Source organism: Pseudomonas sp. UM16 (genome assembly GCF_050312595.1).
In the GTDB taxonomy this organism is placed as follows: Bacteria; Pseudomonadota; Gammaproteobacteria; order Pseudomonadales; family Pseudomonadaceae; genus Aquipseudomonas.
In genome coordinates this window covers 57672-113950 of the sequence record NZ_JBNPJT010000011.1, presented here as the reverse complement: position 1 = coordinate 113950, position 56279 = coordinate 57672, and the positions used below count along the sequence as shown (strand labels likewise).

The window sequence follows — 56279 nt, the reverse complement described above, 5'->3', positions numbered from 1 at the left end:
ACATCGACGCCAGCGAGGTGCAACGCAATGTCAGCCTCAATCGTGCTGAAGAAAAACTGGTGGAGATGAGCAACGGTTGTATCTGCTGCACTCTGCGTGAGGACTTGCTGGAGGAAGTCAGTCGACTGGCGCAGGAAGGCCGTTTCGACTACCTGCTGATTGAGTCCACGGGCATTTCCGAACCACTGCCGGTTGCCGAGACGTTTACCTTTCGTGATGAACAAGGCCGTAGCTTGGCCGATCAGGCACGGCTCGACACTATGGTCACGGTTGTCGACGGCCTGAACTTCCTGCGTGATTACCAGGCCGCTGAAAGCCTGGCCAGTCATGGCGAAACCCTGGGGGACGATGATCAGCGCTCGATCAGTGACTTGCTGATCGAGCAAGTGGAGTTCGCCGATGTCATCCTGCTTAGTAAAGTCGACCTTATCAGCAGTCACGAGCGCGAAGAGCTTAGCGCCATTCTGCGTCGCCTCAACTCACACGCGCGGATCGTGCCGATGCTAATGGGCCAGGTACCTTTGGCATCGATCCTCAATACCGGCCTGTTTGATTTCGAGCGTGCCGCCCAGGCACCGGGATGGCTGCAGGAGCTGCGCGGTGAGCACGTGCCGGAAACCGAAGAATATGGCATCGCTGCCAGCACTTGGCAGGCCCGACGTCCGCTGCATCCGCAGCGGTTCTTCGACTTTATCAACGGCTCATGGAGTAACGGCCGATTGCTGCGCTCGAAAGGCTTCTTCTGGCTAGCCAACAAGCATCAGGATGCCGGCAGCTGGTCTCAGGCCGGAGGCATGATGCGTTATGGCTTTGCCGGACGCTGGTGGCGCTATGTGCCGCGTCAGCACTGGCCGCAAGATGAGCAGAGCAGCGCCGCGATCCTCAAGAACTGGGCGGCTGAATACGGGGATTGCCGTCAGGAGTTGGTATTCATCGGCCAGAACATCGACTTCTCTCGCCTCAATGCCGAGCTAGATGCCTGCCTGCTGAGCGACGCGGAAATGGCCGAAGGGGTCGATAGCTGGCGCCAGTTGCCGGATCCTTTTGGGCCTTGGTATGAAGAGGAAGCGGCCTGAGCCGGGGGCTTGCAGGTCTTGACGGAATGCCCTGAGATCGAGGCATAGTGGTAAAAATACCGGGCGCCTACCTTCGCATGCTGCAGAACATTCCTACCCACGTCATTGCCGGCCCTTTGGGGGCCGGCAAGACCAGCCTTATCCGTCAGTTACTGGCTCAACGGCCAGCCAACGAGCGCTGGGCGGTACTGATCAATGAGTTCGGCCAGATCGGCCTGGATGCGGCGCTGCTGAGTACGGATGATCAGGGCATCGCCATGAGTGAGGTGGCGGGTGGCTGTTTGTGTTGTGTGAATGGCGCACCGTTTCAGGTGGGGCTGGGGCGCTTGTTGCGCAAGGCCAAGCCGCATCGTCTGTTTATCGAACCCTCGGGCTTGGGCCACCCATTGCAGTTGCTGGATCAGCTTCGACAGCCGCCATGGCGTGGGGTCTTGGCAGTACAACCGGCGGTAATGGTGCTTGATGCCCAGCAACTCGCAAAACGCGTGCTGTTGCCCGAGGCGCAACAACAGACTTTGGCCAGTGCGGGCTTATTGGTGCTGAACAAGTCAGAGGGATTGAATGATGAGCAACGCCTGTGGATAAGTTCACAGCTGCCCTCTCAGCCGCTGTGCTGGACCGAACAAGGACGATTGGCTCTTTCAGCGTTGCCCATGCCAAGACTCGAATCGAGTCAAACCGAGGCTGTGGATAAGTCGCTTTTACCTAATACAGACGGGCCTTTAGCGACCCTGTGGACAAATCCTCACGAGCCGATCTGCAGTATTCAAGACGCCGCAGAGGGTTGGAGCATCGGCTGGCGCTGGCATCCAAGACAGGTATTGGAACGGCAACGCATTGAACAATTGCTGCGCGATTTTGACTGGCGGCGGGCCAAGCTAGTTATCCACAGCGCGCAAGGTTGGCAGTCTATCAATGCCTTGCAAGGTCAGGATGCGCAGCATTGGCAGCCCAGTGAATGGCGCCGTGACTCGCGCATCGAGCTGATTTTCACTACTGCTCAGGACGCTAACCTACTGCAGCAAGCTATGCAGGCCTGCCGGGCTTAGTTACGCCAGCGATTATGATCCTGGCGCCACTGATTCATTTCGATGACGTTGTCGACATGCTCAACCGGTTTGATTTCGAACGGGTAAGGCGCCAGCTCTATCTGCATGCTGTGAGCCCCGAATTGAGTGACAGTACCGGGGTGACGCTGCTCACCGGTGACGGTAAATTCGAAGTTATACACGCGCGCCAGGCGCTTGCGGCCCTGTGCATCGCGGACAAAGCCGATGCGCTTGAGCGCGACGTTGCCATCGAGCAGTTCCAGATCGAGCTTGGCACAGTGCTGCTTGACCCGTTCCAGGGCCTTTTCACGCAATCCGTGGTTGTGCCACAGCCAGGCACCGGCGGTGGCCAGCAACATCAGCACGGAGAGATTACCCAGGGTCAACATTACCAATGCTCCAACAAAGTATGCCCAGCTTAACCGCCTCCCTGGTCTGTCGTACAGGTGGCGTTTAGCGCCATACTGCGCGCCTTGTTTTCAATTCTTTGCTTCGGAAGCCATGCATGAAACGTACGCCGCATCTGCTCGCCATCCAGTCCCATGTTGTCTTCGGCCATGCCGGTAATGGCGCGGCGGTGTTTCCGATGCAGCGGGTCGGTGTGAATGTCTGGGCGCTCAATACCGTGCAATTCTCTAACCATACTCAGTATGGCCAGTGGACCGGAGAAGTGCTTGCGCCCGCTCAAATTCCGGCGCTGGTGGAGGGCATTGCGGTGATTGGCGAGTTGGGCAATTGCGATGCGGTGTTGTCCGGCTACCTGGGCAGCGCCGAACAAGGGCGAGCAATCCTCAGTGGTGTGGCGCGGATCAAGGCGGCCAACCCTAAGGCCTTGTACCTGTGTGACCCGGTCATGGGACATCCGGAAAAGGGCTGCATCGTACCGGCTGAAGTCAGTACGTTTTTGCTCGAAGAAGCGCTAACGGTGGCTGACGTGTTGTGCCCGAACCAGCTGGAACTAGACAGCTTCTGCGATCGTCGACCCGAGTCCTTGGAGGATTGTGTCGCCATGGCGCGCAGCCTGTTGGAGCGTGGGCCGAAAGCGATACTGGTCAAGCACCTGGCCTACCCGGGGCGCGGGGCGGAAGATTTTGAGATGTTGCTGGTTACCGCCGCTGGCAGCTGGCATCTGCGCCGGCCGCTACTGGCCTTTCCTCGGCAACCAGTGGGTGTCGGCGACCTGACCTCAGGCCTGTTCCTGGCCCGGGTGCTGCTGGGTGATGACTGGCTGGCCGCCTTCGAGTTTGCTGCCGCCGCGGTGCACGAGGTACTGCTGGAAACCCAGGCCTGCGCCAGCTACGAACTTGAGCTGGTGCGGGCCCAGGATCGCATCGTGCATCCACGGGTGCGCTTTGAAGCGCGGCGCTTGAGCTGTTAAAGGGTGTCGCTCTTGAGCTCTTGGTAGCGTTTTTCCAGTTCCTGGCGAATCAATCGACGCTGCTTCCCTTGCAGGAAGCGGCGTTTTTCTTCGCTGCTTTCCGGCTGGCGCGCAGGGACGGCGACCGGTTTGCGGTCGTCATCGACAGCGACCATGGTGAAAAAACAGCTGTTGCTGTGGCGCACCGAACGCTCGCGAATGTTTTCGGTAACGACCTTGATGCCGACCTCCATCGAGGTATTACCGGTGTAGTTGACCGAAGCCAGAAAGGTCACCAGTTCGCCGACATGCACTGGCTCGCGAAAGACTACCTGGTCAACTGACAGGGTCACCACATAGCGTCCGGCATAGCGGCTGGCGCAGGCATAGGCAACTTCATCGAGATATTTGAGCAGCGTGCCGCCATGAACGTTGCCAGAAAAATTGGCCATGTCCGGGGTCATCAGGACGGTCATCGACAGCTGGGCGTTTCCAGGTTCCATAGTGTGCTCACGGTGAGGTTGCGCTGAGGCGGGGTGGCGACTGGTATTCACGCTTCTTTCCCCTATTACGATTGCCATCTAAAGACGGGACGCTGACAGCGGCCTTGCCGTCACGCTGTTTTTGCCATTTGCGGCGTGGATTTGGTCGATCTGTTTCCACTTATTGCATCGGCTTTTCGCGACAAGCGGCGGTGTTAACCTGAGGTGACCCATGCAAGGTGGGTCTCTTACATTAAAAACACTATGTACCCGCAACTCAATCAGTCAATTCCGGGGATGAGTGGCGGTTTGTCTTTCGTCATAAGGTAAGGAGTACCACGCCGTGCATGCCATCAGCTTTATCCAGGACTTGGCAGTGATCATGCTGGTCGCAGGTGTGGTCACCATCCTGTTCCACCGGTTCAAGCAGCCGGTGGTGCTTGGTTACATCGTCGCTGGTTTCATTATCGGCCCGCATACCCCACCTTTCGGCTTGATTCACGACGAAGACACAATCAAGACGCTGGCTGAACTCGGGGTGATCTTCCTGATGTTTTGCCTGGGGCTGGAGTTCAGTCTGCGCAAGTTGTTCAAGGTGGGGGCCACGGCGTTTATCGCTGCGTTTCTGGAAATCGTGCTGATGATCTGGATCGGCTTCGAAATCGGCCGCTGGTTCGGTTGGAGCACCATGGATTCGCTGTTCCTCGGCGCGATCCTGGCGATTTCCTCGACCACCATCATCGTCAAGGCGCTCAATGACCTGAAGATGAAGAATGAGCGTTTTGCTCAACTGATCTTCGGAGTGCTGATCGTCGAGGACATCCTTGGCATCGGTATCATCGCCTTGCTCTCGGGGATCGCCGTGAGTGGCTCGGTAAGCTCCGGTGAGGTGTTCTCCACGGTCGGTAAGCTGTCACTGTTCATGATCGTGGCCTTGGTCATTGGCATTCTCTTGGTACCGCGCCTGCTGGCCTATGTGGCCCGTTTCGAAAGCAACGAGATGCTGTTGATCACAGTGTTGGGACTGTGTTTCGGCTTCTGTCTGTTGGTGGTCAAACTTGAGTACAGCATGGTATTGGGCGCCTTCTTGATCGGCGCAATCATGGCTGAATCCCGACAGCTGGTGAAAATTGAGCGCCTTATCGAGCCGGTTCGCGACCTGTTCAGCGCGATTTTCTTCGTTGCCATCGGCATGATGATCGACCCTATGGTGCTGGTCGAATATGCCTGGCCAATCGTGGTGATTACGATCGCGGTGGTGCTAGGCAAGATGCTTTCCTGCGGTATGGGGGCTTTTATTGCCGGCAATGACGGACGTACCTCGCTGCGTGTGGGGATGGGTCTGTCTCAAATTGGTGAGTTCTCGTTCATCATTGCTGCGCTGGGCATGACCTTGCAGGTGACCAGCGATTTTCTCTATCCGGTCGCGGTGGCCGTGTCAGCCATCACAACCTTGCTCACGCCTTACCTCATCCGTGGCGCCGACCCATTATCGCTGAAGCTGGCCAAGGTCATGCCGCGGCGCCTGGCGCGGGTGCTGTCGTTGTACGGTGAGTGGCTGCGCAGCATCCAGCCACAGGGCGAGGGCGCACTGCTAGCTTCGATGATCCGCCGTATTCTGCTGCAGGTTGGGGTGAATCTGGCTCTGGTGGTGGCGATCTTTTTCAGTGGTGGTTACTTCGCTGCGCAAATTGGCGAGTATCTGGGCGAATGGATCACTGATGTCGGCCAGCAGAAGGCGCTGATCTGGGGCGCGGCATTGCTGTTGTCGTTACCGTTCCTGATCGCCGCTTATCGCAAGCTCAAAGCGCTGTCGATGCTGTTGGCGGAGATGGGGGTCAAGCCGGAAATGGCTGGGCGCCATACCCAGCGCGTGCGTCGGGTGATTGCTGAGGTGATCCCACTGTTGTCACTGCTGGTGATCTTTCTGCTGCTGTCGGCGCTTTCGGCGAGCATTCTGCCCACCAGCGAGTTGCTGGTGCTGATCGTGGTGGTAGCAGCGGGAGTGGTGGCGTTGCTCTGGCGCTGGCTTATCCGCGTGCACACGCGTATGCAGATCGCCTTGCTGGAGACGTTGGATAATCATCAGGAGAATCACCACTAGGGTGAGAGGAAAACGCTTCCTGCGCGGACGATTCGAATGTCCGAGGGGATGGAGCGGTAACGAAATCGCCACGCACAGGAAGGCATGGCGATTCTACGAACATTAATGGCCAAGGGCCATTAATTTGTGCGGGTATTTCTCATTCAGCTTTCCAGCCAGACATCCCGCGCCCAGTGCCAGACCGACTCCCAGCTTTCTTCGGTGACGAGCTCTTCTTCGCCGGACCACAGCACTACAGTGCCGTCTTCCTCAACACAGTAGAAATCGTCGCCATCCTGGCAAATCGGAATCAGGTCCCGTGGGACACCGGTATCCCAGGCGTTGGCCGCCACCTCTGGCAGGTAGGTGTGCGACTGCGGATCGGTGACAGTAACGGGCTCCAGGCTGCCATAGACCACATCGCTGACCGTCAGCAGGAATTCCTTGAAGACGAACGGAATGTTGATGAACAACTCTTCTTCGATTTCGACCAACTGATCTTCGTCCGGTAATTCCAGTGGCACCGGTACCGGTTCATTGGCTTCTCGGAGCTGTTCGATGACTTCTTCCACGGTTCTATCCTCTAACCTTTACGACACGCTGCGCGTTATACCCTAGTAGCCCGCTGCGCTAAAAGCAAAACCCCGGGACAAGCCCGGGGTTTTTTTGTGCAATGCCTCAAGATCAGCCGTTCTGGCGGATCCCGGCGACCAGCCAAGGCTGGTTTTCGCCCTGGGCACGTTCCATGTTCCAGCTTTCGCTGAACACTTCGCCCTGGTCGAAACGCGAGGTCTTCGACACACCGCTGAAGGTCAGGGTGGCGATGGTCTTGTCGGCGCGATCATCAACACCTTCAAGCTGCACATCCAGGTTGTCGATGTACGTGGACTGGAAGCCTTCACCCAGCTCGGCACGTTCCTGCTTGAGGAATTGCAGCATCTGCGGGGTAACGAACTCGGCGATCTTGTCCATTTCGTTGGCGTCCCAGTGCTGCTGCAGGGTTTGGAAATGGTTGCGGGCAGCGGCCAGGAAGCTTTGCTCGTTGAACCAGGCCGGCGCGTTGATCACCGGACGGGCTGCCGCGGCAGGTGCGGCGGAACCACCGAAGATCGACGGCTGAGCGGGTTGCTGGTGTACTTCACGCTGGAACGGCGCGTGACCGGCGGCGGCCATTTGTGGCTGCTGCTTGCGGCGACGGGCGGCGATAAAGCGGAACACCAGGAAGGCGATCAACGCGATGATCAGAATGTCGAAGATCTGCATGCCATCGAAGCCATCGCCCATGAACATCGAGGCCAGCAGGCCACCGGCGGCGAGACCGGCCAGAGGGCCGAGCCAGCGCGAGGCACCGCTGGCGGCTGCAGGTGCTCGACCTGGAGCGGTTGGCGAGGCAGCCGGAGTAGTCGGAGCAGCCTGACGGGTCTGGTGCATAGGCGCGGCGCCTGAGCTTTTGCCGCCACCCATGCGTTTGGCGTTGGCGTCGAGGCTCATCGTCAGGCCGATGCACAACGCCAGGGCGATGCTAAGAAAACGTTGCATAGAAGGGTATTCCCGTTTTGTGGATTGCACGCGCGTCATGGTGCACAGGTTGTAGGACACATGACCAGCGCCAAGATGTTTCCATCTTTTGCCTAATTTCGACTGCTTTTGTGGGCGCCAACCAGGCTGGCGCCCACAATGAAGCTGCAAGCCCTTGTTACAGGGCTTCCAGCTTGGCATAGCCAAGCATCAGCCATTTACTGCCTTCGGCGAAGTTCACCTGCACCCGTGCCTGGGCGCCGGAGCCTTCGAAGTTGAGGATCACGCCTTCGCCGAACACCGCGTGCTGCACGCGCTGGCCAAGGTTGAAGGCGGTCTGCGGAATGTTCGCGTTGGCGAACAGGCTGCTGGTGTTTTGCTTTTGACCGGAGCCGAATGGGCGGCTCACACTGTTGGACAAACGCACTTCCTGAATCAGACCCGCCGGTATCTCACGTACGAAACGGGAAACCTTGTTATAGGTTTCACTGCCATATAGGCGACGGGTTTCGGCGTAAGTCATTACCAACTGCTGCATGGCGCGGGTAATTCCGACATAGGCCAGGCGGCGCTCCTCTGCCAGACGGCCGGGCTCTTCCAGGCTCATCTTGTGCGGGAACAGACCTTCTTCCATGCCGACCAGGAACACATGCGGGAATTCCAGCCCCTTGGCGCTGTGCAAAGTCATCAGCTGAATACTGTCTTCGTGCTCATCAGCCTGGGCATCGCCAGCTTCCAGAGACGCATGACCGAGGAACGCGGCCAGCGGCGAAAGCTCGGCGTCTTCTTCGCTGGTTTCGAAGTTGCGCGCGGCGCTGACCAGTTCCTCAAGGTTTTCTACCCGTGCCTGACCCTTTTCACCTTTTTCTTCCTGGTGATAAATGATCAGCCCGGACTGCTCGATGACTGTCTGGGTCATCAAGTGCAGTGGCATCTCCATGACCTTGGCGGCAAGGTTTTCAATCAGTTCGATAAACGCAGCCAGGGCACTGGCGGCACGGCCCTTGAGCGCCTTGTTGGCGATCAGCAGGCTCATCGACTCCCACATCGACACTTCGGCGTGCCGGGCGTGGTCGCGAATCGCTTCGACGGTTTTCTCGCCGATACCCCGCGGCGGTACGTTGATCACCCGCTCCAGCGCGGCGTCGTTACCGCGACCTTCAAGCAGGCGCAGGTACGCCATGGCGTTCTTGATCTCGGCGCGCTCGAAGAAGCGTTGGCCACCGTAGATACGGTAGGGAATGCGCTCACGCAGCAAGGCTTCTTCCAGCACCCGCGATTGGGCGTTGGAGCGGTAGAGGATGGCAATGTCGCTGCGGGCCAGGCCGGTCTTGAGCGCGCTTTCGATGGTTTCTACTACATAGCGCGCTTCATCGTGTTCGTTGAACGCTGCGTACAGGCTCAAGGGTTCGCCATCGCCGCCGTCGGTCCACAGCTCCTTGCCCAGGCGATCGCTGTTGTTAGCGATCAGGGCGTTGGCAGCTTTGAGGATGCCGGCGGTGGAGCGATAGTTTTGCTCCAGGCGGATCATTTCGGCGTCGGGGAAGTCGGCGCTGTACTGGTGGATGTTCTCGATCTTGGCACCCCGCCAGCCGTAAATCGACTGGTCGTCGTCACCCACCACCATCAGGCTGTCGCCACCCTTGGCCAGCAGACGCAACCAGGCATACTGCACGGCGTTGGTGTCCTGGAATTCGTCTACCAGCACATGACGGAAGCGCCGCTGGTAGTGCTCCAGCAGGCCCGGGTGATCGCGCCACAGGTCCAGGGCGCGCAGCAGCAGCTCGGAGAAGTCGATAACCCCAGCACGCTGACAAGCAGCCTCATAGGCCTCATAGATGCTGCGCATGGTGCCCAGGTACAGATCACCGCTGGCCTGGATGTGTTGCGGGCGCAAGCCCTCGTCTTTCTGCCCGTTGATGAACCATTGCGCCTGGCGTGCTGGCCAGCGCTGTTCATCCAGGCCCAGTTCGCGGATCACGCGCTTGACCAAGCGCTGCTGGTCATCGCTGTCGAGGATCTGGAAGTTCTGGTTCAGCCCGGCTTCTTGCCAGTGCGCCCGCAATAGGCGATGGGCCAGGCCGTGGAAGGTGCCTACCCACATTCCGGCCGGGTTGATGCCCATCAGCTGCTCGATACGCTGGCGCATCTCGGCGGCTGCCTTGTTGGTGAAAGTCACCGACAGGATCGAATGCGGCGAGGCCTGCTCGACCTGGATCAACCAGGCGATGCGGTGCACCAGCACGCGGGTTTTACCGGAGCCAGCACCGGCCAGGACCAACTGACGACCGACGGGGGCCGCTACGGCCTGGCGTTGGGCGTCGTTGAGGGAGTTCAACAGGAGAGAGAGATCATCGCGCATTCGACCATTTTAGGGGCGCGGGCAACCCTTGGGCAAATATACAGTAGAAAAACTTGGTGGCAGCGACTGGCCAGTCATCCAGCGCCAGCTCAAGGGCTGCGCGCTTGAGCGCTTTTCGTCGGTAAACCGGCGGGCAGAATAATGATCCAGAGCAGTTTGGCCCAGGCGCTTGCTTGTGTATGCTCCGTGCTCGTTTAGGGCTAACCATTATAAGAACACTGCCTATGACATCGGGTTTCAGTTCCGGCGATGTACCCCTGGCCACATATGGGGGCATTCGTAAGCAATTCGCGACGCAATTGGCGGTAGAGCGCACCCGTCTGCTCTATCAAGGCTCGTTGTTGCCGACCTTGTTCATGCTGCTCAATGGTTTGGTCTGTGCCTGGTTACTCTGGAGCCCGGCGCGTTCCCTGTTGGTCAGCGTTTGGGTCGTCTGGTTAATGGCGCTGGTTGCTTTGCGAGTTATCCAGGTCGCCGCCTTTGACTCGGCCATGCCTGAACGTCAGGCTCAGCCGAGTTGGTGGCGAATGTTTCTACTTGGCTCGGCCTTCAGTGGCTTGACCCTGGCCAGCGCGGCGATTGCGCTGGTCCCTGTGGATAACTTCGTGCAGCAGGCCTGGGTGTTCGGCTTGCTCGGAGCGGCGACGCTTTCGGCGAGTATCGCCTATGCCGTCAGCCTGCCAGCCTTTCTCAGCTTTACCTTGCCCTGTCTGTTACCGCCGATCGCTTTTCTGTTCTTCAATGGTGACCAACACCAATGGGGGTGGGGCTGGCTCGGGTTGATATTACTGGGTGCGTTGCTGGTGGTGGCTTGGCAGGTTAACCGTCTGATCGAGCGCGGCCTACTCAAACGTTTTCAGAACCAGGCGCTGATTGAACATCTGCAAAACGCCCAGCGCCGTAGCGAGCGGCTCAATCAGGCTCTGGCTGGTGAAGTTGAGCAACGACGCCTGATTGAAGAGCAATTGCGCGCGGCTCAGGTCGGCCTGGAGTCGCGCTTGGCCCTGGCGCTGGAAGCCAGCGAGTTGGGGCTCTGGGATTGGAACCTGCAGACGGATGAGATCCACCATACTCAGCTACGTGAGTTGTTTGGCCTTGATTCGGCGCAGATACGCAGTGTGCGCAATGACCTCAAGCCGCGTCTGCACCCGGACGATCTGGCCCTGCTGAGGCGGACCCTGGTCGAGCACCTCAAGGGCCGCACTGAGGATTACCGCGTTGAGTACCGTGTACGCCACAGTCTGGGCCACTGGTGCTGGATTGAAGACCGTGGCCGCGCCGTGCAACACGGCGCTGATGGCAGAGTCCTACGCATGCTGGGCACGCGCCGCGATATTTCGGCCCAGAAAGCTCAGGAACAGCAGCAGCGCCTCGCTGCCACGGTGTTCGAGGCTGCCAGTGAAGGCATCGCCATCCTTGATCCAAACTATGACTTATTGGCGGTCAATCAAGCGTACTGTGAGGTCACCGGCTATTGCCGTGAAGAGTTGCTCTCACGCAACGTTCTCGAGCTGCCTTGCAGTCGTGATGCGCGGCGCCATAGCCTAACTATCGAGCAGGCGCTGGAGCAGCAGGGCCGCTGGCAGGGCGAGTTGGTGGAAGCGCGCAAGAACGGCGAACTTTATCCGCAGTGGCTGCAGCTCAATGGGGTGCGCGATGCTCGCGGCAACATCAGTCATATTGTCGGCTTTTTCACAGATCTGTCAGCACGCCGTGAATCCGAAGAGCGCCTGCGCTACCTGGCGCATTATGACGAGCTGACCGGGCTGGCCAACCGTGCGCTGTTCCGCCTGCGTCTGCACGATGCAGGGCAGCGGGTACGCCTCAGCGGCCGTAGCCTGGCATTGCTGCACATCGACCTTGATCGCTTCAAATTGCTCAATGAAAGCCTGGGTCATGAACTGGCTGACCAATTGCTCAAAAAAATGGCCCAACGTATCGCCAACGCAGTGCCGGAGGCCGACACCGTGGCGCGCTTGTCCGGTGATGAGTTTGCCGTGTTGTTCGATGGTTACAACAATCTGTCCAGCCTGGTACGGGTAACCACGCGGCTGCTGGACAAGCTGCGGGTGCCGCTGCGGCTTGATGGTCACGAGATGGTGATCAGCGCTTCGGTGGGTATCAGTGTGTTATCAGATGCCACTTTCGACTTGAATGCGCTGATCAGCCAGGCTGACATGGCCAAGCAGCATGCCAAACATCTTGGGGGCAACAGTTTCCAGTTCTACACAGAAAGCTTACGGGCCAGCACTCTCGAACGCCTGCAGTTGGAAAATCACCTGCGCAAGGCCATTGAGGAACGGCAGTTGCTGGTCTACTACCAGCCCAAACTGTGCTTGCGCCAAGGGCAACTGCTGGCAGCCGAAGCGCTGGTGCGCTGGCAACACCCGCAGTGGGGAATGGTGCCGCCGAGTGAGTTCATTGGCCTGGCCGAAGAAACCGGGTTGATTGCGCCCATTGGTGAGTTTGTCCTGCGTCAGGCGTGTTGGCAGGCCTGCGAATGGCAGCGCCAAGGGCTGGTGCCAATCCGTGTCTCGGTCAACTTGTCGGTGTACCAATTACGTCAGGGAAAACTGGTCAGTCTGGTGCGCCAGGTCTTGGAGGAAAGCGGGTTGGCCCCGCATCTGCTGGAGCTGGAGCTGACCGAGAGTCAGCTTATCGACAGCGTCGAGCACATCATTACCACGTTCGAGCAATTACATGAGCTTGGGGTCAAACTGGCGATTGATGATTTCGGCACTGGCTATTCATCGCTCAGCTACCTCAAGCGCTTCCCGGTGGACTACGTCAAAATCGATCAAGCCTTTATTCGCGGCCTGCACGAAGGCAGTGAAGACGCGGCGATAACCCGCGCCATCATTGCCATGGCCAAGAGCCTGGAGCTGAAAGTGGTTGCTGAGGGTGTGGAAACCCCGGAGCAGTTAGCCTTGCTGCGTGAGCAGGGGTGTGACGAGGTGCAGGGTTACCTGATCAGCAGGCCAGTGGATGCCAATACATTCAGGGATCTGTTGGGGCGAAGTATGACCAGCTTTTTCAGTAGCAGGCCATGAAGACCTGCTACAGGAATCGTCAGCTGGTGGTTATGATCTTTTTGATGGTGGTCAGGTGCTCGCCTTCATGCAGCACATTTACGAACGGGATATAGCTGTGATCGCCGGACATCTCGAAGCAGACGTCTTTATCGGTCAGCATCTGCATGAACATGCCTTCTACTTGCTCCAATTGAAGCTCCAGGTTCAAGCCAAAAGATTTGTCCTGGATCCTGGCCTTTACCAGAACCGGGTTGACGCCTGGGTTGGCAACGGTGATGGTGCCTCGGACTCGAAAGCTTCCACCTCCGATGCCTGGCATCAGGTCGTTTTGAATACTCCAATCCTTGGTTTTAATGGCCATGCCTTGATTCCTCGATAATGGTTTGCAACTCATGTTGCAAGCCCATCCTGTTGCTATCGAGGTTTGCGAAGGAGCTGGAAACTCTTCAGCCGTGCCAGGTACTACCCTGGCGTGCCAGCAGACTATGGGCCTGGTCCGGTCCGTTGGACCCGGCCGGGTAGGGCCTGGGCGCCTGGAAGTGTTCTTGCCAGCCATTGAGGATAGGGTCGATCCAGGCCCATGCCGCTTCGACCTCGTCACGGCGCATGAACAGTGTCGAGTCGCCTTCAAGCACATCCAGCAGCAGCCGCTCATAGGCGTCCCAGCGCCGAGTCTGACCGAACACCTGAGCCAGGTTCAGGTTCAGCTCCACGGGCTCCAGGCGCATACCCTTGCCGGGCGTCTTGGTCATCATTTGCAGGCTGATGCGCTCATCAGGCTGCAACTGGATCAACAGTTGGTTGGCTTGGTCCCCCTCGAACAGACGATGGGGTACTGGCTTGAACTGGATGACGATCTGCGATGAACGTTTGCCCAGGCGCTTACCCGTGCGCAAATAGAACGGGACGCCAGCCCAGCGCCAATTGTTGATATGCGCCTCAACGGCGACAAACGTCTCGGTATCGCTGTCGTTGTCGACATCTTTCTCGAAGTAATACGCCGGAACTTCCTGGCCGCCGATCTTGCCCGCGCTGTACTGGCCGCGTACCGTCTTGTCCTGCACATCCTGGCCGGTAATGGGTTTGAGTGCCCTGAGGATCTTCACCTTCTCGTCACGCACGGCTTCTGCTTCAAACTGTGCAGGTGGTTCCATGGCCACCAGGCAGAGGAGCTGCAGCAGGTGGTTCTGTAGCATGTCGCGGGTCGCGCCAGCACGGTCGTAGTAAGCGCCGCGATTTTCCACCCCGAGGGTTTCGCAGACACTGATCTGCACATGATCAACCTGGTTATTGCGCCACACCGGCTCCAGCAGGGCATTGGCAAAACGCAGCGCCATAAGGTTCTGCACCGTCTCTTTGCCCAGGTAGTGGTCGATGCGAAACACCTGGGACTCCGCAAATACCGCACCGATGGACTCGTTGATCGCCGTGGCTGATTCCAGCGAATGACCGATAGGTTTTTCCAGGACGATGCGCGCATCATGGTCGACCAGGCCGGCGATCTTCAGGTGGCTGGCGATCGGTACGAACAGATTCGGTGCGGTGGCCAGGTAGTAGATTCGCGTCAGCCCGCCCGCTTCGCCGAGAAAACGTGCCAGACGCACGAAATCGGCGCTTTGCGAGGCGTCCATGGGGAAATAGTCGAGGCGCGCGGAAAAGCGTGCCCATACATCATCGTCGAAGTCGACGCGGGCAATCTGCGCGCGGCAGCGGCGTTCGGCGAGCTTGAGAAATTCAATACGAGGTAGTGCGCTGCGCGCCAGGGCAATGACGCGCACGGCGGGGTGCAGGCGAGCCTCACGATACAGGTGGTAGAGCGCCGGAAGCAGTTTGTGCAGGGCCAGATCACCGGTGCCGCCGAACACCATGATGTCGCAAGGGATAGTCAATACCACCACTCTCCTAGTTCGTTTAGCTGGGCGGGTCGCCGGTCATGTAGTATAACTACAAGAAAGCTACAACCCGGTCAGTCGATCATAACCGAGTCCTGCCCTTGAATCTGTTGCAACACATCGCCCAGTCGCGCCATCTGCTACGCAAATCGGAACTGAAGGTTGCCGATCACGTGCTGCTTGACCCAGCAGCCGTCATGCACAGCTCCATGGCCGATCTTGCCCATAGCGTTGGTATCAGCGAGCCGACCATCGTGCGCTTTTGCCGAGCCATCGGATGCTCCGGGTTCCAGGACCTCAAGCTCAAGCTGGCCCAGAGTCTGGCGGCGGGTGCCAGTTTTGGCCAGTTCGCTATTCATGAAGACGACTCGGTTGCCGATTACAGCCTGAAAATTTTCGACACCACCCTGCATACGCTGATGGAAGTGCGCGAGCACCTCGATCCTCAGGCCTTACAGCGTGCGGTTTCGGCCATGGCCCAGGCTCAGCGCGTCGAGTTCTATGGCTTCGGTGCCTCGGGGGCAGTGGCAGCTGACGCCCAGCACAAGTTCTTCCGTCTGCTGCTGACGGCGGCGGCGTATTCCGACCCGCATATGCAGGCAATGTCGGCGGTGACCCTCAAGCCAGGTGATGTGGCCATCTGCATTTCCCAGTCCGGGCGCTCCAAGGACCTGCTGATCACGGCCAACCTGGTACGTGAAAGCGGTGCCACCCTGATTACCCTGTGCCCGAGCCAGACACCACTGGCTGAGCTGTCGACGGTCAATTTGGCGATCGATGTGCATGAAGACACGGAAATCTACACGCCGCTAACCTCGCGAATCGCCCACCTGGTAGTGATCGATGTGCTCGCCATGGGTGTGGCCATGGCCCGTGGTCCGAGCCTGGTCAATCACCTCAAGAGTGTTAAACGCAGTTTGCGCAGCCTGCGCCTGTCGCCCAAGTCTGTGAAGGCAATGGACGACTGAAACGTGCGGTGGGATAAGGGTTCACTCACCTGTAACCACCTCGCCGCCAAACTGTAACCCGCACGCGCCACGCTGAACTCCCGCACTCGATCAGGGAGATATGCAATGGCTCGTGAACTCGATGGCTCGTACCAACCCAACGCCAAATCCCGCAAGCAGCAGGCAAAAGATCAGCGTCGCATGGAGTTCCGCCGTGCGATTGAAAGCTATTCCGAACAGCGCCGACTGTTACACGAAATAGCGGATTACCCCGAATTACAGGCCATCAATGTGTGGCAGGTATCGGCGGCAAGCTCCCCGAAAAACGCTCAACAAGCCCACTGATTTGTGCACGTTCGCTGCGGATGAATGCAAGAAAGGCCAAGGCCACCGGCGACTGCCGCTTGGCCTTGGCCTGCACTACACACCAACTGCGGTACAGCGGCAGTTCTTCGACCGGTAGTTCGCGAAGCACGCCGGTGGCCAACTCCAGGTTCAGAGCGTGTCGGGTCAGCAGGGCGATGCCCAGGCCGGCAATCACACATTCGCGCTGGGCATCAGTGGAGGCGACTTCCAGGGTTTGGGTGAAATGCACGCGTTTTTCCTTGAAGTATTCCTCGCAGGCTTTTCGTGTACCGGACCCTTGTTCACGAACCAGTAGCGTATGCGGTTCCAGGTCTTGCAGGCGCAGCTTTTCCAGCTTGCACAGAGGATGATCGGGTGGCGCAACGGCGACGATGGGGTTGTTGAGGAAGGGGAGGAACTCCAAGCCCATGTCTTGCGGCACCATTGACATGATGATCAGGTCGTCGCGATTGTCGGAAAGCCGCCGGATTGCCTGGGCGCGGTTGACCACGGTGAGGGTAAGATTGACCTCTGGGTGCATGCGTTTGAAGGCGGCGAACAGGTGCGGCACAAAGTATTTGGCGCTGGACTCCACCGCCAGTTTCAAGTGCCCCTGCAATGACCCCTGCATGTCGGAAAGCTGCATATCGAGGCTCTCCAGACGGCCAAAGATGTCGCGGCTGGCACGCTGCAGGGCTTCGGCAGCTTCGGTAAGGTAAAGCTTCTTGCCGACATACTCGAACAACGGCTGCCCCACCAGTTCTTCGAGCTGGCGGATTTGTAGACTAACGGCGGGTTGTGTCAGGTTCATTTCCTCAGCCGCCCGACTGTAAGAGCGCAGGTCACAGACCTCATTGAAGATTTGAAGTTGACGCAATGTCATACGCATCAATGACTTACGCATATCGTCCCCGCCTTGGCAAAACCTTGTAACAGCACTATAAGCTTTTGCTTATGCACGCCCTAATAAATATTGATTTTTGTTTATCCAAAGACAGCGCTAGGGTAAAGATGCGACTGGCCAGCGACGATTGGTCACGCGCCGACCGGCGGTGCCGGATCGTTTGTTCTAGCGGCCTTGGGAATACTCCAGTGATAAAAAAAATCCTGATCGCCAACAGGGGTGAAATTGCTGTTCGGATCGTGCGTGCCTGCGCCGAAATGGGCATTCGCTCCGTGGCGATCTACTCCGACGCCGACCGCCATGCCCTGCACGTTAAACGTGCTGATGAGGCCCATAGCATTGGTGCTGAGCCCCTGGCCGGTTACCTCAACCCGCGCAAGCTGGTGAACCTGGCTGTGGAAACCGGTTGTGATGCCTTGCATCCCGGTTATGGCTTCCTGTCTGAGAACGCTGAACTCGCGGACATCTGTGCCGAACGTGGAATTAAGTTCATTGGTCCGGCTGCTGAAGTCATTCGCCGTATGGGCGACAAGACCGAAGCCCGTCGCAGCATGATCAAGGCCGGAGTTCCGGTGACCCCCGGCACTGAAGGCAACGTTGCCGACATCCACGAAGCCCTCGAGGAAGGTGAGCGCATCGGTTATCCGGTGATGCTCAAGGCCACCTCCGGTGGTGGCGGGCGTGGTATTCGTCGCTGCAACAGCCGCGAGGAGCTGGAGCAAGCATTCCCGCGGGTGATTTCCGAAGCGACCAAAGCCTTCGGTTCTGCAGAAGTATTCCTGGAAAAATGCATCGTCAACCCGAAACACATTGAGGCACAGATCCTCGGTGACAGCTTCGGCAACGTTGTGCACCTGTTTGAGCGTGACTGCTCGATCCAGCGTCGCAACCAGAAGCTGATCGAAATTGCCCCAAGCCCGCAACTGACTCCTGAACAGCGCGCCTATATCGGTGACCTGTCGGTGCGCGCCGCCAAAGCTGTGGGGTACGAGAACGCCGGGACCGTGGAGTTCCTGCTCGCCGATGGCGAGGTGTATTTCATGGAGATGAACACCCGGGTACAGGTGGAACACACCATCACTGAGGAAATCACCGGTATCGACATTGTTCGTGAGCAAATCCGCATTGCTTCGGGCCTGCCGCTGTCGGTCAAGCAGGAAGACATCCAGCACCGCGGCTTTGCCCTGCAGTTTCGGATCAATGCTGAAGATCCAAAGAACAACTTCCTGCCCAGCTTCGGCAAAATCACCCGTTATTACGCACCCGGTGGTCCCGGCGTACGTACCGACACGGCGATTTATACCGGCTACACCATTCCACCGTTCTACGACTCAATGTGCCTGAAACTGGTGGTCTGGGCGCTGACCTGGGAAGAAGCCATGGATCGCGGCCTGCGGGCCCTGGACGACATGCGCGTGCAAGGGGTGAAAACCACGGCCGCCTATTACCAGGAAATCCTGCGCAACCCAGAGTTCCGCAGTGGTCAGTTCAATACCAGCTTCGTTGAAAGCCATCCGGAACTGACCAACTACTCGATCAAGCGCAAACCCGAAGAGCTGGCCCTGGCCATCGCTGCCGCCATTGCCGCCCACGCAGGCCTGTGAGGAATCCCATAATGTCCAAGAAAATCTTTGTAACCGACACAATCCTGCGCGACGCCCACCAGTCTCTGCTGGCCACCCGCATGCGCACTGAAGACATGCTGCCTATTTGCGACAAGCTCGACAAAGTCGGCTACTGGTCGTTGGAAGTCTGGGGCGGTGCGACCTTCGACGCTTGCGTGCGCTTCCTCAAAGAAGACCCGTGGGAGCGCCTGCGTAAACTGCGCGCTGCCCTGCCTAACACGCGTCTGCAAATGCTTCTGCGCGGGCAGAACCTGCTCGGCTACCGCCACTACAGCGATGACGTGGTCAAGGCTTTCGTGGCCAAGGCCGCCGTCAATGGTATCGACGTGTTCCGCATCTTCGATGCCATGAACGACGTGCGTAACCTGCGCGTGGCCATCGAAGCGGTCAAGGCTGCCGGCAAGCACGCCCAGGGCACCATTGCTTACACCACCAGCCCGGTGCACACCATCGACGCTTTCGTCGCTCAAGCCAAACAGATGGAAGCCATGGGTTGCGACTCGGTAGCCATCAAAGACATGGCTGGCCTGCTGACCCCTTACGCCACTGGTGAACTGGTCAAGGCACTGAAGGCTGAACAGTCGCTGCCGGTGTTCATCCACTCTCACGATACCGCAGGCCTGGCTGCCATGTGCCAGATGAAGGCCATTGAGAACGGCGCCGATCATATCGACACCGCTATCTCCAGCTTCGCCTGGGGCACCAGCCATCCTGGCACTGAGTCGATGGTTGCGGCGCTCAAGGGCAGCGAGTTCGACACCGGCCTGGATCTGGAATTGCTGCAGGACATCGGCCTGTACTTCTACGCTGTACGGAAAAAGTATCACCAGTTCGAAAGCGAGTTCACTGCGGTCGACACCCGTGTGCAAGTGAACCAGGTGCCGGGCGGGATGATTTCCAATCTGGCCAACCAGCTCAAGGAGCAGGGTGCACTCAATCGCATGAACGAAGTGCTGGCCGAGATCCCGCGGGTCCGTGAAGACCTCGGCTTCCCGCCGCTGGTGACCCCAACTTCGCAGATTGTCGGTACCCAGGCGTTCTTCAACGTGCTGGCCGGCGAGCGTTACAAGACCATCACCAACGAGGTAAAGCTGTACCTGCAAGGCGGTTACGGCAAGGCTCCAGGTGTGGTCGACGAACAACTGCGTCGTCAGGCTATTGGCAGCGAAGAAGTGATCGATGTGCGCCCAGCGGACCTGCTCAAGCCGGAAATGACCAAGCTGCGTGCTGACATCGGCAACCTGGCCAAATCGGAAGAAGACGTGCTGACTTTCGCCATGTTCCCGGATATCGGGCGCAAGTTCCTTGAAGAGCGCGAAGCCGGCACCCTGACCCCTGAAGTACTGCTGCCGATCCCGGAAGCGGGCGCTGTGGCCTCGGCCAGTGGCGAAGGCGTACCAACCGAGTTCGTGATCGACGTTCACGGCGAAACCTACCGCGTCGACATCACTGGTGTTGGCGTCAAGGCTGAAGGCAAGCGCCACTTCTACCTGTCCATCGACGGCATGCCGGAAGAAGTGGTGTTCGAACCGCTCAACGAATTCGTCGGCGGTGGCAGCAGCAAGCGCAAGCAGGCCAGCGCACCAGGCCACGTCAGCACCACCATGCCGGGCAACATCGTCGATGTACTGGTCAAGGAAGGCGACATGGTCAAGGCCGGTCAGCCAGTGCTGATTACCGAGGCGATGAAAATGGAGACCGAAGTGCAGGCGGCCATCGCTGGCAAGGTCACCGCCATCCATGTGGCCAAGGGCGACCGGGTCAACCCAGGTGAAATCCTGATCGAGATCGAGGGCTGATTTTCAGGCCTTCATCTACAAGCGGTTAACCTCTGGGGAGCATTTGCTCCCCTTTTTTTGCGCATACACATGCACTTAAATGCAGAAATAGGGATAATCGTCAACGGTATGTGCACTTTAATGCATATTTTTGATTCGTAATTATCGAAAATTGCACTATATTGCAGTTATGAAATCACTTCATTCGATATAAATGCAGTAAATTGCAGGCCTCTCATGCATATCACGCTTCAGCTCTATGCAGACGGTCGGTGGCAGGACGTCATGTCCCTGAACTTCGCGCAGCCAGCAAACGGTTTTCTGAGCCCCTGCGAACTCGCCTATAAATCCGGCTACATCAAAAATAACCTGGACGCTTACCAGAGCATCTTCGGCATGGCCGTTAGTGCCAGGATTGCGGTGGACTACGACACGCTTTCGTTACCGCGGGCACCGGCCTTCCTGTACGACATCACGCCATCGGGGGCCGCCAAGCGTTTTCTGCTCCAGCATATTGGGCGCGAGAAACCCCTAGGCCTGGGGGATGACATGTTCCTGTTGGCGCGCAGCACACCGGCGCCCATCGGCAACCTGCGTGTCAAAGAGTCGATCGAGGCACTAGATACTGCTGCACCTATGGGGTTTACCCGCCAGGACGTAGTGAGTCGAGACCAACGCTTCCTGGAATATGCCTACGAGCAAGGTGCCGCAATCGGCGGTGCGACAGGGGCGGGGGGAGAGGCTCCCAAGTTGCTGTTGACCGAGGACATGGGTGGGCAACTGTATCCGGATGCAGTGCTGGACGATGCCCAGGCTACCTGCCACTGGTTCGTAAAGTTTGCCCGAAATCAGGCACTGAAAAACGATCAGGACATTCTTCGTGCGGAATACTTGTATTACAAAGCACTGCAAACGTTGGGTATCGACACCGTCGCAACTGCTGAACTAGCCTTGGAAGAGGCAACCAAGCCAAGCTTATGGATGAAGCGCTTTGATCGCCAGGTCCGCGAGCGGGGTGTTGAGCGACTGGCGGTAGAGTCTATGTACTCGTTGGCCGGCGTGACTGAGGCTGGAAGTCGGATGGATCACTTGGAGGTCATCCGCTTGCTGGTGAAGGTGTGGATCGAGGCAGGGCAGGAGGCGCAGGTGCCAGATCTTGTCGCCGACTATCTGCGTCGGGACCTGATCAACAAAATTCTCGGCAACTCCGATAACCATGGTCGCAATACGGCGGTGATGCGTAGCCATGATGCGATTCGTCTAGCTCCAATCTATGACCTTGCGCCGATGGTGATGGATGCCGAAGGCATCACCCGAACCACCAAATGGCCTACAACCGTAGAGCGTGCCGGTGAAGTCGATTGGCGTGCAGCCTGCGACTGTCTGGCTGGGTTGGTGAATCCGCAACAGGCCTTTGACCGGCTTCGTCAGGACGCCCAGCCATTATTGGCATTGCCAGACCTTCTGGTTGAAGGTGGTCTAGGCGACACCGTGATGAACCATCCGGCCATTGCTTTGAAGAACCTGGAGCAACGCATGAAAGGCTGGGGACTACTATGACGGTTTCGATTGATGTTCGCGGCCTGCTGATTGAAAGTGTGCGCGAGGGTATCGCCGATGGTTCCTTGGAGCTGGGGGCGGCGGTACGGCGTTTGCGTGTCGAAGTGGCAAAGTTGCATCAGAGTCAGTTTGCTCGTATGTGCAAGATTTCCGTACGTACTCTGATTCAGATCGAACAAGGCGAAGGAAACCCGACGCTCAAGTCGCTGAACGCTGTGTTCCGGCCTTTCGGTTTACAGATGGGGGTGGTCAGGCGGGTGCGCCCGGTCAGCTGAACTTCAGGCTGAAGTGCGGCAAGCCTCCAGCGTACTGCGTTGCCCCCCTGGTCGCTGATTATCAGCACTTAGCCAGCGCTCGAACCCCGCTGCAATCGTCGGCCACTCATCATCAGTAATCGAGAACCAGGCAGTATCCCGATTACGATCCTTGATCACCATGTGTTTGCGAAACACCCCTTCGAAGGTGAAGCCAAACCGCAAAGCAGCCCGTTTCGAGCGGGCATTGTCGTTATTGCACTTCCATTCCAGGCGGCGGTTACCCAATTCGAATGCCAGCTTGCTGAGCAATTACACCGCTTCAGTGCCCTTGGGCGTACGCTGCATAGCGGCACCGAAGGCGATGTGGCCGATCTCGATACGGCCCTGCTCGGGAACGATCGACATCAGGCTGAGAATGCCCTGGGTTTGGCCGCTGGCCAGGTCAATGACGCTGTAGAACAACGGGTCGCTGCTGGCTGCATTACTGTCGAGCCAGTGATCGAAGTCTTCCCGCTCAGTAAACGGGCCGTAAGCCAGGTAATCCCAGAGTTTTGGGTCGGCTTCAGGGCCTTGGAACACCTGCCAGAGATCTTCCCGGTCTCGTCGAGGATCGAGTTTCTCTAAGCGAGTGAAACGTCCGACCAAGGCTGTAGGCTGGGGGCGTTTGGCCGGGTGCCAGTTTAACGATGCGCTCATAAGGTGGCTCCTGGGCTTACAGCGGTTTGCGAAACTGAATGAAGCCAGGCCGTTCGGCGACCTGTTCGTAGAGACTGATCGCGGTGGCATTGGTTTCATGCGTCAGCCAGTGAACCTTGGCGCAGCCTGCGGCGCGCGCGCTATCGTAGACATACTCGATCAATTGCCGGCCAAGCCCCAGGCCACGTTGTTCACTGTCCACGTACAGATCCTGTAGGTAGCAGGAGTTTTCGATGCTCCAGTTGGAACGATGATAGATCCAATGGACCATGCCCACCGCTTTGCCATCGACCCAGGCCAGTGCGGCGTTGGTCGGCTCGCTGACATCAAGCATGCGCTCCCAGGCCACGGCGCTTACTTCATCGGCAATTCGGGTTTCGTAAAAGCGTTGATAGGCCTGCCACAGGGGCAGCCAGGCGCTATGGTCGTCGGCGGTGACTCGGCGGATGGTAACGGTAGACATGGGCGATTCCTTCAAGGTTGGCGCATCAATGCGGCCAGTTGGTTGTCCAGTGGATCGGTGCTGTTGGCCAGGCCCGTGCGTACGCCTTCAATGTCGATGGCCGAACGGTTCTGGCTGAGTTTGCGTGTGCCTTGCAGACGCTCAATGGGAAGGGCAAAGCCGACGATGGCCCTGAGCATCCCGGCCATGTAGTCGGCAGGCGCTTCATCCACCGACCAGGGGTTGGTTTGACGCTTTTCATGGTGGTCGCTCAGGCGCCTGACGATATCCAGCAGGCGCTCAGCGTCATGAAACACCTCGGCTTTGCCCCAGGCGTGTACGGCCAGGTAGTTCCAGGTGGGTACAGTGCGCGGGTCCTCAAGCTTGCTTGGATAATAGCCAGCGCTGACGTAAGCGTCGGGCCCGGCAAATACCACCAGGGCCTCGGTGCCGTTGGCCAGTTCCTGCCATTGGCGGTTGGCGCGGGCAAAGTGTCCGTAGAGCGTGCCATTGCTGCCTTGGCTACGATCCAGCAGCAACGGCAGGTGACTGGCTTGCAAACCCTGTTCGCCGTGGGTGACCAACACGGCCAGGCGGGTTTGTTCAATCTGCTGCTGCAGCTGGGAAATATCGGTTTCCTTGTAGCTCGAAGGTGTGAACATGAGGATTGTCCTTGGCGAATGGCTCAATCCTAGGCAGGCTATTGGTCTATGGTAAGAGCCATTTTCAGCTAATTTGATAGGTCCATTGTCATGAGCGTGCGTCCTTTTACTCTGCCGTTCGACCCCACCGGTATTGTTCTTGACCCTCGCCAGGGGTTGAGCCGTCAGCTCTACCAGGCCTTGCGCATGCGGGTACTGGATGGTCGCTTGAGCAGCGGCACACGATTGCCGGCAACGCGTGACATGGCCACCGCATTGGCCCTTTCACGTAACAGCGTGGTGCGTGCCTATGACCAGTTGTATGCCGAAGGTTTTATCGAGAGTCGGGTGGGTGATGGGACCTATGTGAGTCAGCTGGCGAAACTATCCACAAAAGTATCCACAGGGTTGTCCCTGGGTTTTTCCACAGGGTTATCCACAAAATCAAGTGAAAGTACTGATATTTTATCCAGTAAAGTTATCCACAGCGGTCCCCTGGAGCGCCTGGAAAAGCACTATTTGCCTACTCCGAAAAGCGAGGCCCCGCGGGCTTTTCGTGTCGGTTTACCGGCGCTTGATCTGTTCCCATTCGACGTCTGGGCCAAGCTGCAGGCGGGATTTTGGCGCAATCCGGATCCTGCGGTATTGGGCTATGGTGACCCTGCAGGTGAGCCGCAGCTACGCGAGCTGATTGCTGCCTATTTGCGTCGATCACGCGGGCTTTCCTGCTCAGCTGAACAAATTGTGATCACCAGTGGCGCGCAGCAGGCGATTAGCCTTTGTGCACAGTTGTTGCTGGAGGCGGGTGATGTGGTGGCTGTGGAAAACCCCGGCTACCGCGCTGCCGGTAATGCCTTTGCCCTGACCGGCGCCCAGGTGCGAGGCATTGCAGTCGACAATGAGGGGCTGGACTGCACTGCGCTGCATGAGCTGACGGGTTGTCGCTTGAGTTATGTAACCCCGGCGCACCAGTACCCCACAGGAGTTACCATGAGCCTGGCGCGACGCCTGGCGTTGTTGGATTGGGCGCAGCGCAAGGATGGCTGGATCATTGAGGACGACTACGACGGCGAATACCGCTACAGCGGTGCGCCGCTGGCGCCGTTGGCGGCACTGGATCGCAGTGGGCGAGTGCTGTACATCGGCACCTTCGGCAAGATCGCCTTTCCAGCGTTACGCCTGGGCTATCTGGTGCTGCCGCAACAGTTGGTGCAAGCCTTCTCTCGTTTCCGCGCATTGGCGGTAAGGCATTCCGAAGTAGGTACGCAGGTGGTTATGGCGCAATTTATGGCCCAAGGTCATTTTCAGCGACACATACGTCGGGTGCGCCGCGCCGCGTTGAATCGGCGCAACGCGCTACAGGCAGGCTGGCCTGTGGATATCCCAGGCCTTGGACCGATGCCCGAAGTGGCGGCGGGGCTACATGTGAAGGTTGACGTCGACAGTTATGAGCGCGAGCAGGAACTGATCGCTCGAGCTGAAACCGTCGGTGTTGAGCTCAACGCACTAAGCGACTACTGGTTGCCGGACTCGACCACGCCTGTGGATAACCGCGCGGGACTGGTGCTGGGCTTCGCCGCAGTAGGCGAAGCGCAGATTGCCGAGGCCCTGGCACGCTTGCGGCGTGCCTGGGTTTGAGGTGGCTTATGCTCGAACGCGCTCGAATCCTTCCAGGACGTTCACGGCATTGATCCCGATTTCCTCGACCGCATAACCGCCTTCCATGACAAACAGCGTCGGTTTGCCCAGGCGCGCGATGCGCTCGCCCATCTGCAGATAGTCGGGGCTGTCCAGCTTGAACTGGGAGATCGGGTCGTCCTTGAAGGTGTCGACGCCAAGCGACACCACCACGACGTCAGGCGCATAGGCGGCGATGCGCTCGCAGGCCTGGTCAAGGGCATTGCTCCAGGTTGGCCAGTCGCTGCCAGCGGGCAATGGATAATTGAAGTTGTAACCCAAGCCGTCTCCTTCGCCCAGTTCGTCGGCATAGCCGAGGAAGAATGGAAACTCAGCCTGCGGATCACCATGAATGGACGCGAACAATACGTCGCTGCGCGGGTAGAAAATTTCCTGGGTGCCGTTGCCGTGGTGGTAATCGACGTCAAGGATGGCGACTTTGCTGTGTCCCTGGTCGAGGAAAGCCTGGGCGGCAATCGCGGCGTTGTTCAGATAGCAATAGCCACCCATGACATCGCTGGCGGCATGGTGTCCTGGTGGGCGGCACAAGGCAAAGGCACTGTGGGCGCCCGCTTGCACGGCGGCCTGCGCAGTCAGCGCTACCTGCGCTGCACTATAGGCAGCCTGCCAGGTACCTGCGGTAATCGGCGCGCCGGCATCGAAGCTGTAATAACCCAGCTCGCCATGCAAGCCGGTTGGTTTGACGCTGCGCAGGGTGCGCGCTGGCCAGGTGAAGGGCAGCAAGTCGCCGTCATGGCCAAGGCTGGCCCAGCGCTGCCAGGCATCTTCGAAGAAATTCAGGTAGTCGGTGCTGTGCACCCGTAACAGCGGGGCGCGGCCAAAATCTGTTGGGCCTTGCACGGGCCCCAGTTCCTGGCTTTTGACCCGCTCCAGCACATGATCGGCACGCGAAGGCATTTCAAAACAGGGCATCAATTGCCCGTCGATCAGCTCGCAGCGGCCGTGGTGCAGGCGATGGTCATCAGAATAAATGGTCAGCATTTTGTTGTTCTCTGGAGTCACTGGCGTGGGGTCCATTGTTGATGGACCGGCTCCGGTTCAGAACGACGTAAACGGCCAAAAGGGGATCGATGTGGCCAGCTTGGCTGTCCGGATTTCGCCCTCAGACGCGGAAATGGCTTGGGGCGACGCCGCTCCAGCGTAGAAACGCATGGCGAAAGCTGGCGGTTTCGCTGAAGCCAAGTGCTTCGGCGATTTGATAAATCGGTAACTGGTCATCCGCCAGTAATTGCTTGGCCCGTTCAAAGCGCAGCTCATCGAGCAGTTGTTGGTAGCTGCTGCCCAGTTCCTGGAGATGGCGGCGCAAGGTGCGCGAAGAGCAGTTCATCTGTTTTGCCAGGCCTTCCAAACCGGGTGCCTCTTGCAGTTGTTCGAGCAGCAACTGCCGGATTCGCCCCAACCACGCCTGACGCCCGGTGAACTCCAGGTTCTGCCGACGGCAGCGTTCACTCATGGATCGATGGGTGATTTGATCGGCCAAGGGCAAGGGGGCGTCCAGCCAATGGCGTTCAAAAGCAAAGGCGTTGTCACTGGCCTCAAAGTGCAGCGGACAGTTAAAGGTGTCTGCATACAGGACTTGATAATCCGGGGCGGCGTGGACAAAACGTGATGCCAGCAGCGGAAGCGATTGGCCGAGCAAGTCGTCGCAGATGACTTTCAACGAAGTCAGGCAAAACTCGGCATTGAAAGCGGCCAAGTGCGGGGCTTCGCGATAATTGCTAGCGCTGAACCAGATGCGTTCGCCGTCGTCGATCAGGCGCAGGTGAAAAAGTGTTCCCAGTAGCGCCGGATACTGCATGGCCAGGCGCAAAGCGTCACCTAAGGTGGCACTGGAAAGCAGGGCGTAACCGAGCATGCCGTAGCAGGAAACATGCATGCGCTTGCCCAGTGCCAAGCCCACTTCACGCCGGCGTGCCACGGCGTTGGCACACACCAGCAACTCCTGGCGCGTGGTGATGCGCGAGTCGGCACGGCCCAAGTCCGCCGGGCTTATACCACTCCCTTCAAGCAGCGCAGCGGCGTCTACCTCATCGTCCTGGAAGGCTTGCAGAACCAAGGACACAGCGTTGAGGGTAGTGAGGTGTGAGTGGAGCATGGTTGGCTTCCTGCTAAAGGGCTGCCGGTAAGCCAGCAATATGCGTGCCTTGCCGCGATTAGCGCAGCTCTCCACAGAGGTCCAGTTCGATCAGGCGGCGCACTTCTTCGTTCGGCACGCCTGCCCCGAGCAGCAGTTGTAACTTGCCGAATGCCGCTTCGCGGGTCATTCCGCCACCGGACAATACGCCAACCTGGCGCAGGCGGCTGCCGGCTTCATAGACATCCAGCTCGACCCCGCCCTCGTGGCACTGGGTGATTGCCACTACCACTACACCTTGTGTCTGCGCCTGCCTCAGGGCATCAAGAAAGTCCCCGTTGTCAGCAGGGCCGGTGCCGCTGCCGAAGCATTCCAGGATCACGCCCTGGGCACCGCTGGCAAGCGCCGCCTGCAAGATTGGCGCACCGAAACCGGGTACCAGAGGCAGTACTGCCACGCCGACGGGCTGTTTGGGCTGTCGATAATCGAGTGCTTTTGGCAAGGACTGAACGTGGGGTGCACCACCAAAGCGCTTGAGTGTGACGAAAGGGTGCCGGCCAAAACTGCGCACCTTAGCGGTACGGCTAGGCTCGAGCAGTTCGCGATGAAAATACAGCTGCACACCCGAAGCCAGGCCTTGAGCCAATGCGTGCAGGGCGCCGATAAGATTCTCCCAGGCATCACTGTCGGCAACGCCGGCTGGCAGCATGGAACCGGTGAACAGCACAGGGGCCTGCAAGCCAAGGAGCTGGAAACTCATGGCGGCAGCGCTGTAGGCGAGGGTGTCGGTGCCGTGCAGGACCAACACGGCATCACAGCCTTGAACATCGATAGCGTCGATGATCGCTTCACGCAGTCGTTGCCAGTACTCGGGCGTCATGTTGGCACTGTCGATCAGTGGCTGCATTTCGCGAAACCGCCAGCCTGGGAGATCGCTCATCCCGGCCAGGTGGTCGCGCATCCGCTGCTCGAAGCCCGAGGCCGGGGCGAGGCCGCTGGCACTGGCCTGCATGCCGATGGTGCCACCGGTATACAGCACCATGATGTTACGAGCGGGGTGTACGGTTGCCATGGGCTGTCTCCGTGGTCGGCCAAGGTTTGGTCAACCACACTACGTCATCAGTGGGGGGCTGTCAGCGTTGCGGTGTCAGCGGGGGGCGGGGTACTTGCATCGCAGGCAAGGCCAGCCCCCACAAAAACAGTGGTTCGGCTAATGGGGAGTGAAGATCCGTTGCACGCCAGCCCCCTCAAGCACCGCATCGATCAGCGCATGCGCCACCTCTATATGCTGGCCGGCACCCGAAATAATTGAGCGGTCGTTGTGCGTTAGATGATCAAGCGCATCGCTAACCGTGGCTTCGGCACAACGCAGCAGTTGGCAGGCATGAAGCAATGCTTCTTCAGCGGGTATGCCTTCGCGGACGTTGAACATCAGGTTGGTGCCGAACGGGGTGTTGGCGGTGGTTGCGTGGGAAAGGTCGAGAATGGGCGGATCGGGGACGATTTTTTTCATGAGCACCTCTGTCAGTGAAGCATGCATCCTTCGCTGCTAAACGAAGGTGGCAGCCGTACGCGGGTTAGCAGACCGGTGACAGAGAACCGGCGCACCCGGAGGTGCCCCACGTACAACCGCCATAACAGTGGCGTCCGTAGATTTCTGTCATATCCGGACTGCTAAATCCGATCATTGGATTTTCCAACGACGGCAGCAGCCTAGGCCCACGAAAGGCCAGGCACAACAGAGTAACGGCGTCGAAAGTATGATTCAGAACGGTCCTACAGAAAACACCTACAGTCTCGCGATTTGTCGCTGCTTTTTGTGGGGCCGGCGAAGTTGCTACGGCAAATTTCTCACAAGACAGGTATAAAAAAAGGGCCCGGGGAGTGATCCCTGGGCCCTCAAAAGGTGAGAGGTGTCTAGTCCCTCGACCTGGTGAGCGTTTTACCGCATCGGTTACGCTTTAAGCGGAACCAGGCGCGGAGCAATCATGTTTTCCGGACGCAGGATGTCGTTGAGCATCTCTTCGTCCAGCAGGCCTTCCTCGCGGACCAGTTCCAGCACACCACGGCCACTTTCCAGGGCGATGGCAGCGATACGGGTGGCGTTTTCGTAGCCAATGTACGGGTTCAGGGCGGTGACCAGGCCAATCGAGTGTTCGACCAGTTCACGGCAGCGCTGCTCGTTGGCGGTGATACCGACGATGCAGTGCTCGCGCAGCATGTCCATGGCGCGCTGCAGCAGGCGGATCGAGTCGAAGATCTTGTAAGCGATCAGCGGCTCCATCACGTTCAGTTGCAGCTGGCCGCCTTCGGCAGCGACGGTCAGGGCCAGGTCGTTACCCATGATGGCGAAGGCTACCTGGTTGACCGCTTCCGGAATGACCGGGTTGACCTTGCCTGGCATGATCGAGCTGCCTGGCTGACGCGCTGGCAGGTTGATCTCGTTGATGCCAGTACGTGGGCCGCTGGACAGCAGGCGCAGGTCATTACAGATCTTCGACAGTTTGACCGCAGTACGCTTGAGCATGCCCGAGAACAGGACGAAAGCACCCATGTCCGAGGTGGCTTCAATCAGGTCGGCAGCCGGTACCAGCGGTTGGCCGCTGATGGTTGCCAGACGCTGTACAGCCAGGGCCTGGTAGCCAGGGTCGGCGTTGATGCCGGTGCCGATGGCGGTACCACCCAGGTTGATTTCGGTCAGCAGTTCTGGAGCCAGCGAGCGCAGGCGCTGCAGGTCTTCGGTCATGGTGGTGGCGAAGGCACGGAATTCCTGGCCCAGGGTCATCGGCACGGCGTCCTGCAGCTGGGTACGGCCCATCTTCAGTACGTGGTCGAATTCCTTGCCTTTAGCGGCGAAGGCCTGAATCAGGCTGTCGAGGCTGGCCAGCAGTGCGTCGTGACCGAGCAGCAGACCCAGGCGGATCGCAGTCGGGTAGGCGTCGTTGGTCGACTGCGCCATGTTCACGTCGTTGTTCGGGTGCAGGTATTTGTACTCGCCCTTCTGGTGACCCATGGCCTCCAGTGCGATGTTGGCGATGACTTCGTTGGCGTTCATGTTGGTAGAAGTACCAGCACCGCCTTGAATCATGTCGACTACGAACTGCTCGTGGTAGTCACCGCGGATCAGACGGGCGCAAGCCTCGCTGATGGCGGCGTGCTTGGCATCGCTCAGGTGACCCAGCTCACGGTTGGCGTCAGCAGCAGCCTGTTTGACCATGGCCAGGGCCACAACCAGTTTAGGGTAGTGCGACAGCGGAACACCGGAGAGGTGGAAGTTGTTGGCAGCGCGCAGGGTCTGGATGCCGTAGTAGGCATCAGCTGGGACTTCAAGGGTGCCAAGCAGGTCTTTTTCGACGCGGAACGATGCAGCAGCGGACATGATAAATATCATCTCGAGTTTGGCCCGGCACATGCCGGAATGGCGCCAATCCTAGGCCTGCGCCGATTTTGCGGCCAATGCTGTTGCGCGCTAACCTATGCACAAACGGCATAATGGTTGATGTGACGCCAACCGACATTCGAGCGTGTGCCATTTTGGTGCGCGCCTGGAGAGACAGATGAACCTCGAAAGCAAATGGCTGGAAGACTTCAGTGCCCTGGCGGCGACCCGCAGCTTTTCCCAGGCCGCTGAGCGCCGCTTTGTAACCCAGCCGGCCTTCAGCCGGCGCATTCGCAGCCTCGAGGCGGCGCTGGGGCTGACCTTGGTCAACCGCTCGCGGACGCCGATCGAGCTGACTGCAGCGGGTCAGTTGTTTCTGGTGACGGCGCGTACCGTGGTCGATCAGTTGGGCGAAGTGCTGCGTCATTTGCATCACCTGGAAGGTGGGCAGGGGGAGGTGATTCAGGTCGCCGCCGCGCACTCACTGGCCTTGGGGTTCTTCCCGCGCTGGATCGCCCAGTTGCGCAATGACGGCTTGAACATCGCCACCCGGCTGGTAGCGACCAACGTTGGCGACGCGGTGCATGCGTTGCGCGAAGGCGGTTGCGACCTGATGCTGGCGTTCTATGACCCGGACGCTGCTCTGCAGATGGACGCGGAGATATTCCCTTCGCTGCACATGGGCAACACTGAAATGCTGCCGGTATGTGCAGCTGACGCCAACGGCAAGCCACTGTTCGACCTCGAAGGCGAGGGCAGCGTGCCGTTGCTGGCTTACAGTGCTGGCGCGTTCCTCGGGCGCTCGGTCAATCTGCTGTTGCGCCAGCGTAATTTGCGTTTCACCACAGTGTACGAAACGGCCATGGCCGACAGTCTCAAAAGTATGGCCCTGGAAGGCCTGGGCATTGCCTGGGTGCCCAGATTGTCGGTGCGCGCTGAATTGGAACGCGGCGAACTGGTGATCTGTGGTGACACCCCGTGGCATGTGCCGCTGGAGATTCGCTTGTATCGCTGTGCATTGGTGCGCAAGGCGAACGTTCGGTTGCTCTGGCGAAAGCTGGAGTCGGGCAGCAGTCACGACCCCGCATGAGTCGTCAGCGAGAATTGGCCTGTATGTAATCAGCGATGTTCTGGCGATTCTTGTCGCTGTACCGATAGCAATTGGAGCGAAGCGGCACACGGGGGTGGGTATAGGTTTCGCAAACCCACCCATTGAATTTGACTTCTGCATCTTCATGGGTGGCTGAAAGCATATGCCCTATCTCGTGGGCTGCTGAGCTATAGGTCGTGATCGAGGCGATTGCGGTGACACCTTTTTCGTAAGCCAGCCCGGCGTTGTAGTTCAGGCCTGACCTGTCATAAACCCCCTCGGTGAGCAAAATGTGCTTGTTCAGGTACGAGCGTTCGGGGATCTGTTGGCTGAACGTTTCAAGCAGTTGTAGCGATGACATGTCCGAATAGTCGATGTCTGTGATACCAGGCACGTTGCGTTTAAAAATGACTTCTATCGGATGGTTGGTGAAGAGGCGCATCTCGTCTAGCCAATGCTGGAAGTAATCCTTGTTGAACTGCTCATCACTGATGGCGGCGAGTTCATTGTGCGGGTAGACCGATATAACCAGAGATCTGGCTGCAACCGCAGAGGGCAGATGTAACGTGAAGGCTAGCGCAAACAACAGGGTGATTCGTTTGAGTAGGGGCATGACGGTGTCTTCCATTGACGTCGTGGTTGAAGCACCGACGGTAAGGAGAAACAGGCCGCTTCGGTAGCTGGAAAATTGTCCTGCGAGACAGGTTATCCTTTGATCCGTCAATTGCCGTCGGGACTGGGCGGGCAGGGCTGCAGTAGGCTATAATCCCGCGCCTTCGGCCGAGTTGGTCGATTTAGAATCCGTATGACGAGCCACGCCGGTACTCCTGCGTGGCTTGTTGCTTTTGGTGCGCCGTAAGGCGCTTACAGGAGAGGCTCGACGATGAGTGCACTGGTTGGCGTGATCATGGGCTCCAAGTCCGATTGGTCCACCCTTAGCCACACCGCCGATATGCTGGAAAAACTCGGCATTCCCTACGAGGTCAAGGTGGTTTCTGCCCACCGTACCCCGGACCTGCTGTTCCAGTATGCCGAAGAGGCCGAAGGTCGTGGCATCGAGGTTATCATCGCCGGTGCGGGTGGCGCTGCCCACCTGCCGGGTATGTGTGCGGCCAAGACCCACCTGCCTGTACTGGGCGTGCCAGTGCAATCGGCAATGCTCTCCGGCGTCGATTCACTGCTCTCGATTGTGCAGATGCCCGCTGGTATTCCAGTTGCCACCCTGGCCATCGGCAAAGCCGGGGCGATCAACGCCGCGCTGCTTTCGGCGAGCATCCTAGGGGCCAAGCACCCACAGTTCCATGCGGTGCTCAAACAGTTCCGTGCTGAGCAGACAGACAACGTTCTGGACAATCCAGATCCGCGCCAGGCCTGAGGTCAATCACATGAAAATCGGTGTAATCGGTGGCGGCCAACTGGGTCGCATGTTGGCCCTGGCAGGTACTCCGCTGGGCATGAACTTCGCCTTCCTCGATCCGGCCCCTGATGCCTGCGCCGCTCCGCTGGGCGAGCACCTGCGAGCCGATTACGGCGACCAGGACCACCTGCGCCAGTTGGCCGACGAAGTCGACCTGGTTACCTTCGAGTTCGAAAGTGTGCCGGCTGAAACCGTGGCCTTCCTGTCGCAATTCGTCCCGGTCTATCCAAGCGCCGAGTCGCTGCGCATCGCCCGCGATCGCTGGTTCGAAAAGAGCATGTTCAAGGATCTGGGCATTCCGACGCCGTCATTCGCCGATATCCAGTCGCAAGCCGACCTGGACGCTGCGGTGGCGAGCATTGGGCTGCCGGCTGTGCTTAAAACCCGTACCTTGGGTTATGACGGAAAAGGTCAGAAAGTGCTGCGAACTGCCGAGGATGTTGTCGGTACTTTCGCTGAACTGGGTAGCGTTCCTTGTCTGCTGGAAGGCTTCGTACCGTTCACCGGTGAAGTGTCGCTGATCGCTGTGCGTGCTCGTGATGGCGAAACCCGTTTCTATCCGTTGGTGCACAACACCCACGAGAACGGCATTCTGCGCTTGTCGGTTGCCAGTGAAGATCATCTGCTTCAGGGCCTGGCCGAAGACTACGCCGGCCGCGTGCTCAAGCAGCTCGACTATGTCGGCGTGTTGGCGTTCGAGTTCTTCGAAGTCGACGGAGGCCTTAAAGCCAACGAAATCGCCCCGCGTGTGCACAACTCCGGGCACTGGACCATCGAGGGCGCCGAGTGCAGCCAGTTCGAAAACCACCTGCGCGCCGTTGCCGGCCTGCCGCTGGGTTCGACCGCCAAGGTCGGCGAGAGCGCCATGCTCAACTTCATCGGCGAAGTGCCAGCAGTGGACAAGGTGGTTGCCATCGATGAATGTCACCTGCATCACTACGGTAAGGCCTTCAAGGTCGGGCGCAAGGTCGGCCATGCCACCCTGCGTTGTGCAGACATGGCGACCCTGGAACAGAAAATCCAGCAAGTCGAGACCCTGATCCAGGGCTGAAGAGGGAACCTTCCTTCTTCGCGATCCCTCTGATGGCGGGATGCCAAAGCGCTGACTAGGCTTTGGCGTGCGCTATTTCATTCAGAGGGATTGCCATGGGTATCATCGGAACCATCTTCATCGGCCTGATCGTCGGTCTGCTGGCGCGCTTTCTAAAGCCCGGCGACGACAGCATGGGCTGGATCATGACCATTCTCCTCGGTATTGCCGGCTCGCTCGCTGCGACCTACGGCGGCCAGGCGCTAGGCATCTATCAGGCAGGAGAGGGCGCGGGCTTCCTGGGTGCGCTGGTGGGTGCGGTCGTCCTTCTGGTGATCTACACCATGGTCAAAAAGAACTGATGACAGGCTAGAATGCTCGGCAATTTCTGTTGCCGAGCATTCCCATGCGCCGTGTATTACTGCTTTCACTGCTGCTCATCAGCAGCCTTGCCCGCGCCGAGCTGGCTGAAACCGATTGGCTGGAACTGATGCCCAAGTCGGACCAGAAAGCCTTGGAACTGATGCCCGAAATCGATCACAACTCCCCGGAAGCCATGGGCACCTTCACCGAGAAAGGTGGCATGAAGCAGGCCAAGGGCCTGCCGGCGGTCATGTATTCGAACAAGACCGTGCCTGGCATGAACGGCAAGCAAATCCGTCTGGGCGGTTATCCGGTGCCGCTGGAAAGTGATGCCAAGGGCAACAGCACGCTGTTCTTCCTCGTGCCCTATCCAGGCGCCTGCATTCACGTTCCGCCGCCGCCGCCGAACCAGTTGGTGCTGGTGCGCTATCCCAAGGGACTGAAGCTTGAGGATATCTATACACCGCTGTGGGTCAACGGCACATTGAAAGTGGAGAAGGTCAGCAATGATCTGGCGGATGCTGCCTACGCAATGGATGCTGACAAGGTGCGGGTGGTGGAAGACGCCGATCTTTGAAAGCACCCGCGACGGTCCGGCGTCACGGTAAATACGCTCCCACCGAGCCCGCTGAGTGTGGGCTAGAGCGGTTCGCTACTGAGGGTCAGGCTCAGTGAATGAGTTGCCCCTGGCGCCAAGGTGACCACGTCATCCCACACATTGGCTGTCTCGATACACAGCATGCGCTGCCAGCCATCGTCGGCCATGTCAGCCAGCTGCGCAGCGCGATCCGTCCATGGATTCCAGATCACCGCTGAGTGAGAACCGCTACTGCTAAGGCGAATGCGCCGGTTCCAGGCTTTATCAACGATGGCTAATTGCGCAGGTGCCTGCAGGTAAATGCGATCAGTCTCGCCAGCGAAATCCAGGTCACCCTCCTGCGTGTGTTGCTCCCAGTCGGCCAGCGTTTCGATATAACCCAAGCCATCGACACCTTCTACCTGCACCTCACGTACATCGCTGACAGCGAAATAGCTGTGCAGTGCCTGGCTGACGGTGATGGGAACGTTGTCGAGGTTGTAGCTGGTGAGGGTAATTGTCAGTTGCTCGCCTAGTACGATGCTCAGTTTGAGCTCGACATTGTGTGGCCAGCCGGGGAGGTCGCCCTGGGTGTCGGGCAGGTTGAAATCAACCCGCACCGCATCGCCTGTTTCGGCAATTCCCAACAGCTGCCAGTCGCGACTGCGGACCAGGCCATGAGCAGGTGGCTCAGTGCCTTGGTACATGGCCTGCACCGCTTGCGGATTGCGGCTCAACTGGCCAAACCAGGGCCAGCACACCGGTACCCCGGCACGCACGGATTTGCCCTGCGTGAAGATGGCCTGCTCGCTCAACCACAGCAACGGCGGCTCGCCGAGTCGCTGGTAGCTCAACACTTGCGCGCCCTGCTGGGCGACCAGCAGTTCTGCGCTGTCAGTGGTGATGCGCCAGCAATTGAGCTCGCCGTGCTGTTCGGATTCGACCTTGGGTGTGGACATGCGCTTGATCTCGTTGGTTTGCCGTACGGTTTTGGACCGCTTGCATACCTTCGAGTTTACCGCGCAGGCAACTCAGCGACGAGGAGGAACCGAACGGGTGCGGCCGCTGCCATCGATGGCCACGAACACAAATACGGCTTCAGTCACCTTGCGCCACTCACTGGATAACGGGTCGTCGCTCCATACCTCGACCATCATTTGGATCGAGCTGCGGCCGATTTCCAGGGTCTGGGTATAAAAAGACAACTGGGCGCCAACGGCGACAGGGACCAGAAAGGCCATACGGTCGATAGCCACGGTAGCAACACGGCCACCAGCCACGCGACTGGCCATGGCGGTGCCGGCCAAGTCCATCTGAGCGACCAGCCAGCCGCCAAAGATGTCGCCGAAACCATTGGTTTCACGCGGCAATGCAGTGATTTGCAAGGCCAGGTCGCCTTGCGGGATAGGATCTTCTTGTTCGAGTTCAATCATGCCGGGGGTGCCTCTGACCCGTGACGCTTCGTTGGTTGGCGCTAATACAGACGCCTCGAAAAACGATTCAGCACAACCATACTACGCTGCTTTCGCTTTGCCAGGCGGCGAAGGGAAACTCTGCGAAACCGACTAAGCATATCTAGCGGCGTTTTCGCACAACATCCTTCATGTGCCCCAACTTTTTCCTATAAGCGGCCAGTATATAGAGGCGAAAGCGCAACGACGACCATGGCGTCATGAATACTTGTATTGAAAATGTACTGCTATGTGCTTTTTCCGGCAATTTGATATCGTTCGGGACTTCCCAGGCCGAAACACGCGTCTCAGACGGCCTGCAGTATCAATAAGAGATACCAATAAGAGAGACCTATGACCTCCGTGCCCGGCAGTATCGCGCAGCCTTCGCGGCCGCTCACCCGCAGTGACTACAAAACCCTGTCGCTTTCCGCTTTGGGCGGTGCGCTGGAGTTCTACGATTTCATCATTTTCGTATTCTTCGCCACGGTGGTCGGTAAGCTGTTCTTCCCCGCCGACATGCCGGAATGGCTCCGGTTGATGCAAACGTTTGGGATTTTTGCCGCCGGTTACCTGGCACGGCCGCTGGGTGGCATCGTCATGGCCCACTTCGGCGACCTGTTGGGGCGCAAGAAGATGTTCACCCTGAGCATTTTCATGATGGCCGTACCCACGCTGATCATGGGCCTGCTACCAACCTACGCGCAGATCGGCATGTGGGCACCGATCCTGTTGCTGCTGATGCGGGTGATCCAGGGCGCAGCGATTGGTGGTGAAGTGCCGGGTGCCTGGGTGTTCGTTTCCGAGCATGTGCCTGCACGCAACACCGGCTATGCCTGCGGCACCCTGACTGCCGGGCTTACTGCCGGGATCCTGTTGGGTTCGTTGGTGGCCACGCTGATCAACAGTATTTATAGCCCGGAGGAGGTTGCTGACTACGCATGGCGTATTCCATTCCTGCTCGGCGGGGTGTTCGGCTTCTTCGCGGTGTACTTGCGTCGCTGGCTGCACGAAACACCGGTGTTTGCCGAAATGCAGGCGCGTAAGGCGTTGGCCGACGAAGTGCCGCTGCGTGCGGTATTGCGTGACCACCGGGGCGCGATTGTCATCTCGATGTTGCTGACCTGGCTGCTGTCGGCCGGCATCGTGGTGGTTATTCTGATGACCCCGGCACTGCTGCAGAGCCTCTACCAGGTCAGCCCGACTGACTCGCTCAAGGCCAATAGCCTGGCGATTGTCCTGCTCAGCCTGGGTTGCATTGGCACGGGTGCACTTGCAGATCGCCTGGGCGCCGGCCGGGTGTTCATCGTCGGCAGCCTGTTGCTGCTGATCTCGTCCTGGACCTTCTACCACAGCCTGCCAACCCATCCGGAGTGGATGTTCCCGCTGTATGCCCTGACGGGCCTGTGCGTCGGCATCGTCGGCGCCGTGCCCTACGTGATGGTTAAGGCTTTCCCGCCTGTGGTGCGTTTCAGCGGTCTGTCTTTTTCCTACAACCTGGCTTACGCCATCTTCGGCGGTCTGACGCCGATGGTGGTAACCGCGCTGCTCAAGCTCAGCCCTATGGCTCCGGCCTACTATGTCGCTGGAATCTGCACCATTGGTCTGCTGGTTGGCCTCTATCTACTGGCCAAGAAACGCTGAAGCTGCTCTAGCACAACCATCGCAACATTTTGAAAAGGCCATCTTCGAGATTCGATGATGGCCTTTCATCTAATTGTCATATTCCATTCATAGAGTAGTCATGCGGCCTGCAGATACTTGGGCCCGATCCATCTCACCCCAATTCCTGCTAGGAGTAAGGCATGAAACTGAAGCGTTTGATGGCGGCCCTGACTTTCGTCGCCGCTGGCGTTGCCACCGCCAATGCGGTTGCCGCTGTTGACCCTGCTATTCCGACCTACACCAAGACCACCGGTGTGTCGGGCAACCTCTCCAGCGTCGGTTCCGATACCCTGGCGAACCTTATGACTCTGTGGGCTGAGGCCTACAAGAAGGAATACCCGAACGTAAACATCCAGATTCAGGCGGCCGGTTCCTCCACAGCGCCACCGGCGCTGACCGAAGGCACCGCCAACCTCGGCCCAATGAGCCGCAAAATGAAGGACGTCGAGCTCCAGGCGTTCGAGCAGAAGTACGGCTACAAGCCAACCGCTATCCCGGTTGCCGTCGATGCTCTGGCCGTATTCGTACACAAGGACAACCCGATCAAAGGCCTGACCATGTCCCAGGTCGACGCGATCTTCTCTTCGACCCGCCTGTGCGGTGCCAAGGCCGACGTGAAAACCTGGGGTGATCTGGGCGTGACCGGTGACCTGGCCAACAAGCCGGTGCAATTGTTCGGTCGCAACTCGGTATCCGGGACCTATGGCTACTTCAAGGAAGAAGGCCTGTGCAAAGGTGACTTCAAGCCTAACGTCAACGAGCAACCAGGTTCGGCTTCGGTCGTGCAGTCGATCAGCAGCTCGCTGAACGGCATCGGTTACTCGGGCATCGGCTACAAGACCGCCAGCGTTAAAACCGTGCCTCTGGCCAAGAAGGAAGGTGGTGCGTTCGTTGAAGACAACGAAGCCAACGCCTTGAACGGCACCTATCCGCTGTCGCGCTTCCTCTACGTCTACGTCAACAAGGCACCGAACAAGCCGCTGGCCCCGCTGGAAGCTGAGTTCGTCAAACTGGTGCTGTCGCAAGCAGGCCAGCAAGTTGTTGTGAAGGACGGTTACATCCCATTGCCTGCCAAAGTGGCCGAAAAAGCCCTGGCTGACCTGGGCTTGAACCACGCCACTAAAGGCGTCGCGGCAAACTAAGTGTGAGCTAGGCAGGGTCTGGAAATGACCGGATCCTGCCGCAAATTGCGAGTCCGCTGCCAGGCGTCTCTGAGCGGCGGGCTTTTTTGCGTCACTGCATTGTCATGTTTTTGTCATACGGGACCGCTAGGGTGTGCGCATGAATGATCTGGCCAACTCCACCATGACCCAAAATTCTCCCCCCGTGCGGATTGATTTCAATACGCCCGAACTGCAGCGCAAGCGTCGCTTGCGTGCGCTCAAGGATCGCCTGACCCGCTGGTATGTACTGGTGGGCGGGCTTGCCGTGCTGGCAGCGATTACATTGATCTTCTTCTACCTGGCCTACGTGGTCGTGCCGCTGTTTCAGGGTGCCACGCTGACCAGCAAGAAAGCGCTGGAGCCGACCTGGCTGAGCCAGGATGCCGGCAAGCCGCTGATGATTGCTCTGGAAGAGCAGAATCTGGTCGGTATGCGCGTGTCGGACAAAGGCCAAGCGCTGTTCTTCGACACCAAGACCGGTGCTGAACTCAAGCGCGTTGACTTGCCGGTGCCTGCGGGGGCTCAGGTAACGTCTATTGGCACCGACCAGCCGGGTAACCCGCTGGTGGTGCTGGGCTTGTCCAACGGTCAGGCGCTGGCGTTCAGCCATAGCTACAAGATCACTTACCCGGACAACAAAAAGACCATCACCCCGGCCATCGACTTCCCCTACGGCCAGGAGCCGTTCGTGCTCGACGAGCAGGGGCGTGCGCTGGAGCATGTTAGCCTCAATGTGAACGGCGAAACCTTGGTGGTTGCCGGTTCCACTGGCGCGCACCTGCAGGTGATATCGCTGAGCCGCGAAGAAAACATGATGACCGGTGAGGTCACCAGCGAGCAGAGCCGTATCGACCTGCCGCAAATGAGCGAGCCGGTCAAAGCGATCTACATCGATCCACGCCAGCAATGGCTGTATGTGATCAACGGTCGTGCCCAGGCGGATGTATTTAGCCTGCGTGACAAGAGCCTCAATGGCCGCTACAAGTTGCTCGACGACGGCAACGCCGAAGTCACTGCCAGCAACCAGCTGGTCGGTGGTATCTCGCTGATCATTGGCGACTCCAAAGGCGGCCTGGCCCAGTGGTTCATGGCCCGTGACCCGGATGGCGAACAGCGCTTCAAGCGCATTCGCGAGTTCCAGATGGGCAAGGCGCCAATCGTCCAGATCGATGCCGAAGAGCGCCGCAAGGGCTTCGTGGCCCTGGATGCCAGCGGCGAACTGGGTGTGTTCCACAGCACCGCGCACCGCACTTTGCTGGTCGAACCGGTTGCCGAAGGCGCAGGCATTCTGAGCCTGTCGCCACGTGCTAACCGCATCATCATCGAAGAAGGCGGCAAGTTGCTGCCGCTGACCCTGAAGAACCCGCACCCGGAAGTGTCCTGGAGCGCGTTGTGGAGCAAGGTCTGGTACGAGAACTATGACGAGCCAAAGTACGTCTGGCAGTCGACCGCCTCGAACACCGACTTCGAACCTAAGCTGAGCCTGTCGCCGCTGACCTTCGGTACCTTGAAGGCGGCGTTCTACGCGATGATTCTGGCCGCACCGCTGGCCATTGCCGCAGCCATCTACACCGCCTACTTCATGGCCCCGGGCATGCGCCGCAAGGTCAAGCCGGTGATTGAATTGATGGAGGCAATGCCAACCGTAATTCTCGGTTTCTTCGCTGGCTTGTTCCTGGCGCCGTACCTGGAAGGGCACTTGCCGGGTGTGTTCAGCCTGTTCCTGCTGATGCCGATTGGCATCCTGGTTGCCGGTTTCACCTGGAGCCGTCTGCCTGAGTCGATCCGCCTGCGGGTTCCGGATGGCTGGGAAGCGGCGATCCTGATCCCAGTAATCCTCTTCACCGGTTGGTTCGCGCTGTACATGAGTCCCTTCCTGGAGACCTGGTTCTTCGACGGCGACATGCGCCTGTGGATTACCAATGATTTGGGCATCACCTATGACCAGCGCAATGCCCTGGTAGTCGGTATTGCCATGGGCTTCGCAGTGATTCCGAACATCTATTCGATTGCCGAAGACGCCGTGTTCAGCGTGCCACGCAGCCTGACTCTGGGCTCCCTGGCGCTGGGTGCAACGCCATGGCAGACCCTGACCCGGGTGGTCATCCTCACCGCCAGCCCGGGCATTTTCTCGGCACTGATGATCGGTATGGGCCGTGCTGTTGGCGAAACCATGATCGTACTGATGGCCACCGGTAACACCCCGGTCATGGAGCTGAACCTGTTCGAAGGTATGCGCACCCTGGCCGCCAACGTTGCCGTTGAGATGCCGGAGTCGGAAGTCGGTGGCAGTCACTACCGTGTGCTGTTCCTCGCCGCGCTGGTGCTGCTGATGTTCACCTTCGTGATGAACACCTTGGCCGAGCTGATTCGCCAGCGTCTGCGCAAGAAATACTCGTCGCTTTGATAGAAAGGTAGAGATCCGTGAAAAAGGATTCCCTCAACAGCTGGTTCAAGAGCGGCGCCCCTGGCGTCTGGATCAGCGGTGGCGCCGTCGCCATCGCTGTGATCATGACCATTGGTCTGCTCTCGGTGATCGCCGTACGCGGTCTGGGTCACTTCTGGCCAGCCGACTTGATTCAGGCCAGCTACAACGTACCGGGCCAGGCGAGTCATATCGTCGTCGGTGAAGTGGTGCAGAAGGAAGAAGTGCCGCGTGCGCGCCTCAAGGGTGCCGGCTTGCCGGTGCCGGATGAGGGCCCGGAGTTCATGACCCGTGAGCTGATCAAGGTCGGCAACCGTGACCTCAATGGCAGCGACTTCACCTGGGTGGTTGGCGAATGGTTGATCGACCAGAAAAAGCCGGTCGACCTGATTGCGCTGGAGCGCCGTGAGTGGGGTAACTTTTACGGTTATCTGGTCAGCGTCAAGGAAAACGGCAAGGTCGTCGCTGAAGGCCAGGCGGCCTGGGCTGAGCTGCAGGCACGCCTCAAGCGTGCCGACAAGCTGGCTGGCGACCTGCAAAAGCTTGAGAAGAAGGACATCGGTGCCATCAACTACGGCCTTGAGCGTCTGCGCCTGCAGGCTCGAAAGCTGGAACTTGCCGGCAAGCTCGATGCGGCTGCTCAAGCTGACATGGACGCCGAACGCGCCGAGCTGAACAATCGCTACAAGGCTATCGAAGAGCGTCTGGGCAGCCTGCACCAGGACTTCGGTCGCGACAGCCTGGTGGCGAAGGATGGCAACGGCCGTGAAGTCGAGATCAACCTGAGCAAGGTGGTTCACGCCTACCAGCCCAATGGCATGGGCTTCTTCACCAAGATGGGTGTGTACTTCGCCAAGGTCTGGGAATTCCTTAGCGACGACCCGCGTGAAGCCAACACCGAAGGCGGGATCTTCCCGGCCATCTTCGGTACGGTGATGATGACCTTGATCATGGCCGTGATCGTCACCCCGTTCGGTGTGCTGGCAGCGGTTTACTTGCGTGAGTATGCGCGTCAGGGGCCGGTCACTCGTTTGATTCGTATCGCGGTGAACAACCTCGCCGGTGTTCCAGCGATTGTTTACGGTGTATTCGGTCTGGGCTTCTTTGTCTATGTACTGGGTGGCTCGCTTGACCAACTGTTCTTCCCTGAGGCATTACCCGCGCCAACCCTCGGTACTCCGGGCCTGCTCTGGGCTTCGTTGACCCTGGCGTTGCTGGCAGTACCCGTGGTGATCGTGGCCACTGAAGAAGGCCTGGCACGTATTCCGCGTACGGTGCGTGAAGGTTCGCTGGCGTTGGGTGCAACCAAGGCCGAGACCCTGTGGAAGATCGTTCTGCCAATGGCCAGCCCGGCGATGATGACCGGCATGATCCTCGCGGTGGCTCGTGCCGCCGGTGAAGTGGCACCGCTGATGCTGGTGGGGGTCGTGAAACTGGCGCCATCGCTGCCAGTGGACGGCAACTATCCGTACCTGCACCTGGACCAGAAGATCATGCACCTGGGCTTCCACATCTACGACGTCGGCTTCCAGAGCCCCAACGTCGAGGCCGCGCGGCCGCTGGTGTACGCCACCGCGTTGCTGCTGGTGCTGGTAATCGCCACGCTCAACCTGTCAGCGGTGTGGATTCGTAACCACCTGCGCGAGAAGTACAAAGCGCTGGATCATTGATCGATACAACATTTTGCAAGTGCCGCCTGTGTGTTGTGCCGGGCGGTTCGATGAAACGAAATAGATAGCGTATGGAGTCTGACCATGCAGCATGAATCCCACACCCACGGTATCGATATGTCGGCCTTGGGTCGTACCAAGCAGAGCCTGCACCTGGCCGATGAAACTGTGGCCATCGAAGTACCTGGCCTGAGCCTGTACTACGGCGAGAAGCAAGCCCTGTTCGACGTCAGCATGAACATCCCGAAACAGCGTGTGACCGCCTTCATCGGCCCGTCCGGCTGTGGTAAGTCGACCTTGCTACGTACCTTCAACCGCATGAACGACCTGGTTGACGGCTGCCGTGTGGACGGCGCGATCAACCTCTACGGCAACAACATCTACCGCAAAGGCGAAGACGTTGCCGAGTTGCGCCGCCGGGTCGGCATGGTGTTCCAGAAGCCTAACCCGTTCCCTAAGACTATCTACGAGAACGTGGTCTACGGTCTGCGCATCCAGGGCATCAACAAGAAGCGCGTGCTCGACGAAGCAGTCGAGTGGGCACTCAAGGGCGCGGCCCTGTGGGAAGAGGTCAAGGACCGTCTGCACGAATCGGCACTGGGCCTGTCCGGTGGTCAGCAGCAGCGTCTGGTGATTGCCCGTACCATCGCCGTAGAGCCAGAAGTATTGCTGCTCGACGAACCGTGCTCGGCACTCGACCCGATTTCGACGCTGAAAGTCGAAGAACTGATCTACGAGCTGAAGTCCAAGTACACCATCGTTATCGTTACCCACAACATGCAACAGGCGGCGCGGGTTTCCGACTACACCGCGTTCATGTACATGGGCAAGCTGATCGAGTTTGGTGATACCGACACGTTGTTCACCAACCCGGCGAAGAAGCAGACCGAAGATTACATTACGGGTCGTTACGGCTAGTCGCTCTTTGAGCGACGGCTTCGAGCTGCAGGCGGCAAGCGGCAAGAAGACGGCGGTGCATGGCATAACACGTATGACTTGAAGCTTGCAGCTCGTAGCTTGCAGCTTTTTCGCGGAGCGAAAGCATGATCAATAAAGACAGCCTTACCCACCATATCTCCCAGCAGTTCAACGCCGAACTTGAAGAGGTTCGCAGCCACCTCCTGGCGATGGGCGGCCTGGTCGAGAAGCAGGTTAACGACGCCGTCACTGCGCTGATCGAGGCCGACTCTGGTCTGGCTCAGCAGGTGCGTGAAGTCGATGATCAGATCAACCAGATGGAGCGCAATATCGACGAGGAATGTGTGCGCATTCTCGCTCGTCGTCAGCCTGCCGCTTCCGACCTGCGCCTGATCATCAGTATTTCTAAGTCGGTGATCGACCTGGAGCGTATCGGCGACGAGTCGACCAAAATCGCCCGTCGGGCGATTCAGTTGTGCGAAGAGGGCGAGTCGCCACGTGGCTACGTTGAAGTCCGGCACATCGGCGACCAGGTACGCAACATGGTGCGTGACGCCCTGGATGCCTTTGCCCGCTTCGACGCCGACCTGGCGCTGTCGGTCGCTCAGTACGACAAGACCATCGACCGCGAGTACAAGACCGCGCTGCGCGAGCTGGTCACTTACATGATGGAAGATCCGCGCTCGATTTCGCGGGTACTCAGCGTGATCTGGGCTCTGCGTTCGCTGGAGCGGATTGGCGACCACGCTCGCAACATCTCCGAGCTGGTGATCTACCTGGTGCGCGGTACTGACGTGCGTCACCTGGGCCTGAAGCGGATGAAAGAAGAGGTCGAGGGCGGCAGCGAAAAGGCTAATGTTCCGGCTCAAGCTGACGATAAGTAAGACTGCCCCCGAGTAACAACGCCCGGCCTCAGCCGGGCGTTTTCGTTTGTGGGGCGAGCACCTCAAGGCAGCCGCGAACGAAACCACGAGTCCCGGCGTGAGCCAATGTTTGGCAAATGGCCATCAGTCAGCGTTATGCTAGTCGGGATTCAATAGGAGTGGCGATGAGTAAAGTCAGTGTGTTGGTTGTGGATGATGCGCCGTTCATTCGTGACCTGGTGAAGAAGTGCCTGCGCAACTATTTCCCGGGAATTGTCATTGAAGACGCGGTCAACGGCCGCAAGGCTCAGACATTGCTGGCGCGCGAAGCCTTTGACCTGGTTCTGTGTGACTGGGAAATGCCGGAAATGTCTGGCTTGGAGTTGCTGACCTGGTGCCGCCAGCAGGAGTCGATGAAGACCTTGCCGTTCATCATGGTGACCAGCCGCGGTGACAAGGAAAACGTGGTTCAGGCGATTCAGGCGGGGGTCTCCGACTTCGTTGGCAAGCCATTCACCAATGAGCAACTGCTGACTAAGGTGAAAAAGGCCCTGACCAAGGTTGGCAAGCTCGATACGTTGCTGGCCAGTGCACCGACCCGGGTTAACTCGGCGTTCGCCAACGATTCGCTGAGCGCCTTGACTGGCGGTCGTGCCGAAACGGTAAAACCTGCGGCGCCTGTGGCACCCGTGGCGGTGAGCAAGCCGCAGATCAACACGCCTAAGCCTGCTGCCGCTGCCCCAGCGGGTCGTGGCCAAGGCCAGTTGCGCCTGCCAAGCGGTGTTCAGCCCTGCGTGATCAAGGCCCTGAGCCTCAAGGAGGCGCTGCTGGTGGTGCGCCGTGGCGAAACCCTGCCTCAGGTGCTCGAAGGGGCGGTTCTCGACCTGGAGCAGGGCGAGAACGCCGAGATCGCTCGTCTCAATGGTTACCTGCATGCGGTGGCGGCACTGGAGCCCAAACCCGACAGTGACTGGTTGCAGTTGACCTTCAAGTTCGTGGACCAGGATGCGCAGAAACTGGATTACCTGTCGCGCCTCATTGCCCGCGGCACCGCTCAGAAACACTTCGTGCCCGGCGCCTGATCGATAAGCCCTCATCGCTGGCCATGCCGGCGATGAGGTCACCGCTCCACTGGCGAAACCCGGCAATCCCTGAAACGCCTCAATCGAGCTTGAGGACCTTGGCCAGGACTATTTTCGGGCCTTTCATCTTCTTGATGATGATGCGCAGGCCTTCGACTTCCAGCAGTTCTTCTTCTTCGGGCACCCGCTTTAGGGTCTCATAGACCAGGCCAGCAAGGGTTTCCGCCTCGATATGATCGAGGTCCACGCCGAGCAGGCGCTCAACCTTGAACAGCGGCGTGTCGCCGCGCACCAGCAGTTTGCCTGGCTGGTAAGCGAGGATGCCGCGTTCGGCCTTACGGTGTTCGTCCTGGATGTCACCTACCAGCACTTCCAGCACGTCTTCCATGGTCAGGTAGCCAATCACCTTGCCATCGGCTTCTTCGACCAGGGCAAAATGTGCGCCGCCCTTGCGGAACTGCTCCAGCAAGTGGGCCAGGGGCATGTGACGCGACACGCGCTCCAACGGCCGGGTCAGTTCAGCGAGGTTGAACGACTCAGGGATATGCTCGAGGTCAGCCAGTTCCAGCAGCAGGTCTTTGATGTGCAGCAGGCCAACGAATTCACCGCGCTCGGCATCCAATACCGGGTAGCGGCTGAATTTGTGCCGACGGAACATCGCGAGGATTTCCTTGAGCGGCGCGTGAGCGTCCAGGCACACCATGTCTTCGCGGGAGTTGGCCCAGTCGACCACTTCCAGCTCGCCCATTTCCACTGCCGAAGCCAGTACGCGCATGCCCTGGTCACTGGGGTCCTGGCCACGGCTGGAGTGGAGGATCAGCTTCAGCTCATCGCGGCTGTAATGGTGCTCGTGGTGGGGGCCGGGTTCACCTTGGCCAGCGATACGCAAAATGGCGTTGGCACTGGCGTTGAGCAGGTAGATGGCCGGGTACATCATCCAGTAGAACAGGTACAGCGGCACTGCAGTCCATAGCGACAGCAGTTCCGGTTTGCGAATTGCCCAGGATTTGGGTGCCAACTCGCCGACCACGATGTGCAGATAGGAAATCACGAAGAAGGCGCTGAAGAACGACACTGCCTTGATCACTTCTGGCGATTGCACGCCGACAGCGGCCAGCAACGGTTCGAGCAGGTGCGCAAAGGCCGGCTCACCGACCCAGCCCAGGCCCAGGGACGCCAGGGTGATTCCCAACTGGCAGGCGGAAAGGTAGGCGTCCAACTGATTGTGTACGGTGCGCAGGATCTGCCCACGCCAGCCATGCTGCACGGCAATTGACTCGACCTTGGTCGAGCGCAATTTGACCATGGCGAACTCGGCCGCAACGAAGAAACCGTTGAGCAGCACCAGCAGCAGAGCAAAAAGAATCATGCCGAAATCGGCGAAAAGTGAGGTGAGGCTAATACCAGGGGAAGGGTCCATGATGGGGTTTTACGGGGTCCGTCATTTGAAAAAAGAAAGAAATGCAGTGCCAGCATTCGCTGGCACAGGTCCGTCAATGTAGCGGGTGAAGGCGCGATTGCCTAGGGGCGAGCCTTCACGAGGCTAGACGCTGGGCAATCTGCACGGGAGCGAAATGGCAGGTAAAGGTGCTGCCATGACCGGGCACGCTGCTGATCTCCAGACGCGCCCTATGGCGCAACAGTACGTGCTTGACGATCGCCAGGCCCAAACCGGTGCCGCCGGTGTTGGAGGCGCGGCTGGAGTCGACCCGGTAAAAGCGCTCGGTCAGGCGCGGCAGGTGCTTGGCGTCGATACCGATGCCTGAGTCCTGCACGCTCAAGTGCGCGCCCTGTTCGTCAGCCCACCAACGAATGCGGATCTGGCCTTCGTCCGGGGTGTATTTGACCGCGTTGAAGACCAGGTTGGAGAATGCGCTGCGTAGCTCTGCTTCGCTGCCCTTGAGCTGAATACCCGGGGTAGTCTCCAGGGTGATGCGCTGGTTACGCTGCCCAGATAAGGCCTGGGCATCACCTTTGATCGATTGCAGCAAGGCTTCAACCGCTACCGGCTGGTTATCCGAGGGGTAGTCGGTGGCTTCAAGCTTGGCCAGCAACAGCAGGTCGTTGAGCAACGTCTGCATGCGCCCGCCTTGCTGTTGCATCTGCTGCAGGGCCCGCACCCAGCGCGGGTTTACCTCTTCGACGTTGTCGAGCAAGGTTTCCAGGTAGCCAGCAATCACTGTCAGCGGTGTGCGCAGTTCGTGCGAGACGTTGGCTACAAAGTCCTTGCGCATCTGTTCCAGCTGATGGATGCGGGTGACATCGCGCACCAGCATCAGGTGCTCGTTATTGCCATAGCGGGTGATGTGCAACTGCACACGCAGGCGATCATTGATCGGCGAGGGGATTTCCAGCGGTTCGAGGTAGTTCTCCTGTTCGAAGTACTCCTTGAAGCGTGGGTGGCGAACCAGGTTAGTGACAGGCTGGCCACTGTCTTGTGGGGTTTTCAGGCCGAGCAGGGTTTCGGCGGCGCGGTTCCACCATTCCAGATTGCCGTCGCTGTCGAGCATGATCACCGCGTCCTTGAGCGCAGCGGTAGACTCCTGCACGCGGTCGATCACCGCTTGCAGGCGGCCGCGCACACGTTGGTCGCGACGTTGCAGGTGATAGATGCTGTCGAATACTTCGCCCCACAGACCGTAGCCATCGGGCGGTGCCTCATCGGGTTTGTGCAGGCGCAGCCACTCATGCAGGCGGAGCAACTGCTTGAGCGTCCAGCCCAGGTACAGCGCCAGGCCCACGGCCAGGCTCCAGCCGTAGTAGCCGCTGATCAAGCCAACCAGCAAGCAGGCGGTGATCAGCAACAGCATGTGGCGAATCAGGGTGCCATGCCAGTTTTGGTTCACAAGGGATCCTTAGCGGATCAGCTGCAAGCTGCAAGCACCAAGCTGCAAGTTTGAAGCGGATCGACTGTTGCATTTGCTCTTACATGAGGCTTGCAGCTTGTAACTTGCCGCACAAGTCAACTTTTGGTTGAAAAGCGGTATCCGGTTCCGCGGACTGTTTGTACCAGATTTTCGTAAGCCTCACCCAGCGCCTTGCGCAGGCGACGGATGTGCACGTCGACAGTACGCTCCTCGACATAGACGTTGCCGCCCCAGACCTGATCGAGCAATTGGCCACGGGTGTAGGCGCGCTCCTGATGAGTCATGAAAAACTGCAGCAGGCGGTACTCAGTCGGGCCCATTTCGGCTGGCTTGCCATCAATGGTCACCCGGTGGCTGATCGGGTCGAGCAGCAGGCCGCCGACCTCGATCGGTGCTTCGCCATCACTTGGCCCGGCGCGGCGCAGAACGGCCTTGAGACGAGCGACCAGCTCGCGCGGCGAGAACGGTTTGGTGATGTAGTCATCAGCACCGACTTCAAGACCCTGGATCTTGTTGTCTTCCTCGCCCTTGGCGGTGAGCATGATGATCGGAATATCGCCGGTCAGTTCATCGCGCTTGAGGCGGCGGGCCAGCTCGATGCCCGAGGTGCCCGGGAGCATCCAGTCGAGCAGGATCAGGTCCGGCTTACGGTCGACGATGATGGCGTGGGCCTGCTGAGAGTTTTCTGCTTCCAGGCAGTCATAGCCGGCCATTTCCAATGCAACGGCGATCATCTCGCGAATTGGCGCTTCGTCGTCAACGATCAGAATGTTTCTGCCAACCATGCTTAAACCTCTTCCATTAACGGTGTATTGGCCCGCATTAGATAACGGAATTATTGCAGTCGTGTGACAGGTCGTGGGCATCGCTGCAACATTCGGTTACTGGGCTAGGCTTAAATTCCCTATCCCGAGAAACACGGTGGATCCAATGACACGACATACGCTGAACTGGATGGCGCTTTGCACTGCGGTGGCTCTGGCCTTGCCGGGGATCGCGTCGGCCCATCACACCATGATGAAAGACGGTGTGATGGTCGATCATGCCGGCATGACGCTGTACACCTTCGACAAGGATTCGGGTGGCAAATCCATGTGCAACGATGAGTGTGCCAAGAACTGGCCGCCGCTGATGGCCAAGGAAGGTGACAAAGCCGAAGAGGGTTGGTCACAGATCAAGCGCGACGACGGTTCGATGCAATGGGCTTACAAAGGTAAACCTGTGTACACCTTTGTCAAAGATAAGAAAGCCGGAGACATGACCGGCGATGGCATGAAGGATGTCTGGCACGTGATCAAGTAATCGTAAGCCAGCGCTGGCTGCCTGCGGGCAGTCAGCGCGCTGCGTAGTCGATGACGATACTGATGAATACCAGCAGCCCGGCCCAATGGTTATGCAAAAAGGCCTTGAAGCAGGATTCGCGGTCCAGCTTCCGGGTCGACCAGAACTCCCAGGCAAAACACAGCAAGGCGGCCAGCAATCCGAAATGGAACCAGCCGCCCAGTTCAAAGCGATTACCGGCCAGCAGCAAGCAACCCAACGACAGTACCTGCAGGGTCAGAATGATGACACGGTCGGCCTCACCAAACAGGATCGCGGTGGATTTGACCCCGATCTTCAGGTCGTCATCACGGTCAACCATGGCGTAATAGGTGTCGTAACCCACGGTCCACAACAGGTTGGCGATGTACAGCAGCCAGGCAACAGCCGGCAGTTCACCGTTGGCGGCGGTGAAGGCCATGGGGATACCCCAGGAATAGGCCGCGCCGAGCACCACTTGCGGATAGTAGGTGTAGCGCTTCATGAACGGATAACAGGCGGCCAGGGCGACTGCGCCGAACGACAGCCAGACCGTCTTGGCATTAGTGCACAGCACTAACAGGAAGCTGGCGCCAACCAATACGGCAAACAGCGTCAGCGCCTCCCTTGCATTGATTCGGCCCGCTGCCAATGGGCGATCGGCAGTGCGCTTGACGTGACCATCGACTTTGCGGTCGGCGAAGTCGTTGATCGCACAACCTGCGGCTCGCATCAGCACCACGCCGAGGGTGAAGATCAGTGCGTTGGCCAGCGTTGGCGTGCCCTTGGCAGCGATCCAAACCGCCGAGAGGGTGGGCCACAGCAGCAGGTAGATACCAATCGGGCGGTCCATGCGGCTCAGCTGAATAAAGTCCCAGGCCCGTGGATGCAGACGATTGAGCGACTTGAGCAGCTGCACGTACATCAGTGGACCTCCCCAGAAATTTCAGCATCCTGCCACAGCGCTGGCAGGAAAACTTCGGCAACCAATACGCTCAGCGCCGCGCGGTCGAAACGTGAGCGCCGCCCCCAGAGTGTGTCGCTGGCGTCGAGGGCCGGCAACCAGGCGCTGGGGTAGTGACAGACTTCAATGGCGCGGCGGGTGAAGGCCTGGTCGCAGAACAACAGTTCGCCCAAGGAGCGACTGCCCAGCGCTTCCATGTCCAGCCCACCACTTTCCAGGGCGCTGCGCGCCGCGACGCTACGGGCGAATACCCAGGCCTGGCCGTGGCCACGCAAATACACTTCACGCACCCAGCCTTCACTGTTGAGCGGCAGTTCCAGTGCCTGACATTCATCGTCACGCAGGGGCTGCCAGCCCTCGTAAAGGGGTGTAACAGAAAAGTGATCGGCGGATAATCGAGTCAGGCGACGGGTCAATGATCCTTGATCGAACAACCAGTCGAGGAGCGCAGGCGTTGCGCTGTCTGCTACCTGAGAGTACTGCAACCATTCTGCAGCGGGCGCTTGCGATGTTTCGTACGGCACGATGGTATGGATTAACAGGCCAAAGAGACCGCGAGCTTAGCATGATTGCCCGATCCGGCTTGCATGCTGGCACCTGGCTCCAGTACAAAGCCCCCTTCTTAGAGGGTCGCCACTGTAATTACCCAGAGAGCGGCCACTCAAAAGTCTGGGTTTGTTGAGGAAGTGTGTGATGAAAAAGTGGCAGTGTATTGTTTGCGGCCTGATCTACGACGAGGCCGAGGGCTGGCCGGATGATGGCATCGCCCCTGGCACCCGTTGGGAAGACGTCCCAGCAGACTGGCTGTGCCCGGACTGCGGCGTGGGCAAGATGGACTTCGAAATGATCGCCATCGGCTGATCACAATTTAACCAGGACGCAAGGAAATACGGCATGACGGCACCCGTGGTAATTGTCGGTACAGGGTTGGCGGGCTACAACCTGGCCCGTGAATTTCGCAAGCTCGACAGCGAGACGCCGCTGCTGTTGATTACCGCTGACGACGGCCGTTCCTATTCCAAGCCGATGTTGTCCACAGGTTTCGCCAAGAACAAGGATGCCGACGGTCTGAGCATGGCCGAACCGGGTGCCATGGCTGAACAGCTCAAGGCTGAAGTGCGCACCCACACCCGTATCAGTGGCATCGATCCGGGCCACAAGCGTCTGTGGATTGGTGAAGAACAGGTGGCCTATCGTGACCTGATCCTGGCCTGGGGCGCGCAAACCGTGCAAGTTCCGGTTGAAGGCGACGCCGCTGAGGCGATCTTCCCGATCAATGATCTGGAGGACTATGCCCGTTTCCGTGCTGCGGCTGTCGGTAAGCAGCGGGTACTGATCCTTGGCGCCGGACTGATCGGTTGCGAGTTCGCCAATGACATGAGCCTGGGCGGCTTCCAGGTTGAGTTGGTAGCGCCTTGCGAGCAAGTCATGCCGACCTTGCTGCACCCGGCGGCAGCTGGCGCTGTGCAGGCGGGCTTGGAAGGGCTAGGCGTGCGTTTCCATCTGGGGCCAGTGCTGACCCGCCTGCAGCGGGTTGCCGGAAGTCTGGAAGCACACCTGTCCGATGGCACGCTAATACCCTGCGACCTGGTGGTTTCCGCTGTAGGCCTGCGCCCACGAATCGACCTTGCCGCCGCCGCAGGATTGCAGGTCAATCGTGGCGTGGTGGTCGACCGCCAGCTGCGCAGCTCCCATGCCAATATTTACGCTCTGGGCGACTGCGCTGAAGTCGACGGTCTCAATCTGCTGTATGTCATGCCGCTGATGAACTGTGCACGCGCCTTGGCGCAAACCTTGGTCGGTAACCCGACAGCGGTCGCCTATGGTCCGATGCCAGTGACGGTGAAAACGCCTGCCTGCCCACTGGTGGTCTCGCCGCCACCCCATGGCAGCGATGGCACTTGGCAAGTCGAAGGCCAGGGCATTGACCTCAAGGTGCTCTGCCATGATGCCGACGGCAACTTGCTGGGCTATGCCCTGACAGGCTCGGCAGTGATGGAGAAGCTCGCTCTAAATCGGCAACTTCCGGCGCTGATGGCGTAAATAGCTGGCGTTCTGTCGTATTTCCCCTTGTTTTGCCTCAACAATGGCCGCCCAGAGACTGGCGCGGCCCCGGACGGCATGCCATTCTCACTCCCGTCTGCCGCAGTTTAGAGCCTGCGGTGCCTTGGGCGCTGTTCTCGAAGAGCAGCACGGCATAACAACAAAAAACCGTCTAAGAGGCTTCACTATGCGCAAACCAGAACTCGCCGCAGCTATCGCTGAAAAGGCCGACCTCACCAAAGAGCAAGCCAATCGCGTGCTCAACGCCGTGCTCGAAGAAATCACCGGCGCCCTGCATCGCAAGGACAGTGTGACGCTGGTCGGCTTCGGTACCTTCCTGCAGCGCCATCGCGGTGCCCGCACTGGCAAGAACCCGCAGACCGGTGAGCCCGTCAAAATCAAAGCCAGCAACACCGTTGCCTTTAAGCCAGGTAAATCCCTGAAGGACAGCGTCAATCCGTGATGCCTCACATGGGTTGATCGCCTTGAGAAACGGGCACCCGATACGGTGCCCGTTTTTATTGGCTGGTGGTTGCTTGGGGAATTACGCGGTTACAGAGGAAACAGCGCTGATCTTCGCGAAATGAGCGGCAAAGTATGGTGTTTTTGTAGCGAGACTATAAACTGCTTCGCCAGTCACTTTTTAGCCGAGGCGTGCACATGAAGTTTCGCTTTCTCCTTTGGGCCATGGGGCTGTTGATGGCCAAAGCCAGCCGCAACAACCCGGCGTTCCAGCAGCAATTGGCCGACAAGAATCTGGTGTTCCAACTGCAGACCCTCGACGGCAAGGTTGCGCGGCATTTCATTGTCAAAGACCTGCGCATCAGCAGCCAGTCCGGTACACACCCGCAGCCGGCATTCGCCATTGCTTTCAAGGATGCGGCGTTCGGCTTTGCCACGCTGCAAGCGAAGAACAAGCAACTGGCATTCATGCAGGGAATTCAGGACAAGAGCATCCAGATCAAGGGCAATCCGGCACTGGTGATCTGGTTTCAGGGCTTGATGAAGTACCTGAAACCGAAGAAAAAGGCCTGACCTGTCCGGTCAGGCCATGCGCTTAGTGCTGGCTGAACTGTGAGGCCAGTTCGCGCAGCAGCGCTTCTGCTTCCAGCACTTTGTTCACCACGTCATCAGCCTTCTCGCGGCTGATGTTCAAGCGCTCCAGCAGCTCGTCAGGGATCGGCTGATCCGGGCCGGAGCCAATGCCGCGGGTGCGCAACAGGCGCACCGCCAGGCACACCAGATTGGGGAAAGCGGAATAGTCACCGTCGTAATGCGGGTCATGCTGGAAGCGCAGTGCGGTGGCCAGTTCCTCGGGCATGTCCCACATGCGCATCAACCAGGCGCCGATTTGTTCGCGGCTGATCCCCAGCAGGTGCTGTTCGACATAGCTGTGGCACAGGTGCGGGTTGACTTCCAGGTGACGGCAGATCAGCGAGAAGTGCGGCGGGAAGACATGTGCCAGTAAAAGGTAGCCGAAGTTGTGCAGCAGCCCGGCGAGGTAGGTCAGGCCAGCTTCTGGCCGTTCGGCGCGGGGCATGGCGCGGGTCAGACCTTCGATCACCGCAGCCGTGTAGATCGACTGTTGCCAGTAAGGCGTCGCTTGCTGTGGATGGTCTTTAGGCAGGCTCAGGGTTTTGCCCAGGGCCAGGCCCAGCGCCAGGTTAATCACCAAATCGAAGCCCAGCACGCGGACGATGGCATCTTCCACCGAGCGAATCTTGCCGGGTGAGGCGTAGTAGGGCGAAGCGGCCCAACTGACCACCTGGGCGGCCAGGGCCGGGTCGGTCTCGACCACGCCAGTGATGTCGTCGATGGTTGCATTGGGGTCGACGCGCAGTTTGATGATCTTTTGCGCGGTTTCCGCCAGCGGTGGAATCTCGATGGTGTTTTCCAGGCGCTGCTGGATGCGTCGAGCGGTAAACGCCTGGACTGCCTGACTGATCTCTTCGCGGTCGTCAGTCGGGCGATCAAGGTTCGGGCGGATGCTACTCAGAGGCTCGCCAAAGTTACCGGTGCTGGCTTTGCTGAGCATTGTCTTGAAGTCATCGCGCTCGAATTCCAGCAGCATACCGTCTTCACCGGAATGCACCAGCAGTCGCTCAGGCTTGAGCAGGCTCTCTTCATAGAGGCACGGTGAGCTGGTGAGCGCCGGGAGGCCAGGGAGTTTCTTCAGGCCATGCTTGTCGAGCATG

53 protein-coding genes and 1 pseudogene (2 of these 54 cut by a window edge) are annotated in these 56279 nt (G+C 58.9%); 29 read left to right on the top strand and 25 right to left on the bottom strand.

Features of this window, described 5'->3' with window-relative positions; all coding sequences use genetic code 11:
• Nucleotides 1-1076, top strand: the 3' portion of a protein-coding gene (gene zigA, locus ACQRAX_RS14885; RefSeq protein ID WP_412040414.1) for a zinc metallochaperone GTPase ZigA. 133 nt of this gene lie to the left of the window's left edge; 1076 of the gene's 1209 nt are visible here — the last part of the coding sequence; its start codon lies off the left edge, out of view; it ends in the stop codon at nt 1074-1076.
• 77 nt (nt 1077-1153) lie between these two features.
• A complete protein-coding gene (locus tag ACQRAX_RS14880; protein WP_412040413.1) occupies nt 1154-2125 on the top strand; it encodes a CobW family GTP-binding protein in 972 nt (323 codons plus the stop codon).
• Here the strand turns inward: ACQRAX_RS14880 and ACQRAX_RS14875 are convergent.
• Nucleotides 2122-2514 (bottom strand): DUF3301 domain-containing protein, encoded by a 393-nt coding sequence (locus ACQRAX_RS14875; protein ID WP_412040412.1) that lies wholly within the window; start codon nt 2512-2514, stop codon nt 2122-2124. The two genes, ACQRAX_RS14880 and ACQRAX_RS14875, sit on opposite strands and share 4 nt — an antisense overlap.
• A 116-nt stretch (nt 2515-2630) precedes the next feature.
• Here ACQRAX_RS14875 and pdxY point away from each other — a divergent pair, with 116 nt between their 5' ends.
• Entirely contained in the window at nt 2631-3503 is an 873-nt protein-coding gene (gene pdxY / locus ACQRAX_RS14870) for a pyridoxal kinase PdxY (RefSeq protein ID WP_412040411.1), read from the top strand.
• Here the strand turns inward: pdxY and ACQRAX_RS14865 are convergent.
• The gene (locus tag ACQRAX_RS14865) at nt 3500-3985 is read right to left on the bottom strand and encodes an acyl-CoA thioesterase (protein ID WP_412040410.1); all 486 of its coding nucleotides are present in this window, start codon (nt 3983-3985) and stop codon (nt 3500-3502) included. The two genes, pdxY and ACQRAX_RS14865, sit on opposite strands and share 4 nt — an antisense overlap.
• A gap of 322 nt (nt 3986-4307) precedes the next feature.
• On the opposite strand from ACQRAX_RS14865, the gene ACQRAX_RS14860 reads away from it, so the two are divergent.
• Nucleotides 4308-6068 (top strand): cation:proton antiporter, encoded by a 1761-nt coding sequence (locus ACQRAX_RS14860; protein WP_412040409.1) that lies wholly within the window; start codon nt 4308-4310, stop codon nt 6066-6068.
• A gap of 143 nt (nt 6069-6211) precedes the next feature.
• Here the strand turns inward: ACQRAX_RS14860 and ACQRAX_RS14855 are convergent, their stop codons facing one another.
• The 3 genes from ACQRAX_RS14855 to uvrD all read right to left on the bottom strand — a co-directional run bounded on the left by ACQRAX_RS14855 (nt 6212) and on the right by uvrD (nt 9927).
• Nucleotides 6212-6619: an SMI1/KNR4 family protein gene (locus ACQRAX_RS14855; RefSeq protein WP_412040408.1), complete on the bottom strand. Its 408-nt coding sequence runs from the start codon at nt 6617-6619 to the stop codon at nt 6212-6214.
• A 112-nt stretch (nt 6620-6731) separates the two neighbouring features.
• A complete protein-coding gene (locus ACQRAX_RS14850) occupies nt 6732-7586 on the bottom strand; it encodes a Tim44 domain-containing protein (protein ID WP_412040407.1) in 855 nt (284 codons plus the stop codon).
• 157 nt (nt 7587-7743) lie between these two features.
• On the bottom strand, nt 7744-9927 hold the full coding sequence (uvrD, locus tag ACQRAX_RS14845) for a DNA helicase II (RefSeq protein WP_101293861.1): 2184 nt from the start codon (nt 9925-9927) through the stop codon (nt 7744-7746).
• Nucleotides 9928-10151: 224 nt separating this feature from the next.
• On the opposite strand from uvrD, the gene ACQRAX_RS14840 reads away from it, so the two are divergent.
• Nucleotides 10152-12977 carry a putative bifunctional diguanylate cyclase/phosphodiesterase gene (locus tag ACQRAX_RS14840; RefSeq protein ID WP_412040406.1) on the top strand — a complete coding sequence of 942 codons (2826 nt, stop codon included), beginning with the start codon at nt 10152-10154 and terminating at the stop codon, nt 12975-12977.
• Nucleotides 12978-12996: 19 nt separating this feature from the next.
• Here the strand turns inward: ACQRAX_RS14840 and ACQRAX_RS14835 are convergent, their stop codons facing one another.
• Both ACQRAX_RS14835 and zwf read right to left on the bottom strand, forming a co-directional pair.
• On the bottom strand, nt 12997-13320 hold the full coding sequence (locus ACQRAX_RS14835; protein WP_412040405.1) for a hypothetical protein: 324 nt from the start codon (nt 13318-13320) through the stop codon (nt 12997-12999).
• A gap of 85 nt (nt 13321-13405) precedes the next feature.
• Entirely contained in the window at nt 13406-14848 is a 1443-nt protein-coding gene (gene zwf / locus ACQRAX_RS14830) for a glucose-6-phosphate dehydrogenase (protein ID WP_412040404.1), read from the bottom strand.
• Between the two features lie 104 nt (nt 14849-14952).
• On the opposite strand from zwf, the gene hexR reads away from it, so the two are divergent.
• Both hexR and ACQRAX_RS14820 read left to right on the top strand, forming a co-directional pair.
• Nucleotides 14953-15819, top strand: a complete 867-nt coding sequence (gene hexR, locus ACQRAX_RS14825; protein WP_045186245.1) for a transcriptional regulator HexR — start codon at nt 14953-14955, stop codon at nt 15817-15819.
• A gap of 105 nt (nt 15820-15924) precedes the next feature.
• Nucleotides 15925-16143 (top strand): PA3496 family putative envelope integrity protein, encoded by a 219-nt coding sequence (locus ACQRAX_RS14820; protein ID WP_412040403.1) that lies wholly within the window; start codon nt 15925-15927, stop codon nt 16141-16143.
• On the opposite strand, the gene ACQRAX_RS14815 is transcribed toward ACQRAX_RS14820, so the two are convergent.
• The gene (locus ACQRAX_RS14815; protein WP_412040501.1) at nt 16085-17032 is read right to left on the bottom strand and encodes a LysR family transcriptional regulator; all 948 of its coding nucleotides are present in this window, start codon (nt 17030-17032) and stop codon (nt 16085-16087) included. The two genes, ACQRAX_RS14820 and ACQRAX_RS14815, sit on opposite strands and share 59 nt — an antisense overlap.
• Before the next feature lie 203 nt (nt 17033-17235).
• On the opposite strand from ACQRAX_RS14815, the gene ACQRAX_RS14810 reads away from it, so the two are divergent.
• The 4 genes from ACQRAX_RS14810 to ACQRAX_RS14795 all read left to right on the top strand — a co-directional run bounded on the left by ACQRAX_RS14810 (nt 17236) and on the right by ACQRAX_RS14795 (nt 22285).
• Entirely contained in the window at nt 17236-18651 is a 1416-nt protein-coding gene (locus tag ACQRAX_RS14810; protein ID WP_412040402.1) for an acetyl-CoA carboxylase biotin carboxylase subunit, read from the top strand.
• 11 nt (nt 18652-18662) lie between these two features.
• Nucleotides 18663-20471, top strand: a complete 1809-nt coding sequence (gene oadA, locus ACQRAX_RS14805; protein WP_412040401.1) for a sodium-extruding oxaloacetate decarboxylase subunit alpha — start codon at nt 18663-18665, stop codon at nt 20469-20471.
• Between the two features lie 216 nt (nt 20472-20687).
• The gene (locus ACQRAX_RS14800; protein ID WP_412040400.1) at nt 20688-22010 is read left to right on the top strand and encodes a type II toxin-antitoxin system HipA family toxin; all 1323 of its coding nucleotides are present in this window, start codon (nt 20688-20690) and stop codon (nt 22008-22010) included.
• Nucleotides 22007-22285: a helix-turn-helix domain-containing protein gene (locus ACQRAX_RS14795; RefSeq protein ID WP_412040399.1), complete on the top strand. Its 279-nt coding sequence runs from the start codon at nt 22007-22009 to the stop codon at nt 22283-22285. Before ACQRAX_RS14800 ends, ACQRAX_RS14795 begins: the two co-directional genes overlap by 4 nt.
• Before the next feature lie 3 nt (nt 22286-22288).
• Here ACQRAX_RS14795 and ACQRAX_RS14790 read toward each other — a convergent pair.
• The 3 genes and pseudogenes from ACQRAX_RS14790 to ACQRAX_RS14780 form a co-directional block, all read right to left on the bottom strand.
• Nucleotides 22289-22963, bottom strand: a pseudogene (locus ACQRAX_RS14790) (GNAT family N-acetyltransferase).
• 16 nt (nt 22964-22979) lie between these two features.
• Nucleotides 22980-23426: a GNAT family N-acetyltransferase gene (locus tag ACQRAX_RS14785; RefSeq protein WP_412040398.1), complete on the bottom strand. Its 447-nt coding sequence runs from the start codon at nt 23424-23426 to the stop codon at nt 22980-22982.
• Between the two features lie 11 nt (nt 23427-23437).
• Nucleotides 23438-24067: an FMN-binding negative transcriptional regulator gene (locus tag ACQRAX_RS14780; RefSeq protein ID WP_412040397.1), complete on the bottom strand. Its 630-nt coding sequence runs from the start codon at nt 24065-24067 to the stop codon at nt 23438-23440.
• A gap of 90 nt (nt 24068-24157) precedes the next feature.
• On the opposite strand from ACQRAX_RS14780, the gene ACQRAX_RS14775 reads away from it, so the two are divergent.
• Nucleotides 24158-25684 (top strand): PLP-dependent aminotransferase family protein, encoded by a 1527-nt coding sequence (locus ACQRAX_RS14775; protein WP_412040396.1) that lies wholly within the window; start codon nt 24158-24160, stop codon nt 25682-25684.
• Nucleotides 25685-25690: 6 nt separating this feature from the next.
• Here ACQRAX_RS14775 and ACQRAX_RS14770 read toward each other — a convergent pair whose 3' ends face one another.
• From ACQRAX_RS14770 to aspA, 5 genes are all read right to left on the bottom strand, one after another.
• A complete protein-coding gene (locus ACQRAX_RS14770) occupies nt 25691-26725 on the bottom strand; it encodes a histone deacetylase family protein (protein ID WP_412040395.1) in 1035 nt (344 codons plus the stop codon).
• Between the two features lie 121 nt (nt 26726-26846).
• Nucleotides 26847-27839 carry an AraC family transcriptional regulator gene (locus tag ACQRAX_RS14765; RefSeq protein WP_412040394.1) on the bottom strand — a complete coding sequence of 331 codons (993 nt, stop codon included), beginning with the start codon at nt 27837-27839 and terminating at the stop codon, nt 26847-26849.
• 58 nt (nt 27840-27897) lie between these two features.
• Complete coding sequence (locus ACQRAX_RS14760) at nt 27898-28890, bottom strand: asparaginase (RefSeq protein ID WP_412040393.1); 993 nt, start codon at nt 28888-28890, stop codon at nt 27898-27900.
• Nucleotides 28891-29028: 138 nt separating this feature from the next.
• Nucleotides 29029-29331, bottom strand: coding sequence for a DUF6124 family protein (locus ACQRAX_RS14755; protein ID WP_412040392.1), 303 nt, complete (start codon nt 29329-29331; stop codon nt 29029-29031).
• 441 nt (nt 29332-29772) lie between these two features.
• A complete protein-coding gene (gene aspA / locus ACQRAX_RS14750; RefSeq protein ID WP_045186229.1) occupies nt 29773-31197 on the bottom strand; it encodes an aspartate ammonia-lyase in 1425 nt (474 codons plus the stop codon).
• A gap of 178 nt (nt 31198-31375) precedes the next feature.
• On the opposite strand from aspA, the gene ACQRAX_RS14745 reads away from it, so the two are divergent.
• A complete protein-coding gene (locus ACQRAX_RS14745) occupies nt 31376-32287 on the top strand; it encodes a LysR substrate-binding domain-containing protein (RefSeq protein WP_412040391.1) in 912 nt (303 codons plus the stop codon).
• A 4-nt stretch (nt 32288-32291) separates the two neighbouring features.
• Here ACQRAX_RS14745 and ACQRAX_RS14740 read toward each other — a convergent pair whose 3' ends face one another.
• Nucleotides 32292-32900, bottom strand: a complete 609-nt coding sequence (locus ACQRAX_RS14740) for a hypothetical protein (RefSeq protein ID WP_412040390.1) — start codon at nt 32898-32900, stop codon at nt 32292-32294.
• Nucleotides 32901-33170: 270 nt separating this feature from the next.
• Here ACQRAX_RS14740 and purE point away from each other — a divergent pair, with 270 nt between their 5' ends.
• The 4 genes from purE (at nt 33171) to ACQRAX_RS14720 (ending at nt 35674) form a co-directional block, all read left to right on the top strand.
• A complete protein-coding gene (purE, locus tag ACQRAX_RS14735) occupies nt 33171-33662 on the top strand; it encodes a 5-(carboxyamino)imidazole ribonucleotide mutase (protein ID WP_412040389.1) in 492 nt (163 codons plus the stop codon).
• Nucleotides 33663-33672: 10 nt separating this feature from the next.
• Nucleotides 33673-34755 (top strand): 5-(carboxyamino)imidazole ribonucleotide synthase, encoded by a 1083-nt coding sequence (locus ACQRAX_RS14730; protein ID WP_412040388.1) that lies wholly within the window; start codon nt 33673-33675, stop codon nt 34753-34755.
• Between the two features lie 95 nt (nt 34756-34850).
• On the top strand, nt 34851-35096 hold the full coding sequence (locus ACQRAX_RS14725; protein ID WP_412040387.1) for a GlsB/YeaQ/YmgE family stress response membrane protein: 246 nt from the start codon (nt 34851-34853) through the stop codon (nt 35094-35096).
• 44 nt (nt 35097-35140) lie between these two features.
• Nucleotides 35141-35674, top strand: coding sequence for a DUF3299 domain-containing protein (locus tag ACQRAX_RS14720; RefSeq protein WP_412040386.1), 534 nt, complete (start codon nt 35141-35143; stop codon nt 35672-35674).
• A gap of 62 nt (nt 35675-35736) precedes the next feature.
• Here ACQRAX_RS14720 and ACQRAX_RS14715 read toward each other — a convergent pair whose 3' ends face one another.
• Both ACQRAX_RS14715 and ACQRAX_RS14710 read right to left on the bottom strand, forming a co-directional pair.
• A complete protein-coding gene (locus ACQRAX_RS14715) occupies nt 35737-36633 on the bottom strand; it encodes a D-hexose-6-phosphate mutarotase (protein WP_412040385.1) in 897 nt (298 codons plus the stop codon).
• 72 nt (nt 36634-36705) lie between these two features.
• Nucleotides 36706-37107, bottom strand: a complete 402-nt coding sequence (locus ACQRAX_RS14710; protein WP_009402429.1) for an acyl-CoA thioesterase — start codon at nt 37105-37107, stop codon at nt 36706-36708.
• A gap of 372 nt (nt 37108-37479) precedes the next feature.
• Here ACQRAX_RS14710 and ACQRAX_RS14705 point away from each other — a divergent pair, with 372 nt between their 5' ends.
• The 7 genes from ACQRAX_RS14705 (at nt 37480) to ACQRAX_RS14675 (ending at nt 46911) form a co-directional block, all read left to right on the top strand.
• Nucleotides 37480-38769 (top strand): MFS transporter, encoded by a 1290-nt coding sequence (locus tag ACQRAX_RS14705; protein ID WP_412040384.1) that lies wholly within the window; start codon nt 37480-37482, stop codon nt 38767-38769.
• A 161-nt stretch (nt 38770-38930) separates the two neighbouring features.
• Nucleotides 38931-39932, top strand: coding sequence for a phosphate ABC transporter substrate-binding protein PstS (locus ACQRAX_RS14700; RefSeq protein WP_101293871.1), 1002 nt, complete (start codon nt 38931-38933; stop codon nt 39930-39932).
• Nucleotides 39933-40071: 139 nt separating this feature from the next.
• Nucleotides 40072-42360 carry a phosphate ABC transporter permease gene (locus ACQRAX_RS14695; RefSeq protein ID WP_412040383.1) on the top strand — a complete coding sequence of 763 codons (2289 nt, stop codon included), beginning with the start codon at nt 40072-40074 and terminating at the stop codon, nt 42358-42360.
• 17 nt (nt 42361-42377) lie between these two features.
• A complete protein-coding gene (gene pstA / locus ACQRAX_RS14690) occupies nt 42378-44048 on the top strand; it encodes a phosphate ABC transporter permease PstA (protein ID WP_412040382.1) in 1671 nt (556 codons plus the stop codon).
• A gap of 84 nt (nt 44049-44132) precedes the next feature.
• Entirely contained in the window at nt 44133-44966 is an 834-nt protein-coding gene (pstB, locus tag ACQRAX_RS14685) for a phosphate ABC transporter ATP-binding protein PstB (RefSeq protein ID WP_412040381.1), read from the top strand.
• Nucleotides 44967-45091: 125 nt separating this feature from the next.
• Nucleotides 45092-45850, top strand: coding sequence for a phosphate signaling complex protein PhoU (gene phoU / locus ACQRAX_RS14680; protein WP_412040380.1), 759 nt, complete (start codon nt 45092-45094; stop codon nt 45848-45850).
• Nucleotides 45851-46014: 164 nt separating this feature from the next.
• Nucleotides 46015-46911, top strand: coding sequence for a response regulator (locus tag ACQRAX_RS14675; protein WP_412040379.1), 897 nt, complete (start codon nt 46015-46017; stop codon nt 46909-46911).
• A gap of 79 nt (nt 46912-46990) precedes the next feature.
• On the opposite strand, the gene ACQRAX_RS14670 is transcribed toward ACQRAX_RS14675, so the two are convergent.
• The 3 genes from ACQRAX_RS14670 to phoB form a co-directional block, all read right to left on the bottom strand.
• Nucleotides 46991-48331, bottom strand: a complete 1341-nt coding sequence (locus ACQRAX_RS14670; RefSeq protein ID WP_412040378.1) for a hemolysin family protein — start codon at nt 48329-48331, stop codon at nt 46991-46993.
• Between the two features lie 115 nt (nt 48332-48446).
• The gene (gene phoR, locus ACQRAX_RS14665) at nt 48447-49757 is read right to left on the bottom strand and encodes a phosphate regulon sensor histidine kinase PhoR (RefSeq protein WP_412040377.1); all 1311 of its coding nucleotides are present in this window, start codon (nt 49755-49757) and stop codon (nt 48447-48449) included.
• Between the two features lie 116 nt (nt 49758-49873).
• The gene (phoB, locus tag ACQRAX_RS14660; protein ID WP_028942483.1) at nt 49874-50563 is read right to left on the bottom strand and encodes a phosphate regulon transcriptional regulator PhoB; all 690 of its coding nucleotides are present in this window, start codon (nt 50561-50563) and stop codon (nt 49874-49876) included.
• Between the two features lie 145 nt (nt 50564-50708).
• On the opposite strand from phoB, the gene ACQRAX_RS14655 reads away from it, so the two are divergent.
• Nucleotides 50709-51080 carry a COG4315 family predicted lipoprotein gene (locus ACQRAX_RS14655; protein WP_412040376.1) on the top strand — a complete coding sequence of 124 codons (372 nt, stop codon included), beginning with the start codon at nt 50709-50711 and terminating at the stop codon, nt 51078-51080.
• A gap of 31 nt (nt 51081-51111) precedes the next feature.
• On the opposite strand, the gene ubiA is transcribed toward ACQRAX_RS14655, so the two are convergent.
• Nucleotides 51112-52002: a 4-hydroxybenzoate octaprenyltransferase gene (gene ubiA / locus ACQRAX_RS14650; protein ID WP_412040375.1), complete on the bottom strand. Its 891-nt coding sequence runs from the start codon at nt 52000-52002 to the stop codon at nt 51112-51114.
• The gene (locus ACQRAX_RS14645) at nt 52002-52565 is read right to left on the bottom strand and encodes a chorismate--pyruvate lyase family protein (RefSeq protein WP_412040374.1); all 564 of its coding nucleotides are present in this window, start codon (nt 52563-52565) and stop codon (nt 52002-52004) included. Before ACQRAX_RS14645 ends, ubiA begins: the two co-directional genes overlap by 1 nt.
• A gap of 169 nt (nt 52566-52734) precedes the next feature.
• Between ACQRAX_RS14645 and ACQRAX_RS14640 the strand changes: the two genes are divergently transcribed.
• From ACQRAX_RS14640 to ACQRAX_RS14625, 4 genes are all read left to right on the top strand, one after another.
• Nucleotides 52735-52902: a rubredoxin gene (locus ACQRAX_RS14640; RefSeq protein ID WP_028942479.1), complete on the top strand. Its 168-nt coding sequence runs from the start codon at nt 52735-52737 to the stop codon at nt 52900-52902.
• A gap of 33 nt (nt 52903-52935) precedes the next feature.
• Nucleotides 52936-54084, top strand: a complete 1149-nt coding sequence (locus tag ACQRAX_RS14635; RefSeq protein ID WP_412040373.1) for an NAD(P)/FAD-dependent oxidoreductase — start codon at nt 52936-52938, stop codon at nt 54082-54084.
• Between the two features lie 187 nt (nt 54085-54271).
• A complete protein-coding gene (locus ACQRAX_RS14630; RefSeq protein ID WP_003213368.1) occupies nt 54272-54547 on the top strand; it encodes an HU family DNA-binding protein in 276 nt (91 codons plus the stop codon).
• Nucleotides 54548-54744: 197 nt separating this feature from the next.
• Nucleotides 54745-55119 carry an SCP2 sterol-binding domain-containing protein gene (locus ACQRAX_RS14625; protein ID WP_412040372.1) on the top strand — a complete coding sequence of 125 codons (375 nt, stop codon included), beginning with the start codon at nt 54745-54747 and terminating at the stop codon, nt 55117-55119.
• 22 nt (nt 55120-55141) lie between these two features.
• On the opposite strand, the gene ACQRAX_RS14620 is transcribed toward ACQRAX_RS14625, so the two are convergent.
• Nucleotides 55142-56279 carry the 3' portion of an aminoacyl-tRNA deacylase and HDOD domain-containing protein gene (locus ACQRAX_RS14620; protein ID WP_412040371.1) on the bottom strand. 263 nt of this gene lie beyond the right edge of the window, so only the last 1138 of its 1401 coding nucleotides appear in the window; its start codon lies off the right edge, out of view; the stop codon is at nt 55142-55144.

Bases quoted from the DNA above. Each gene is read 5' to 3' on its own strand.
- phoB (WP_028942483.1), bottom strand. From the start codon at position 50,563: ATGGTTGGCAGAAACATTCTGATCGTTGACGACGAAGCGCCAATTCGC.
- ACQRAX_RS14815 (WP_412040501.1), bottom strand. From the start codon at position 17,032: ATGCGTATGACATTGCGTCAACTTCAAATCTTCAATGAGGTCTGTGAC.
- ACQRAX_RS14800 (WP_412040400.1), top strand. From the start codon at position 20,688: ATGCATATCACGCTTCAGCTCTATGCAGACGGTCGGTGGCAGGACGTC.
- ACQRAX_RS14875 (WP_412040412.1), bottom strand. From the start codon at position 2,514: ATGTTGACCCTGGGTAATCTCTCCGTGCTGATGTTGCTGGCCACCGCC.
- ACQRAX_RS14880 (WP_412040413.1), top strand. From the start codon at position 1,154: ATGCTGCAGAACATTCCTACCCACGTCATTGCCGGCCCTTTGGGGGCC.
- ACQRAX_RS14765 (WP_412040394.1), bottom strand. From the start codon at position 27,839: ATGCTCCACTCACACCTCACTACCCTCAACGCTGTGTCCTTGGTTCTG.
- oadA (WP_412040401.1), top strand. From the start codon at position 18,663: ATGTCCAAGAAAATCTTTGTAACCGACACAATCCTGCGCGACGCCCAC.
- ACQRAX_RS14785 (WP_412040398.1), bottom strand. From the start codon at position 23,426: ATGTCTACCGTTACCATCCGCCGAGTCACCGCCGACGACCATAGCGCC.
- uvrD (WP_101293861.1), bottom strand. From the start codon at position 9,927: ATGCGCGATGATCTCTCTCTCCTGTTGAACTCCCTCAACGACGCCCAA.
- ACQRAX_RS14775 (WP_412040396.1), top strand. From the start codon at position 24,158: ATGAGCGTGCGTCCTTTTACTCTGCCGTTCGACCCCACCGGTATTGTT.
- ACQRAX_RS14835 (WP_412040405.1), bottom strand. From the start codon at position 13,320: ATGGCCATTAAAACCAAGGATTGGAGTATTCAAAACGACCTGATGCCA.
- ACQRAX_RS14865 (WP_412040410.1), bottom strand. From the start codon at position 3,985: ATGGAACCTGGAAACGCCCAGCTGTCGATGACCGTCCTGATGACCCCG.
- ACQRAX_RS14840 (WP_412040406.1), top strand. From the start codon at position 10,152: ATGACATCGGGTTTCAGTTCCGGCGATGTACCCCTGGCCACATATGGG.
- ACQRAX_RS14760 (WP_412040393.1), bottom strand. From the start codon at position 28,890: ATGGCAACCGTACACCCCGCTCGTAACATCATGGTGCTGTATACCGGT.
- ACQRAX_RS14755 (WP_412040392.1), bottom strand. From the start codon at position 29,331: ATGAAAAAAATCGTCCCCGATCCGCCCATTCTCGACCTTTCCCACGCA.
- ACQRAX_RS14705 (WP_412040384.1), top strand. From the start codon at position 37,480: ATGACCTCCGTGCCCGGCAGTATCGCGCAGCCTTCGCGGCCGCTCACC.
- aspA (WP_045186229.1), bottom strand. From the start codon at position 31,197: ATGTCCGCTGCTGCATCGTTCCGCGTCGAAAAAGACCTGCTTGGCACC.
- ACQRAX_RS14655 (WP_412040376.1), top strand. From the start codon at position 50,709: ATGACACGACATACGCTGAACTGGATGGCGCTTTGCACTGCGGTGGCT.
- ACQRAX_RS14700 (WP_101293871.1), top strand. From the start codon at position 38,931: ATGAAACTGAAGCGTTTGATGGCGGCCCTGACTTTCGTCGCCGCTGGC.
- ACQRAX_RS14670 (WP_412040378.1), bottom strand. From the start codon at position 48,331: ATGGACCCTTCCCCTGGTATTAGCCTCACCTCACTTTTCGCCGATTTC.
- purE (WP_412040389.1), top strand. From the start codon at position 33,171: ATGAGTGCACTGGTTGGCGTGATCATGGGCTCCAAGTCCGATTGGTCC.
- ACQRAX_RS14730 (WP_412040388.1), top strand. From the start codon at position 33,673: ATGAAAATCGGTGTAATCGGTGGCGGCCAACTGGGTCGCATGTTGGCC.
- ACQRAX_RS14820 (WP_412040403.1), top strand. From the start codon at position 15,925: ATGGCTCGTGAACTCGATGGCTCGTACCAACCCAACGCCAAATCCCGC.
- ACQRAX_RS14795 (WP_412040399.1), top strand. From the start codon at position 22,007: ATGACGGTTTCGATTGATGTTCGCGGCCTGCTGATTGAAAGTGTGCGC.
- ACQRAX_RS14770 (WP_412040395.1), bottom strand. From the start codon at position 26,725: ATGCTGACCATTTATTCTGATGACCATCGCCTGCACCACGGCCGCTGC.
- ACQRAX_RS14715 (WP_412040385.1), bottom strand. From the start codon at position 36,633: ATGTCCACACCCAAGGTCGAATCCGAACAGCACGGCGAGCTCAATTGC.
- ACQRAX_RS14635 (WP_412040373.1), top strand. From the start codon at position 52,936: ATGACGGCACCCGTGGTAATTGTCGGTACAGGGTTGGCGGGCTACAAC.
- ACQRAX_RS14850 (WP_412040407.1), bottom strand. From the start codon at position 7,586: ATGCAACGTTTTCTTAGCATCGCCCTGGCGTTGTGCATCGGCCTGACG.
- ACQRAX_RS14720 (WP_412040386.1), top strand. From the start codon at position 35,141: ATGCGCCGTGTATTACTGCTTTCACTGCTGCTCATCAGCAGCCTTGCC.
- pdxY (WP_412040411.1), top strand. From the start codon at position 2,631: ATGAAACGTACGCCGCATCTGCTCGCCATCCAGTCCCATGTTGTCTTC.
- ACQRAX_RS14640 (WP_028942479.1), top strand. From the start codon at position 52,735: ATGAAAAAGTGGCAGTGTATTGTTTGCGGCCTGATCTACGACGAGGCC.
- ACQRAX_RS14630 (WP_003213368.1), top strand. From the start codon at position 54,272: ATGCGCAAACCAGAACTCGCCGCAGCTATCGCTGAAAAGGCCGACCTC.
- ACQRAX_RS14725 (WP_412040387.1), top strand. From the start codon at position 34,851: ATGGGTATCATCGGAACCATCTTCATCGGCCTGATCGTCGGTCTGCTG.
- ACQRAX_RS14625 (WP_412040372.1), top strand. From the start codon at position 54,745: ATGAAGTTTCGCTTTCTCCTTTGGGCCATGGGGCTGTTGATGGCCAAA.
- ACQRAX_RS14710 (WP_009402429.1), bottom strand. From the start codon at position 37,107: ATGATTGAACTCGAACAAGAAGATCCTATCCCGCAAGGCGACCTGGCC.
- ACQRAX_RS14745 (WP_412040391.1), top strand. From the start codon at position 31,376: ATGAACCTCGAAAGCAAATGGCTGGAAGACTTCAGTGCCCTGGCGGCG.
- phoU (WP_412040380.1), top strand. From the start codon at position 45,092: ATGATCAATAAAGACAGCCTTACCCACCATATCTCCCAGCAGTTCAAC.
- ACQRAX_RS14780 (WP_412040397.1), bottom strand. From the start codon at position 24,067: ATGTTCACACCTTCGAGCTACAAGGAAACCGATATTTCCCAGCTGCAG.
- ubiA (WP_412040375.1), bottom strand. From the start codon at position 52,002: ATGTACGTGCAGCTGCTCAAGTCGCTCAATCGTCTGCATCCACGGGCC.
- ACQRAX_RS14675 (WP_412040379.1), top strand. From the start codon at position 46,015: ATGAGTAAAGTCAGTGTGTTGGTTGTGGATGATGCGCCGTTCATTCGT.
- ACQRAX_RS14695 (WP_412040383.1), top strand. From the start codon at position 40,072: ATGAATGATCTGGCCAACTCCACCATGACCCAAAATTCTCCCCCCGTG.
- ACQRAX_RS14740 (WP_412040390.1), bottom strand. From the start codon at position 32,900: ATGCCCCTACTCAAACGAATCACCCTGTTGTTTGCGCTAGCCTTCACG.
- pstB (WP_412040381.1), top strand. From the start codon at position 44,133: ATGCAGCATGAATCCCACACCCACGGTATCGATATGTCGGCCTTGGGT.